Annotated in this window: 50 protein-coding genes; 39 read left to right on the top strand and 11 right to left on the bottom strand. The window is 58.5% G+C overall.

Annotation, left to right across the window (positions count from 1 at the left end; genetic code table 11):
* Positions 1-37: 37 nt before the first annotated feature.
* From B2590_RS07400 to gstA, 3 genes are read right to left on the bottom strand one after another with little or no spacing between them, the layout of a single operon-like run.
* Complete coding sequence (locus tag B2590_RS07400; RefSeq protein WP_036204364.1) at positions 38-283, bottom strand: tautomerase family protein; 246 nt, start codon at positions 281-283, stop codon at positions 38-40.
* 2 nt (positions 284-285) lie between these two features.
* Complete coding sequence (locus B2590_RS07395; RefSeq protein ID WP_041335315.1) at positions 286-675, bottom strand: nuclear transport factor 2 family protein; 390 nt, start codon at positions 673-675, stop codon at positions 286-288.
* Positions 672-1,274 carry a glutathione transferase GstA gene (gstA, locus tag B2590_RS07390; protein WP_041335317.1) on the bottom strand — a complete coding sequence of 201 codons (603 nt, stop codon included), beginning with the start codon at positions 1,272-1,274 and terminating at the stop codon, positions 672-674. The genes B2590_RS07395 and gstA overlap by 4 nt, the downstream gene beginning before the upstream one ends.
* Before the next feature lie 142 nt (positions 1,275-1,416).
* On the opposite strand from gstA, the gene B2590_RS07385 reads away from it, so the two are divergent.
* The 11 genes from B2590_RS07385 to B2590_RS07335 all read left to right on the top strand — a co-directional run bounded on the left by B2590_RS07385 (position 1,417) and on the right by B2590_RS07335 (position 12,028).
* Positions 1,417-2,292 (top strand): LysR family transcriptional regulator, encoded by an 876-nt coding sequence (locus B2590_RS07385; protein ID WP_041335319.1) that lies wholly within the window; start codon positions 1,417-1,419, stop codon positions 2,290-2,292.
* 17 nt (positions 2,293-2,309) lie between these two features.
* Positions 2,310-3,350, top strand: coding sequence for an NAD(P)H-dependent flavin oxidoreductase (locus B2590_RS07380; RefSeq protein WP_041335321.1), 1,041 nt, complete (start codon positions 2,310-2,312; stop codon positions 3,348-3,350).
* A 230-nt stretch (positions 3,351-3,580) separates the two neighbouring features.
* Positions 3,581-4,513 carry a glycine betaine ABC transporter substrate-binding protein OsmF gene (osmF, locus tag B2590_RS07375; RefSeq protein WP_144402214.1) on the top strand — a complete coding sequence of 311 codons (933 nt, stop codon included), beginning with the start codon at positions 3,581-3,583 and terminating at the stop codon, positions 4,511-4,513.
* Positions 4,514-4,516: 3 nt separating this feature from the next.
* Positions 4,517-5,692 (top strand): ABC transporter permease, encoded by a 1,176-nt coding sequence (locus tag B2590_RS07370; protein ID WP_286809960.1) that lies wholly within the window; start codon positions 4,517-4,519, stop codon positions 5,690-5,692.
* Positions 5,693-5,712: 20 nt separating this feature from the next.
* Positions 5,713-6,660 (top strand): ABC transporter ATP-binding protein, encoded by a 948-nt coding sequence (locus tag B2590_RS07365; protein WP_286809961.1) that lies wholly within the window; start codon positions 5,713-5,715, stop codon positions 6,658-6,660.
* The gene (locus tag B2590_RS07360; protein ID WP_041335323.1) at positions 6,660-7,400 is read left to right on the top strand and encodes an ABC transporter permease; all 741 of its coding nucleotides are present in this window, start codon (positions 6,660-6,662) and stop codon (positions 7,398-7,400) included. Before B2590_RS07365 ends, B2590_RS07360 begins: the two co-directional genes overlap by 1 nt.
* On the top strand, positions 7,401-8,012 hold the full coding sequence (locus B2590_RS07355) for a LysE family translocator (protein WP_286809962.1): 612 nt from the start codon (positions 7,401-7,403) through the stop codon (positions 8,010-8,012). It abuts the gene before it with no gap.
* Positions 8,013-8,165: 153 nt separating this feature from the next.
* Positions 8,166-8,732 (top strand): YdeI/OmpD-associated family protein, encoded by a 567-nt coding sequence (locus B2590_RS07350; protein ID WP_041335325.1) that lies wholly within the window; start codon positions 8,166-8,168, stop codon positions 8,730-8,732.
* Positions 8,729-10,117 carry a C13 family peptidase gene (locus B2590_RS07345; RefSeq protein ID WP_041335328.1) on the top strand — a complete coding sequence of 463 codons (1,389 nt, stop codon included), beginning with the start codon at positions 8,729-8,731 and terminating at the stop codon, positions 10,115-10,117. The genes B2590_RS07350 and B2590_RS07345 overlap by 4 nt, the downstream gene beginning before the upstream one ends.
* Positions 10,118-10,145: 28 nt before the next feature.
* Complete coding sequence (locus B2590_RS07340; RefSeq protein WP_286809963.1) at positions 10,146-11,366, top strand: helix-turn-helix domain-containing protein; 1,221 nt, start codon at positions 10,146-10,148, stop codon at positions 11,364-11,366.
* Positions 11,367-11,401: 35 nt separating this feature from the next.
* Entirely contained in the window at positions 11,402-12,028 is a 627-nt protein-coding gene (locus tag B2590_RS07335; RefSeq protein WP_286809964.1) for a PQQ-binding-like beta-propeller repeat protein, read from the top strand.
* A gap of 62 nt (positions 12,029-12,090) precedes the next feature.
* Here B2590_RS07335 and B2590_RS07330 read toward each other — a convergent pair whose 3' ends face one another.
* Positions 12,091-13,335: an MFS transporter gene (locus B2590_RS07330; protein WP_085681406.1), complete on the bottom strand. Its 1,245-nt coding sequence runs from the start codon at positions 13,333-13,335 to the stop codon at positions 12,091-12,093.
* 169 nt (positions 13,336-13,504) lie between these two features.
* Between B2590_RS07330 and B2590_RS07325 the strand changes: the two genes are divergently transcribed.
* The 14 genes from B2590_RS07325 to nuoN all read left to right on the top strand — a co-directional run bounded on the left by B2590_RS07325 (position 13,505) and on the right by nuoN (position 28,705).
* Positions 13,505-13,732: a hypothetical protein gene (locus tag B2590_RS07325; RefSeq protein WP_051946607.1), complete on the top strand. Its 228-nt coding sequence runs from the start codon at positions 13,505-13,507 to the stop codon at positions 13,730-13,732.
* 103 nt (positions 13,733-13,835) lie between these two features.
* Positions 13,836-14,252, top strand: a complete 417-nt coding sequence (gene ndhC / locus B2590_RS07320; RefSeq protein ID WP_041335332.1) for an NADH-quinone oxidoreductase subunit A — start codon at positions 13,836-13,838, stop codon at positions 14,250-14,252.
* Positions 14,253-14,324: 72 nt separating this feature from the next.
* Positions 14,325-15,002 (top strand): NuoB/complex I 20 kDa subunit family protein, encoded by a 678-nt coding sequence (locus tag B2590_RS07315; RefSeq protein ID WP_075195905.1) that lies wholly within the window; start codon positions 14,325-14,327, stop codon positions 15,000-15,002.
* 11 nt (positions 15,003-15,013) lie between these two features.
* Positions 15,014-16,759, top strand: coding sequence for an NADH-quinone oxidoreductase subunit C/D (gene nuoC, locus B2590_RS07310; RefSeq protein WP_286809983.1), 1,746 nt, complete (start codon positions 15,014-15,016; stop codon positions 16,757-16,759).
* Positions 16,759-17,274 carry an NADH-quinone oxidoreductase subunit NuoE gene (gene nuoE / locus B2590_RS07305; RefSeq protein ID WP_286809966.1) on the top strand — a complete coding sequence of 172 codons (516 nt, stop codon included), beginning with the start codon at positions 16,759-16,761 and terminating at the stop codon, positions 17,272-17,274. The genes nuoC and nuoE overlap by 1 nt, the downstream gene beginning before the upstream one ends.
* Positions 17,271-18,653 (top strand): NADH-quinone oxidoreductase subunit NuoF, encoded by a 1,383-nt coding sequence (gene nuoF, locus B2590_RS07300; RefSeq protein WP_286809967.1) that lies wholly within the window; start codon positions 17,271-17,273, stop codon positions 18,651-18,653. Before nuoE ends, nuoF begins: the two co-directional genes overlap by 4 nt.
* A gap of 30 nt (positions 18,654-18,683) precedes the next feature.
* Positions 18,684-21,425, top strand: coding sequence for an NADH-quinone oxidoreductase subunit NuoG (nuoG, locus tag B2590_RS07295; protein ID WP_286809968.1), 2,742 nt, complete (start codon positions 18,684-18,686; stop codon positions 21,423-21,425).
* Positions 21,422-22,399, top strand: coding sequence for an NADH-quinone oxidoreductase subunit NuoH (gene nuoH / locus B2590_RS07290; protein ID WP_286809969.1), 978 nt, complete (start codon positions 21,422-21,424; stop codon positions 22,397-22,399). The genes nuoG and nuoH overlap by 4 nt, the downstream gene beginning before the upstream one ends.
* 31 nt (positions 22,400-22,430) lie before the next feature.
* Positions 22,431-22,979 (top strand): NADH-quinone oxidoreductase subunit NuoI, encoded by a 549-nt coding sequence (gene nuoI, locus B2590_RS07285; protein ID WP_036205735.1) that lies wholly within the window; start codon positions 22,431-22,433, stop codon positions 22,977-22,979.
* 42 nt (positions 22,980-23,021) lie between these two features.
* Complete coding sequence (gene nuoJ / locus B2590_RS07280) at positions 23,022-23,564, top strand: NADH-quinone oxidoreductase subunit J (RefSeq protein WP_286809970.1); 543 nt, start codon at positions 23,022-23,024, stop codon at positions 23,562-23,564.
* Positions 23,561-23,869, top strand: coding sequence for an NADH-quinone oxidoreductase subunit NuoK (gene nuoK / locus B2590_RS07275; RefSeq protein WP_286809971.1), 309 nt, complete (start codon positions 23,561-23,563; stop codon positions 23,867-23,869). The genes nuoJ and nuoK overlap by 4 nt, the downstream gene beginning before the upstream one ends.
* Positions 23,866-25,734: an NADH-quinone oxidoreductase subunit L gene (nuoL, locus tag B2590_RS07270; protein ID WP_286809972.1), complete on the top strand. Its 1,869-nt coding sequence runs from the start codon at positions 23,866-23,868 to the stop codon at positions 25,732-25,734. Before nuoK ends, nuoL begins: the two co-directional genes overlap by 4 nt.
* The gene (gene nuoM / locus B2590_RS07265) at positions 25,731-27,266 is read left to right on the top strand and encodes an NADH-quinone oxidoreductase subunit M (protein WP_286809973.1); all 1,536 of its coding nucleotides are present in this window, start codon (positions 25,731-25,733) and stop codon (positions 27,264-27,266) included. Before nuoL ends, nuoM begins: the two co-directional genes overlap by 4 nt.
* Positions 27,266-28,705 (top strand): NADH-quinone oxidoreductase subunit NuoN, encoded by a 1,440-nt coding sequence (gene nuoN / locus B2590_RS07260; RefSeq protein ID WP_286809974.1) that lies wholly within the window; start codon positions 27,266-27,268, stop codon positions 28,703-28,705. Before nuoM ends, nuoN begins: the two co-directional genes overlap by 1 nt.
* 46 nt (positions 28,706-28,751) lie before the next feature.
* Here the strand turns inward: nuoN and B2590_RS07255 are convergent, their stop codons facing one another.
* Together B2590_RS07255 and B2590_RS07250 are read right to left on the bottom strand one after the other, a co-directional pair.
* Complete coding sequence (locus B2590_RS07255) at positions 28,752-29,918, bottom strand: AI-2E family transporter (RefSeq protein WP_286809975.1); 1,167 nt, start codon at positions 29,916-29,918, stop codon at positions 28,752-28,754.
* Positions 29,902-30,729 (bottom strand): zinc-dependent peptidase, encoded by an 828-nt coding sequence (locus tag B2590_RS07250; RefSeq protein WP_199448926.1) that lies wholly within the window; start codon positions 30,727-30,729, stop codon positions 29,902-29,904. Before B2590_RS07250 ends, B2590_RS07255 begins: the two co-directional genes overlap by 17 nt.
* A 215-nt stretch (positions 30,730-30,944) precedes the next feature.
* Between B2590_RS07250 and B2590_RS07245 the strand changes: the two genes are divergently transcribed.
* The gene (locus tag B2590_RS07245) at positions 30,945-32,024 is read left to right on the top strand and encodes an alpha/beta hydrolase (RefSeq protein WP_286809976.1); all 1,080 of its coding nucleotides are present in this window, start codon (positions 30,945-30,947) and stop codon (positions 32,022-32,024) included.
* Between the two features lie 50 nt (positions 32,025-32,074).
* Here the strand turns inward: B2590_RS07245 and B2590_RS07240 are convergent, their stop codons facing one another.
* Together B2590_RS07240 and B2590_RS07235 are read right to left on the bottom strand one after the other, a co-directional pair.
* Complete coding sequence (locus B2590_RS07240) at positions 32,075-33,091, bottom strand: 2-dehydropantoate 2-reductase (protein ID WP_286809977.1); 1,017 nt, start codon at positions 33,089-33,091, stop codon at positions 32,075-32,077.
* A gap of 105 nt (positions 33,092-33,196) precedes the next feature.
* Positions 33,197-33,538 (bottom strand): hypothetical protein, encoded by a 342-nt coding sequence (locus B2590_RS07235; RefSeq protein ID WP_199448929.1) that lies wholly within the window; start codon positions 33,536-33,538, stop codon positions 33,197-33,199.
* A 109-nt stretch (positions 33,539-33,647) separates the two neighbouring features.
* Here B2590_RS07235 and B2590_RS07230 point away from each other — a divergent pair, with 109 nt between their 5' ends.
* On the top strand, positions 33,648-34,451 hold the full coding sequence (locus B2590_RS07230; protein WP_199448930.1) for a helix-turn-helix domain-containing protein: 804 nt from the start codon (positions 33,648-33,650) through the stop codon (positions 34,449-34,451).
* Between the two features lie 56 nt (positions 34,452-34,507).
* Positions 34,508-35,179: an SDR family oxidoreductase gene (locus B2590_RS07225; RefSeq protein ID WP_036204424.1), complete on the top strand. Its 672-nt coding sequence runs from the start codon at positions 34,508-34,510 to the stop codon at positions 35,177-35,179.
* Between the two features lie 73 nt (positions 35,180-35,252).
* Here B2590_RS07225 and B2590_RS07220 read toward each other — a convergent pair whose 3' ends face one another.
* Entirely contained in the window at positions 35,253-35,459 is a 207-nt protein-coding gene (locus B2590_RS07220) for a cold-shock protein (protein ID WP_007151952.1), read from the bottom strand.
* Positions 35,460-35,771: 312 nt separating this feature from the next.
* Here B2590_RS07220 and B2590_RS07215 point away from each other — a divergent pair, with 312 nt between their 5' ends.
* From B2590_RS07215 to B2590_RS07185, 7 genes are read left to right on the top strand one after another with little or no spacing between them, the layout of a single operon-like run.
* Positions 35,772-36,095, top strand: coding sequence for an antibiotic biosynthesis monooxygenase family protein (locus B2590_RS07215; RefSeq protein WP_036204434.1), 324 nt, complete (start codon positions 35,772-35,774; stop codon positions 36,093-36,095).
* Between the two features lie 6 nt (positions 36,096-36,101).
* Positions 36,102-36,686 (top strand): CPBP family intramembrane glutamic endopeptidase, encoded by a 585-nt coding sequence (locus B2590_RS07210; protein WP_177190601.1) that lies wholly within the window; start codon positions 36,102-36,104, stop codon positions 36,684-36,686.
* Positions 36,679-37,251: an RNA 2',3'-cyclic phosphodiesterase gene (gene thpR, locus B2590_RS07205; protein WP_286809978.1), complete on the top strand. Its 573-nt coding sequence runs from the start codon at positions 36,679-36,681 to the stop codon at positions 37,249-37,251. Before B2590_RS07210 ends, thpR begins: the two co-directional genes overlap by 8 nt.
* Before the next feature lie 20 nt (positions 37,252-37,271).
* Entirely contained in the window at positions 37,272-37,667 is a 396-nt protein-coding gene (locus B2590_RS07200; protein ID WP_036204438.1) for an acyl-CoA thioesterase, read from the top strand.
* A gap of 35 nt (positions 37,668-37,702) precedes the next feature.
* Positions 37,703-38,131, top strand: coding sequence for a PaaI family thioesterase (locus B2590_RS07195; protein ID WP_036204440.1), 429 nt, complete (start codon positions 37,703-37,705; stop codon positions 38,129-38,131).
* An 11-nt stretch (positions 38,132-38,142) separates the two neighbouring features.
* Positions 38,143-38,421 carry a hypothetical protein gene (locus tag B2590_RS07190; RefSeq protein WP_091641693.1) on the top strand — a complete coding sequence of 93 codons (279 nt, stop codon included), beginning with the start codon at positions 38,143-38,145 and terminating at the stop codon, positions 38,419-38,421.
* A 3-nt stretch (positions 38,422-38,424) separates the two neighbouring features.
* Positions 38,425-39,768, top strand: coding sequence for a diguanylate cyclase domain-containing protein (locus tag B2590_RS07185; protein ID WP_286809979.1), 1,344 nt, complete (start codon positions 38,425-38,427; stop codon positions 39,766-39,768).
* An 11-nt stretch (positions 39,769-39,779) separates the two neighbouring features.
* Here the strand turns inward: B2590_RS07185 and B2590_RS07180 are convergent, their stop codons facing one another.
* Positions 39,780-40,181, bottom strand: coding sequence for a DUF2721 domain-containing protein (locus tag B2590_RS07180; RefSeq protein ID WP_036205745.1), 402 nt, complete (start codon positions 40,179-40,181; stop codon positions 39,780-39,782).
* Between the two features lie 217 nt (positions 40,182-40,398).
* Between B2590_RS07180 and B2590_RS07175 the strand changes: the two genes are divergently transcribed.
* From B2590_RS07175 to B2590_RS07165, 3 genes are all read left to right on the top strand, one after another.
* Positions 40,399-41,760, top strand: a complete 1,362-nt coding sequence (locus B2590_RS07175) for a glycine cleavage T C-terminal barrel domain-containing protein (RefSeq protein WP_036204446.1) — start codon at positions 40,399-40,401, stop codon at positions 41,758-41,760.
* A gap of 72 nt (positions 41,761-41,832) precedes the next feature.
* On the top strand, positions 41,833-42,762 hold the full coding sequence (locus tag B2590_RS07170; protein WP_286809980.1) for a methylenetetrahydrofolate reductase: 930 nt from the start codon (positions 41,833-41,835) through the stop codon (positions 42,760-42,762).
* Complete coding sequence (locus B2590_RS07165) at positions 42,743-44,479, top strand: formate--tetrahydrofolate ligase (RefSeq protein WP_286809981.1); 1,737 nt, start codon at positions 42,743-42,745, stop codon at positions 44,477-44,479. The genes B2590_RS07170 and B2590_RS07165 overlap by 20 nt, the downstream gene beginning before the upstream one ends.
* Here B2590_RS07165 and B2590_RS07160 read toward each other — a convergent pair.
* Positions 44,471-45,583 (bottom strand): GlxA family transcriptional regulator, encoded by a 1,113-nt coding sequence (locus B2590_RS07160; protein WP_036204452.1) that lies wholly within the window; start codon positions 45,581-45,583, stop codon positions 44,471-44,473. The two genes, B2590_RS07165 and B2590_RS07160, sit on opposite strands and share 9 nt — an antisense overlap.
* A 329-nt stretch (positions 45,584-45,912) precedes the next feature.
* On the opposite strand from B2590_RS07160, the gene B2590_RS07155 reads away from it, so the two are divergent.
* A partial coding sequence (locus tag B2590_RS07155; RefSeq protein ID WP_286809982.1) for a serine dehydratase beta chain occupies positions 45,913-46,612 on the top strand: 700 nt, incomplete at its 3' end.

Below are 46,612 nucleotides of genomic sequence, written 5' to 3'. Positions count from 1 at the left end.
CCAACTATCCTGCCAGAGGGGGATCGCAAGGAGTGATTCATTCCCTTGCCGCTGTCTTGTGCTTTGTCACTTGCGCCCGATATTCTGGCACCGGCAATCCCCCGATTCCCCAGTCCTCAAGCGCCACTTCATCAATCACGACCATGGTTGAGGCCGGTTTCTTGTCCAGAATTCGGACGAGCAAGTCGGTAACGCCCGCGATCAGTTCCGCTTTCTGTTGCGCAGAGGGTCCCTTGCCCTCCGGGCCGCCTTCGCGGGTAATTTTGATATTGACGTACGGCATGGTCAGTCTCCCTGGCTTGTGATTTCATAGGGAAAGATTTTGGCCATGATGGCCCAGCGGCCTTGATCGTAGATCAGGGTCAGGAAATCGGTGTAGTCGCGCCCCATCATGGTCATTTCCACTCGCGCGAACGCGAGAGTCGGGCCTCCCGTTTCGATCGAAATGATGCGCTCGTTGCGGGTTTCTCCATTGCTTGCTGGCGGCACCCGTTGATCCAGCACCTTCCGGTATTCGTCGAACGACAGTACCCGGTAATCCTCTGGTGTCGCACTCACATACTGGGCGTGCGGATGGAACACGCCAGAGAGCATGGCGCTGTCGGCCTTGTGCAGTCCTTCAAAATAGGTTTCGAGCAGGACCGGGATGGTTTCGTAAGGCTTGGGCGAGTTCATTGTGCGACCAGTCCTTCCGACGACATTGCGGCTTTAACGCTCGGCCGGGCCGCAATGCGATTCCAGAGGGTGTTCAGGAACGGCCAATCCTTGAGATTGATCCCGGGCACGGCGGCCCAACTGCACACTACAAAAAGGTAGGCGTCAGCAACGGTGAAGGTGTCGCCCACCAGATAGGCTCGACCATCGTCGAGCAGAGACTCCAGGTAGTCGAAATGGCGGGGGATGGTCTCCAGTGCCTGGGCACGCTGTTCGTCCGTTGCGCTGGCTTTGAAGAAGGGACCAAAGGCCTTGTGCAGCTCTGATGCGATGTAGTTCAGGTGCTCCTGCAAACGGGCTCGCTCAAGGGTGCCTACGTCGGGTATCAATGTAGTTGATTCCGCCAGGTATTGGAGGATCGCAGCGCCTTCGGTCAGTACCGCTCTGCCGGTATCCAGCGCCGGCACATAACCTTTGGGGTTGACGGTTTTATAGTCGATACCGGACTCGGTGCGCTGGGTTTGGGTATCAACGGGCTCAAGGGTGAAATCAATACCCAGTTCTCTAAGTACAATGTGTGTCGCCAGTGAGCAGGCGCCGGGTTTGAAATACAGTTTCATCGGTAGATCTCCTCTGTGTGATAAGCACTAGGCTTGGACACAGAGGAGATTACTGCCTGCAATAAGAATAGAATAATATTGAGTTATTATGATAATGATAATTTAATAGAATCATCTTTGGGTGAAGAAACAAGAGGCGTCGATGAAGCTGGAGCAATTGCGTGTACTGGATGCCATCGTGACGCAAGGCAGCTTTCGCAAAGCGTCTGAGGTGCTCTACAAATCCCAGCCCGCTTTGAGCCAGGCTATTAAAAGCCTGGAAGAGGAAACCGGGCTAACCCTGCTGTCCCGGGAGAGTTACCGCCCGGTGCTTACCCCAGCCGGTAAGGCCTATTACCGCCAGGCACGGGGTGTACTGGACCAGGTACAGGCCCTGAAGGAGTTGGCCGGCAAGTTGTCGGCCAGCCAGGAAGCGGAGGTGCGGCTGTCGGTATCCGTCACTTGTCCGTTGGGTAATCTCCTGTCAGTGATTGGTGAGCTCAAGGAGGCATACCCAGCCACGGATATCCGGCTGATGTCGGATGCCATGGGTGGCAGTGCAGAACGACTCATGGCGGGCGAGGTTGATTTTATCATCGCCACAATGGATGGTCTTTCCACAGAGGCAGTTCATGCTTCGCCCTACACCGCCGTGAATATCATCCCGGTAGCCCATCCCGGCTATGGTCCGGCAAGCAGTCGCAAGCGGCTGAGCAATGCTGAAATGCGCCCGTATGTTCAGGTTGTGGTGGCGGGTACCGGGCAGGGGCAATATGACCAGAGCCGGGACGTGGTTCCGGAGAGCCTACGGTGGACGGTGTCGGATTTTGCCGCTAAAAAAGAGATCGTGCTGGCCAGGATGGGATGGGGCGGTCTGCCGGAGCACTTGATTGCCCGTGAATTGGAGGCCGGCGAACTGGTAACGCTTGATCTGAAAGGTTACCCGATCCGCCGTTCACAGCTTCATCTGGTGCGTCGTCGGGAAGGCGCTCTGGGGGTGGTTGCCCATGAACTTTGGGAGCGACTCTCCACCAATTAAGAATCTAGAGGTAAAAAATGACCATCCAGAATGTGCTGGGAATTGATCTGCCCGTCATCCAGGCGCCAATGGCCGGTGTGCAGGGGCATGAACTGGCTGTAGCGGTGTCCAATGCTGGAGGGCTGGGCTCGTTGCCCTGTGCCATGCTTAGCTCTGAAGCACTGCGAAAAGAGTTGGAAGCACTGACAAGCCAGACCAGCAAGCCCTACAACGTCAACTTCTTCTGTCACACGCCCCCAGAGCCAGATGCCGATGCAGAGCATCATTGGCGCGAAGCGCTGTCGCCATATTTCGACGAGTTGGGTATCGATTCCAATGATGTATCCGCGCAAGCGGGAAGGGCCCCTTTCAGCTCTGAGGCAGCGGATGTCTTGGCGGACTTCAAACCGCCGGTGGTGAGTTTCCACTTTGGCTTGCCGGCACCCGAGTTGATGGCTCGTATAAGAGGGTGGGGCGGGAAGATACTGTCGACCGCCACAACCGTGGACGAAGCGCTTTGGCTGGAGGCGCAGGGCGTCGATGCCATTATCGCGCAAGGGCTTGAAGCGGGCGGCCATCGCGGGTTTTTTCTGTCGCGGGACATCAGTACTCAGGTCGGCACCTTTGCCCTGATTCCACAATTGGTAGACGCGGTGGAAATCCCCGTTATCGCCGCTGGCGGCATTGCGGACTTCAAAGGCGTACAGGCTGCAATGGGGCTTGGGGCGGCCGGAGCGCAGATTGGCACCGCGTATTTGTTGTGTCCCGAAGCTCAAACCAAAGCAGTGCATCGCGCCGCCCTGAAATCAGAGACCAGCCGTGTAACTGCGCTGACAAATCTGTTTAGCGGTGGCGCCGCCCGGGGTATTGTGAACCGAATAATGCGTGAATTGGGGCCGATGAGTTCCAAAGCTCCTGCTTTCCCCCTGGCATCATCCGCCATTGCACCATTACGTGCGAAAGCCGAAGCTGAGGGGAGCGGTGACTTTTCGCCTCTGTGGGCGGGACAGAATGTTGGTGGCTGCAAGGAGGTTTCGGCGGCAGCTCTTACGCGGGAACTGGCAGGATTGGGTGGGTAAGTAACTTCAAAACCGAGTGACAGGCTCAGGAGCAAGTTTGCATGGAAGATTGAGACTTCCGCGAATCAGCAAGCCAGAGCCGGTGATGTTTGAGGGCTAGTCGACGCTATGATGCAGCGAGAAGCCAAATTAACCTTGTCTTCGTAGTTGCCTGCAATAGACTGATAACTGCAGCCGGAAGCCCGTCTTAGGGTGTTGTGGCGGCTTGATAATCAAAGAAAGGCCAACCAATGAGAGGAATAACCGTGCCCGCTATCTCCCCTTTTTACCGCGCAGCGGCTTTTACCCTTGCTCTGATCGCCGGGCCGGCTATGGCTGCTGACCCAGTGGTGGTGTCGTCCAAGATCGATACGGAAGGCGCTGTGTTGGGCCAGATGATCCTGCAAACCCTTGAAGAAGCGAACATTCCGGTTGAGAACCGCCTGCAGCTTGGCGCGACCAGCATCGTTCGCAATGCTATCAAGGCCGGCGAGATAGATCTGTACCCGGAGTACACCGGCAATGCCGCTTTCTTCCATGATCAGGCAGACCGGGACATCTGGAAAGATGCCGCCAAGGCCTACGAGCAGGCTGCCAGCCTTGATAAGAAGGCCCATAACATTGTCTGGCTAACACCGGCGAAAGCCAACAATACCTGGGCCATGAGTGTGCGGGGCGATCTGGCACGTGAGAACGGCTTGAACACGCTTGAAGATCTGGCTTCCTATATCAATGGCGGCGGCGCCTTCAAGTTTGCAGCCAGTGCCGAGTTTGTCGAATCTGCCAGCGCGTTGCCGGCGTTCCAGGAAGCGTACGGTTTCAAACTGGGGTCTGACCAGTTGCTGATCCTGTCCGGCGGCAACACTGCTGCGACGCTCCGGGCTGCGGCCCTGACCGACAACGATGTGAATGGCGCCATGACCTACGGCACTGATGGTGGTCTGAACGCACTCGATCTGAAGGTGATGGAGGACACATTGGGTGTCCAGCCGGTCTATCAGCCCGCGCCTATCGTGCGCGCGGAGGTGCTGGAAACGTATCCGAACATCCGCGAAGTTCTTGCGCCGGTCTTTGAGTCACTGGACCTGGAAACCCTTCAGCGTCTGAATGGTCAGGTTGCGGTGAATGGTGTGCCTGCCGAAGCCGTTGCCCGGGACTATCTGGATTCCCTGGCTCAGGACTAAGATTTGGCGATCACCGAGACTTTGCGCCCAAACCGAGTCATTCCAGTGCTTGGGGGAGTGGCCCTGGCACTGGTCTGGTTGCTGGACCTTGGTACTATCCAACCCAACCGTATTGTTCCGGGCACCGGCCATGGCCTGTTTTCGGCCGTGGGATGGACAGGGGCAGGGCTGGTTACGGGGATTCTGCTGGCGACCATTGTGCTGTCCACATTGCCGTTACGTCGTCGCTATGAGCTCCTGCTCGGTCTGATTGGGCTTTCACTGGCAACGATGCCGCTGTTGCTGGATATGTTTGCCGCCCTCCATCTGCCCGAGGGGGCGCCCTACGCCCGTTCGTCGGTCGGGGCAGGGTTCTGGTCCCTATTATTTCTGCTTTCGCTGATGTTAATTGAGTCCCTTGGCCGGCTCGAAGCCCGGCGTTGGTTGCAGTTGATGCTGCTGGTGTTTGTCGGTGGAAGCTGGCTTGTCTTTCTCCGTGGCGAGGGCCTGGAGAGTCTGTCGCTGGTGCGGGAGTTCAACGCTCGCCCCGACAAGTTCCAGCAAGCGCTCTGGACGCACCTGGCCCTGGCTTTGGGCGCGGTTACCATCAGTGCCGGCTTGGCGTTCGCCCTGGCGCTTAAAATGATCCGCAGCCCCGCCTGGCAGCGCCCTCTTCTGGGCGCCGTGAGTTTTCTGCAAACCATTCCAAGCCTTGCGGTATTTGGTTTGCTGATTGCGCCACTCAGTGCGCTCTCGTCAGCGCTCCCGTTTCTGCAGGATCTTGGCATCCGCGGGATTGGTTGGGCGCCAGCGCTGCTGGCGTTAATCGCTTACAGTTTGCTGCCGATGGTGCGCAACACCTTTGTGGCTCTTACCGAAGTTCCCGAAAGCCTGGCCGATGCGGCGCGGGGTATGGGTATGAATGAACACCAGGTGTTTTATCAGCTCAAGCTGCCGTTGGCGCTGCCGGTGATGATCGAGGGTGTACGTATCACAACCATTCAGGCAATCGGCCTGACGGCGGTAGCCGCCCTCATCGGAGCGGGTGGTTTCGGTGGTTTTATATTTCAGGGGCTGGGGCAGGCGGCGATGGACCTGGTGTTGCTCGGCGCCTTGCCTACGATTGCGTTGGCGCTGCTTGCTGATGCGTTACTCACGATGCTGGCGGCCAGTCTCAAGCCGACACCGGCAACGGCCTGATAGGGGAAGGAACTGGTCGGATGATTGAACTGAAAAATGTCTCCCGGCGTTTCGGCGATACCATCGCAGTGGATGGAGTTAACCTGACCATCGAAACCGGTGAAGTTTGCGTGCTGGTGGGCAGTTCCGGCTGCGGTAAATCGACCACGCTTCGCATGATAAACCGTCTTTTGCCCCACAGCGCTGGCGAGATATTGGTGGACGGTGAGGACATCACCACCATGAATCCGGAACAGCTGCGGCTGAACATGGGGTATGTGATCCAGGGTACGGGGTTGTTTCCTCACTGGACGGTGGCGCGCAACATCGCCATGGTGCCCAGGCTGTTGAACTGGCCGAGGGAGCGGATCGACGCACGCGTCGACGAGTTGATGACCTTGCTGGATCTGGACTCCAGCGCCCACGCCCACAAATACCCCCAGCAATTGTCTGGCGGCCAGGCGCAACGGGTCGGTGTTGCGCGGGCACTGGCGGCGGACCCCAACATTCTGTTGATGGACGAACCTTTCGGTGCATTGGATGCCATAACGCGGGAAAACCTCCAACTGGAAATGCTGCGGATCCAGAAGCAGGTCCGTAAAACCACTGTTTTCGTGACCCACGATATTGATGAAGCACTGAAGCTGGCCACCCGGATTGCCGTGATGGATCAGGGGCGCATTATCCAGCATGACACGCCGGAGAATATCCTCCGCCATCCAGCATCGGACTTTGTTGAAAACCTGATTGGCAAGCAGGACCGCGGTCTGAAACTGATGAGCCTGCGGCCTGTGCGGGACCTGATGGCTAATCACACCGAGCCGCGGCAGTCCGAACCCGGGGAGCATGTGCTCAGGGAGGAGGACAGTATTCGCCTGGCCCTGTCCGTGATGCTCTGGCAGGACCTGCGGCAGGTCGCGGTGTTCAATGCGCAGGGGCAGGAGACAGGTGTGATTACCCGTGAACGCATTATCCAGGAAGGCGTGTAATGCGTGTCTGGTTACCTGCCACTCTTTTGGCCTCGCTGTTGCTAGCGCTGAGTGCCGGCATGCCGGTGCTGGAGCCATTGTTCAATTGGGTGCAGCCGGGCAAGCAGCAGGTGATCTATGAACGGGAGAGCTTTTTATTCCTGCTTCAGAATCACTTGATGCTGGTCGTCGTATCGGCGGCCATGGGTACTCTCGTTGCGGTGGCTGGCGGCATCTTTGTCACCCGTCCTTTTGGCCGCGATTTCCTGCCCTTGGTTGGGCAAGTGGCCTCGATTGGCCAGACCTTTCCGCCGGTGGCTGTACTTGCGTTGGCGGTACCAGTGCTTGGTTTCGGCGAGGCTCCGATCCTTCTTGCGTTGGTCCTTTATGGCTTGCTGCCCATTCTGCGCAATACCCTGGCGGGTCTGGAAGGTATCAATCCGGCTGTGCGGGAGGCCGCACTGGGTATGGGCATGTCGCCAGTGCAGGTCCTTGTGCGAGTAGAACTGCCCCTGGCCGGAAGGGTTATTCTCGCGGGTATTCGAACCTCTGTTACTATCAATATCGCGACCGCCGCTATCGGCTCAACCATTGGGGCCCGCACCCTGGGTGATCCGGTGATCGCCGGGCTGGTGAACGGCAATACCGCGTATGTGCTGCAAGGAGCGATTCTGATCGGGTTGCTTGCGCTGACAACGGATAGCCTGTTTGAAGCACTTGAACGATCCTGGGATCGTCGATTGCAATCCGTAGGAGTCTAGATGGGTAGCTATCTGCTGTTTGTTGTTATCGCTATAGCGACTGTCCTCAGCCCGGGGCCAGGCGTTATGTTGACACTGACCAACGCCATTCGGTTCGGTGTGTCCGGTGCCTTCGGCGGAATTCTGGGGATTGCCTTTGGTACTTTCATTGTTGCGGGTATTTCAGCCACAAGCCTGGGCATTGTACTGGCGACGTCGGCGACGGCGTTTAGCATCATGAAGTTTATTGGTGCCGCCTACCTGATTTATCTGGGGGTAAAACTGTGGCGGTCTCCTGTCACCGAAATTGAGGAAGCGACGACGGCAGCTCGGAGCAGGAAGCTCCAGTTTCTTGAGGGGCTGACATTGCAACTGACAAACCCGAAAGCCGTCTTTTTCTTCTTGTCGGTATTCCCGCAATTTATTGATTACTCGACTGAATTTGTCGGCCAGTTCGCCCTTTTGGTTGTGACTTACAGCGCTTTGGTTGTCGCCATCCACTTGCTGTATGCGCGCCTCGCCAGATCAGCCCGTGGCTGGCTTTCTTCCGAGAAAGGTGGGCAGTTAGTCAATAAACTGGGTGGGGCGACGTTTGTTGGTTTTGGGGTGGGGCTGGCAACGGCGAGCAGGTAGCGGCGAATCACTTCCAGCGCTTGTATGGGTGCTTCAGTCGTTGGAAACTGCTCCATTGTCTGTGGTGTAGCCATCGGTTAGATTTCCCAAACATGTCGGCGATAAAGTCAAAGAAAGTGGTAATGCCTAGTGCATGTCGAGGGGAGGAAAAGCATGGAGCAAAGTGAAACAAACTCTCAGTTCAACGCGGAATTACTTTGTCCGGCGAAGCCCGGCGAAGGCGCTCCCTGGGCCTTTATCGTTCTGCCCCGGGAGGCAAGCGAAAAGCTTCCCAGGCGGGGAAGAACAACGGTAGAGGCCAGCCTCAACGGTCATCATTTTCAGGTAACGCTCGAGCCCGATGGTCAATTGAGCCATTGGCTAAAGGTGAGCAAGGAACATCTCGAAGCTGCAGGTGTGAGCGTCGGTGATGTTGTTGATTTGGGCATCAGGCCGGTGGACCAGGAACCTGAACCAGAAGTTCCCTCGGACCTGCAAGAGGCGTTGGAAGCGGCCCCCGAGGCTCGGGTGGTTTGGAATGAGACAACCACCATCGCGCGTCTGGACTGGATTCATTGGATTGTCTCAGCCAAGCAGGCAAAAACCCGGACGAAGCGAATTAGCGATGCGTGCGACATGCTGGCCTCGGGAAAGCGGCGCGTTTGCTGCTTTGATCCTTCAGGGTATTACAGCAAAGCACTCAGTGCGCCCAAGGCGGCGGACACACAGGAGACTGGATGAGCAAGCCCGTTGTATCAAGCCCCCTGCGGCGAGCTTTCCCGCTTGTCGCAATCCTTTTGCTCACCGCCTGCGATGCGCCACAACTGCTTCCGCCTGACGCCCGCCTTCCGGACGGCAGTACCTATTCCGGTGATATTCAGGACGGTTACTTTCACGGTGAAGGCGTTCAGGAATTTGCCAGTGGCATGGTTTACACCGGTCAGTTCCAGAAGGGCTACTGGCACGGCCATGGTGAGCTCGAGTCCCCGGCGGGTTGGCATTACGAGGGCGAGTTCCAGAAAGGGACGATGTCGGGACAGGGCGTAATCGAAGACGACGGCAGTCGCTACGAGGGGGAATTCCGGAACGGTGAGTTTCACGGTGAGGGGCGTTACGAAGCCGGTGGCAGTGTCTATATCGCTGAGTTTGAAGATGGCGAGCCCGTGGAGGGAAAACACGTTACGGATTACGGCACCTACGAAGGGGAGTTCCGTGACTGGTATTACCACGGGGAAGGCAGCTACGCCTTTACCGGCGAATCGGAGGATCTGGGCAGCCTCACAGGAACCTGGGAGTTTGGTGAGTTCGTCGATCAGGAAGAGTACGTCGCGGAAGCATCTGTCCCGGAAGAACCAGCGCTTTTGACTGAGACTATTCTCGTCGAAGACCGTCAGCGCCTGAGCAACCAGATCGAGAGTCTCGCCCCGGAACAGGCGGGGGTGGCAGATGCCTACTTCCTGGCCGTGGGTGGCGACGGCACCGAGTCGGTGTTCATGCGCGATATCCAGGTTGCTAAGACTGGCCTTCAGGCGCAGTTCGATGTGGAAAACCGCGCCATCATGCTGCTCAATCACCGGGACTATGAAACGTTTCCTCTGGCTACCCGGCCATCCATTGCCTCAGCTCTGGAGGCATTGGATGCGCAGATGAATCCTGAGGAAGACCTGCTTGTGGTTCACCTGGTCAGCCACGGTATGCAAAACGGACAACTGCTGTTGCAGCAACCCGGTATCGAGTTGCCGAACCTCTCGCCGCAGGATTTTGCGGAAATGCTGGAACCACTGAACATACGCCGAAAACTGCTGGTGATTTCCGCATGCTACTCCGGCCAGTGGATAGAGCCACTCAAGGACGCAGACACACTGATCATGACCTCCGCCCGGGCAGATCGTACCTCTTTCGGCTGCGGTGATGACTCGGAAATGACTTGGTTCACCAAGGCGGTTTATCAGAGTGTGGGGCTGTCATTGGCCGCCCCTTATGTCATGTTCGAGGACATCAACCAGCAGATCCGAACCTGGGAAGAAGAGATTGGTATGGAGGAATCGAATTGGTCCTATCCCCAGTCGCACGTGGGTGAGAACCTGCGAGAGTGGTTGAGCCAGATGCCTCAGTCTGCACCTTAGAAAGCTAAAACACCGTGACGAGCTCGCGATGGACCCGATGATCACAGCCGCTGGCCGAGCGCTTGCGATGGGCGACCCGTTGGCCGCGCTGAACTGCGTTGCCTTGCGCGACGACGCGCCGTCGCTTGCGCTGCGTGGCATCGCCATGGCCCAGCTCGGAGAACTGGACCGGGCCAGGGTGTTGATAGGCAACGCTACCCGTGCTTTTGGTTCGCAGGAACCGTTGGCACGCGCAAAGTGCATTGTGGCCGAGGCGGAAATTGCGCTTGCTTCCCGTGATCTCGGCTGGCCATCCCGCAAGCTTGACGCAGCGCGCGAGGTGCTGGAACAGCATGGCGACCGGGTGAACGCAACGCATGCGCGCTATATCGATATCCGGCGCCGGCTGCTGATTGGTCGACTCAATGAAGCTGAGTTCGAACTAGGGGGTACGGACGTTGCCTCGTTGCCGCCGGCGTTGAGAACCATCCACGAACTCATTGTTGCCGGGATCGCTATGCGGCGCCTGGAAACCCAGGTGGCACGCGATGCGCTCCTGCAGGCCGAACGCGCCTCACAGCACGCCGGTATTCCGGCTCTTGTGGCTGAAGTCGCCATTAAAGTTGAACTCCTGGGCTTGCCCGCCGCTCGCCTGACCAGGATGGGTAGTGAGCGGTTGCTGCTTCTGAATGAAGTAGAAGCGTTAATGGCGTCCCAGGCGTTTGTGGTCGACGGGTGCCGTTATACCGTGAAGCACAAGGAGGCCGTGGTGTCACTCGCGACGCGCCCAGTGCTGTTCGTGTTGCTTCGCATCATGGCTGAAGCCTGGCCCAAAGAAGCATCCAGAGACGAGCTGATTGCACGGGCATTTCGCATGAAACAGGCTGATGATTCCCATCGTGCACGCCTGCGGGTGGAGATCGGGCGCCTTCGTGAGTTATTGAAGCCGTTGGCAACCGTGGATGCCACCTCACGGGGTTTTGCTCTGGTGCCCCACGAGGCGTGCGAGGTGGCCGTCCTGGCACAGCCAGTGGAGGAAAAATACGCACCTATACTGGCGCTGCTTTCCGATGGTGAGGGCTGGTCGAGCTCTGCCCTGGCACTGGCATTGAATATCGGCCAGCGTAGCGTGCAGCGGGCACTCGATACGTTAGCGACAGAAGGCAAGGTTTACTCGTTTGGCCGGGGCCGCAACCGCCGCTGGACAACGCCACCCATTGCCGGATTCGCGACAATCTTGTTACTCCCTGGTTCACTGGCCCTTGGCTAATATGGGGACGTGATTCAGTCAACCAGGAGACGACCATGAAACAGTTTAGTGCAGAGATTCTCAACGAGTACGGCCCCTTCCACGGAGCTGAGCAGATCCATGGGGTTACATTCGATGGGCAACGCGTCTGGTTCGCATCCGGTGACAAACTGAATGCGATCGATCCTGATAGCGGCAAGCCGGTCGATTCCCTTAGTGTGCCCGCACAAGCTGGGACCGCTTTCGACGGGCACCATATCTTTCAGATTGCGGACAGCCAGATTCAAAAGGTTGATCCAAAAACCGGCGAGGTACTTGGAACCATCCCTGCGCCAGACGGCTGCTCGGGGCTGGCATGGGCGGAAGGTTCTCTCTGGGTGGGGCAGTATCAGGCGTGCAAGATTCATCAGCTGGACCCGCAAACAGGGAAGGTTCTTCGTAGCATCGAATCCAACCGACATGTGACCGGTGTTACCTGGATCGACAGCGAACTTTGGCACGCCACCTGGGACGGTGACGACAATGAGATCAGGCAGATCGACCCTCAGACCGGGGACGTTCTGAAAAGCATTGCAATGCCGTCCGGCGTTGGCATATCGGGACTTGGGGCCGATGGTCGTAGTCGCTTCTTCTGCGGAGGCGGCCAGAGTGGAAAATTGAGGGTTGTTCGTTGTCCGGATTAGCTGCCAAAACCATCCATGGACAGGTGGCGCAGTGGGGTTGTTGCAGGCGCATCCTACGCATCTTAGATGTCTCGTGATTCAAACTCCGTATTGCGCGGATCAAGTTCCTCAACCCCCAATCCTGCTTCCGGAGTGACGGTGTAGTACTGCTCCTGCTGCTCCACAGTCGGGTGTTGGCGCTTCGGCCCCGCCACCATGAACAGGATCAGCCCTCCCAGCATCAGGGCATTGCTGACGAAAAGGCCCCGCGGCCCCAGAAAGTCCATGAACAGGGAACTGATCAGCGGGCCGATGATGCTGCCAATGCCATAACTCAGTAACAGCGCTGTGCTTGCTGCGGTGATCTGGTGGGTTTCCATCAGGTCATTGGTGATGGCCACAGCGATGGGGTAGATGGCAGCGCTGATACCCATGTACAACCCGACAAACAGCACCAGGGCCACCATGCTGATGTTGCCAATAGCAGCGGCAGCCAGGCTGCACACGGCAGCGACGATGGCGGCCACCAGCATGACCCGGTATCGGTCGAAGCGGTCGCACAGTTGCCCGATGGGCCAGGCCATCAGCATGGCAGCCACGATGGCCGAAGCCATGAAGTTGGAGAGCTGCCCGAGGTTCAGGCCAATCTGATTGGCGTACACTGGCCCCATGGCATAGAAGGCACTGATGAGCAGCCCGGCGATCAGTGCGCCGAGCGTGCCCGTTGGTGACTTGTTATAGAGTTTACGTAATGACAGGCGTTCACCCTGCGAAACCGACGGTGACTCCCGGCGGGTCATTGTCAGGGGCGTGAGGGCGAGAACCACCAGGATGGTTGCCAGGGAGAAGGGAATAAAGCCCGCCGGGTCGGCAACGCGTATCAGCACCTGACCTCCGGCGGTGGATAGGAAGAAGATGACCTGGTAAATGGCAAACAGGCTGGCCCGGTTACGGTTGTCGGCCTTGCTGCTGAACCAGCTTTCCATCACGATCATCAGGCCGGCCATTACGAAGCCGCCAACGGCCCGTAGGCCACCCCAGAGTCCGGCCTGGACGGCCATTGGATAAATCAGTATTGAGGCAGAAAGCACCGCAGCGAAAACCGCGAACGCGCGGATGTGTCCCACCTTTTCAATGATGCGCCCGGCATAGAGCGTGCCGGCCACAAAGCCGATGGAGTAGAACGCCAGGATCCACCCGATCACACTGGCGCTGAAGTCTTCGATGCTGAGCCTGAGCCCCAGCAGGGTCATGAGGAAAGCGTTACCCGCGATGAGCAGAATGATGCTCAGGATCAGTGACGTCAGGCTGATGATGGTTTGCCGCATCAATCGTCCGTCCCCGCTTGTCCGCTAGTCTGGATGTCCGTATAAGTTTGTGGGGTTGTGCGGAAATACTGTAGTGATGGTCTCGCTTGAATTAAAGGGGCCGATCCGTCTGTGGTGTGAATTCGTGCGTTGTTGAGAACAGCGCTTCAGATGTGAGGTAGAAAGTTCATTGACGCCGGAACAAATCGATACCCTGCTGGAAACCATCCCCGACGCCCGTGACGGTCTCACCCGCACGGAGCGGATCATTCTCTATGTGTTACACGAAACCCAGCGTGAGTTAAAAGGTCGTAACGTGCCAACGGTTATGCTCTATGGCCGGGTGGTGGAATACGTCAACATCAGCGAAGCGGAGCTCCATGTCTATCTGGACAGGTTGGGTGTGAGGGGCGGCTGAGTTGCCCCAGGTCATTGATTTTCGCCGTTCATTATTTGCGCAAACGCTAATCCACTGTTAGGTTTCTAGTCAGGGCTTCATCCTGAATTCATAGGGAGAGCGCATGGCAGACACCGTCACTGACTTGCTGGTCCGCTACTGGGCCACCGGCTTCTTCATCGTTGCCACATTGGGCCTTTGTGCCTTTATGGTAGGTGCCTCCAGCTTGCTTGGAGGGCGTAGCCGGGGTGTCAGCAAATCCCTCCCTTTCGAGTCCGGCATTGTCGGCACCGGTGATGCCAGACAACGCTTTTCCGTCAAGTTTTATCTGGTCGCGATGCTGTTCGTGATCTTCGATATCGAAGCCGTGTTCCTGTTTGCCTGGGCCATTGTCATTCCCGACGTGGGCTGGACAGGTTTCTGGGGCGCGGCGGTTTTTATCCTGATTCTGCTGGCCGGTCTGCTCTATGACAGTCGTACCGGTGCCCTGGACTGGGCCCCGGAATCATCCAGCGGTAGACCTCGTAGTCCGGCAGGCTGATTCAACGCACCCGATTACGGCGCGGGCCAACGGCGATTTCGCTGTTGGGACCAGCGCCCATGGAGGCGCAGCATGTCCTACACACTGACCAGGGCGGAACCTTCGCCGGACGGTGACACGCAATACCCGGTAAGGCAACAGGAACCGTCGGAAGATCCGGTGAAACGCCAGCTTGAACGCAATGTGTTCACCGGCAAGCTGAGCGACGTTCTCAATTCCGCGGTCAACTGGGGCCGCAAGAATTCCCTCTGGCCCTACAACTTCGGGCTGTCCTGCTGCTACGTGGAAATGACCACGGCCTTCACCGCGCCCCACGACATTGCCCGTTTCGGCTCCGAAGTTATCCGGGCTTCGCCCCGACAGGCGGATTTCATGGTGATTGCCGGTACCTGCTTTATAAAGATGGCGCCGGTGATCCAGCAACTTTACGACCAGATGCTGGAACCCAAGTGGGTAATCTCCATGGGCTCCTGCGCAAACTCCGGCGGTATGTACGACATCTACTCGGTGGTGCAGGGCGTCGACAAGTTCCTGCCAGTGGATGTGTATGTGCCCGGTTGCCCGCCCCGGCCAGAGGCCTTTCTGCAGGGGTTGCAGTTGCTGCAGGACTCCATCCAGGAAGAACGCCGCCCGCTGTCCTGGGTGGTGGGCGATCAGGGTGTCTATCGGGCGGAGATGCCGTCCCAGCGTGAAAAATGGCGGGACCAGCGCATCCAGGCCACCGAACTGCGAACGCCGGACAAACTGTGACAAACGCAACGATGACGACAGGCACCGCTGACTTCGAGAGCCTGCTGGGCGATTTTAGAGAGGATGTACTGCATGTACAGCCCACGCTGACGGGCATGCCCGTATTCTGGGTGTCGCGAGAGAGTATCGTCGATATTCTGGCGCACCTGAAGCGGCAGCCAGCGCCATTTTCCATGCTCTATGACCTGTCGGCCGTGGATGAGCGCTTGCGTGGTCACAGGAACGGTCTGCCAGAGGCTGACTTCACCGTGTTCTACCACTTGCTGTCGGTGGAGCGTAATGAAGACCTGATCCTGAAGGTTGGGCTGCCAGAGAGCGATTTGCGGGTGCCCACCGTTAGCAACGTCTTCGCCAATGCCAACTGGTACGAGCGGGAAATTCTGGACATGTTTGGCATCGCCGTCGCCGGACACCCGCATCCGGAGCGGATCCTGATGCCGCCGACCTGGACAGGCCACCCGCTGCGGAAGGATTACCCCGCCCGGGCCACCGAGTTCGACCCCTATACCCTGACTGTGAAAGGCCAGGATGCAGAACAGGAAGCCATGCGGTTCGACCCGGAAGCCTGGGGCATGCAGCGTGAACGTGACGGGGCGGAGTTCATGTTCCTCAACCTGGGGCCCAACCACCCATCCGCCCATGGGGCTTTCCGCATCGTGCTGCAACTGGACGGTGAGGAAATCGTCGATTGCGTGCCAGACATTGGCTACCACCACCGGGGCGCCGAGAAGATGGCCGAGCGCCAGTCGTGGCACAGCTTTATTCCCTACACCGATCGCATTGATTACACCGGTGGCGTGATGAACAACCTGCCTTACGTGCTGGCCGCAGAAAAACTGGCCGGTATTGAGGTGCCGGACAGGGTGAAGGTGATTCGGGTGATGATGGCCGAAATGTTCCGCATCACCAGCCATCTGCTGTTCCTCGGGACGTACCTGCAGGATCTGGGGGCCATGACGCCGGTGTTCTACACCTTCAGCGACCGGCAGCGGGGCTATGAGGTGATCGAAGGCATTACCGGATTTCGCATGCACCCGGCCTGGTACCGCATTGGCGGTGTGATGCAGGATTTGCCCCAGGGTTGGGAAAAACTGGTGCAGGGCTTTCTGGACTGGATGCCTGCACGCCTGAAGGAATACGAGCGGGCGATGATGGAAAACGCCATCGTGCGCGAGCGGACTCGCCATGTGGCGGCCTTCAATACAGCCGAGGCACTGGAGTGGGGGGTGACCGGGCCTAACCTGCGGGCCACCGGCTGCGATTTTGATTTGCGTAAGCAGCGGCCTTACTCCGGTTATGAACAGTTCGATTTTGAGGTGCCGCTGGGCCACAACGGGGATGTGTTCGATCGGGGACAGTTGCGTATCGACGAAATGCGCCAGAGCCTTCGAATCATCCAGCAGTGCGTCAACAATATGCCCACGGGTGACTACAAGGCAGATCATCCGCTGACCACGCCGCCACCCCGGGAACGCATGCTCCAGCACATTGAAACTCTCATTACCCACTTCCTGCAGGTGTCCTGGGGGCCGGTGCTGGAACCCAATGAATCCCTGCAGATGATTGAGGCCACCAAGGGCATCAACAGTTATTACCTGACCAGTGACGGCAACACCATGAGCTACCGTACCCGCATCCGCACCCCGAGCTTCCCGCACCTGCAGCAGATACCGGCGGTGATGCGCGGAGGCTTCGTGCCGGACCTGATCGCCCACCTGGGCAGTATCGACTTCGTGATGGCAGACGTGGACCGCTGATGATGGCAACAACACCGCAGACACATCGGGTTATCGGCACCGACGGATTCGAACTTGATCCCGCGGACGAGGCTGCGATGCTGGAAGAAGTAGGGCACTACGAGCAGCCTCAGGCCGCGTGCATTGAGGCCCTGAAAATTGTCCAGCGCCGTTATGGTTGGGTGCCGGACGGTGCCATTGGCGCTATTGCAAAGGTGCTTGGTATCGGCCCCGCGTCGGTAGAGGGCGTGGCGACCTTCTACAGCCTGATCTTCCGTCAGCCGGTGGGCCGGCATGTGGTGCTGGTCTGTGACAGCAGTTCCTGTTTTCTGAGTGGTTTCGACGAATTGAAACAGGCGTTGGCGAGCCATCTTGGAATCGACTATGGCCAGACCACAGAAGACGGCCGGTTCACCCTGCTGCCGGTCTGCTGCCTGGGTGCCTGCGATGGCGCGCCGGCGCTGATGATTGACGATGATACCTATGGCCCGGTGTCGCCGGACGACCTGCCGGGCCTGCTGGAGGGTTACCCATGAGCGAGTCCATTTCCAGCCAGCGAACATCCGTGCGTTATCGCAGCCGGCTGTTGCAACCGGAGGCAGACCGTCATCCGGATACCCATCCGCTGACCTGGCGGCTGCGGGACGACGGCGAAGTGATCTGGCTTGACGAATACCTGCGCAAGGAAGGCTACCAGTCGGTTCGCAAGGCGCTGGACAACGGCGACCCTCAGGCCATCATCGCCACCATGAAAGGCGCCAATGTGCGAGGCCGCGGCGGTGCAGGCTTTTCCGCCGGGCTCAAGTGGAGCCTGACCCTGCAGGGCGGCGGCATGCCCCGGGGCTACCTGATCTGCAATGCAGATGAGATGGAACCAGGCACCTTCAAGGATCGCCTGTTGATGGAGCAACAGCCTCACCTGCTGATCGAAGGCATGGTACTGGGGGCTTTGGCCAACAATTCCTTTTACGGCTACATCTTTCTACGCGGTGAATACGTGGAGGCAGCGGGAGTTCTGAACCGAGCTCTGGACGAAGCCAGGGAGGCCGGTTGGCTGGGAGTCAACATCAATGGCAGCGGCTTTGATTTCGACATTGCCGTGCATACCGGCGCAGGGCGGTACATCTGCGGCGAGGAAACCGCGCTGATCAATTCGCTGGAAGGCAAGCGGGCCAACCCACGTGCCAAGCCGCCGTTTCCGGGTCAGTCCGGGGCCTGGGGCAAACCCTCGGTGGTGAACAATGTGGAAACCCTGTGCAACGTGCCGGCGGTGATCCTCAAGGGTGCGGACTGGTATCAGGCACTTTCCGGTGATCGCATTGATGACGGCGGCAGCAAACTCTATGGCGTGTCCGGCCCGGTGGAGAAGCCCGGCCTGTGGGAGTTGCCCATGGGGACAACCGGCGCCGAAATTCTCGAGCGGGCTGGGGGTATGCGTGGCAACCGATCACTCAAGGCCTGGCTGCCAGGTGGCGCCAGCACCGGGTTTCTGTTGCCGGAGCATCTCGAGCTGCCGCTGGATTTCGACACCGTGGGCAAGGAAGGCAGCCGCCTGGGGACGGGGCTGCTGACGGTGGTACCTCAGGAACAGAGCATGGTGGCGCTGATGCGCAACCTGGAGGAGTTTTTTGCGCGGGAATCCTGTGGCTGGTGCACCCCCTGTCGGGACGGGCTGCCGTGGACGGTCAAACTGCTGTGGGCACTGGAACTGGGGCAGGGTGAAACCGGCGATATCGAACTACTGGACAAGCTGGCGGCGGACTGCGGCCCAGGGCTGACCTTCTGCGCCCATGCGACCGGCGCCGCCATGCCGTTACAGACGGCCCTCAAACACTTCCGGCAGGAGTTTGAGCAGGGCGTCAGCAAACCCAGGGGTAAGGCCCATCAGGACCCGATTCCGGTGGGAGAAGTCTGAGCAAAAGTCATCGAAGGATAGGCAGGCAACATGGCGACGATTCACGTGGATGGACAACGCTATACGGTCAATGGAGCCCACAACCTGCTCCAGGCGTGTCTGTCCCTCGGCCTGGATATTCCCTATTTCTGCTGGCACCCGGCCATGGGCAGTGTGGGTGCCTGTCGCCAGTGCGCGGTCAAACAGTATAAGGACAAGGACGACGACAAGGGCATGGTGGTGATGTCCTGCATGACGCCCGCCGCGGACCAGACCCGCATTGATATCGACGATGAGGAAGCCAAAGCCTTCCGCGCCAGTGTGGTGGAGTGGCTGATGATCAACCATCCCCATGACTGCCCGGTGTGCGAGGAGGGCGGGCATTGTCACCTGCAGGACATGACGGTGATGACCGGCCATGATCGCCGCCGTTACCGGTTCCGCAAGCGCACGCGCCGGAACCAGTATCTGGGGCCGTTCATTGCCCATGAGATGAACCGGTGCATTACCTGTTACCGCTGTGTGCGTTTTTACAACGACTACGCTGGTGGTACCGACCTGGGGGCCTTTGGTGCCAAGGATAATGTCTATTTCGGTCGCTACGAAGAAGGCATTCTGGAAAGCCCCTTCGCCGGCAATCTTACGGAAGTATGCCCCACCGGCGTGTTCACGGATCAGAGCCATTCCGAACGTTACACCCGCAAGTGGGATCTGCAGTTTGCGCCCGGCATCTGCCACCAGTGTTCAATGGGTTGCAACATCAGCCCGGGGGAGCGGTACGGAGAGTTGCGCCGTATTGAAAATCGCTACCACGGTGAGGTGAACGGGTATTTCCTCTGTGACCGGGGCCGGTTCGGCTACGGTTACGTCAACCGGGCAGATCGGCCGCGACTGCCGGAATGTCGGGAATCGTCAGGCAGTGATCCGGTCAGCCTCGAAGTGGACACCGCTCTGGCCCGTATCAGCGACGCTCTGCGCCATTCCCGCCGGGTGATCGGCATCGGCTCGCCACGGGCCAGCCTGGAGAGTAATCACCAGTTGCAGGCATTGGTCGGCGTGGAAAACTTTTCCACCGGCATTGAGTCGCGGGAACAGGCCTGCCTTGACCTGATGAATCATCTGCAACGCCATACCGGCCTGCCAACGCCCACGCCCCGCGAGATGGAAGATCACGACGCCGTGTTGGTTCTGGGCGAAGACCCGGTCCAGAGCGCCGGTCGTCTGGGCTTGAGCCTTCGTCAGGCCGCGCTGTCGCGTCGTGAGGCACTGGGCGAGACCATTGGTGTGCCCGCCTGGAATGCTGAAGCCCTCAAAACCCTGGCGCAGGATCGTTACCACCCGCTGTTTATCGCCTGGCCCACCGCTACAGACCTCGATGATGTGGCTGCGGCTCGCTATGCCTTGAGTCCCGATGAGATTGCCAACCTTGGCTTTGCGGTGGCCCATCGGATCGACCCGGCAGCCCCGCCAGTGGAAGGGCTTTCTGAGGCCATGGCTGAGGCTGCTGAAACCATTGCCACTGCTTTAATGGCGGCGGAGCGTCCGCTGGTTATCAGTGGTGGATCGCTGGCCTCCGAACCGGTACTGGAAGCGGCCGGGAATGTGGCCCGAGCATTGTCCCGGCGTGCCAAACGGGGCGGGCTGGCACTGATACGGCGCGAGGCCAACAGCACGGGCTTGTCCCTGATGGGCGGCCAACCACTGGACTGGGCGCTGGAGGAACTGACCAATGGCCACGCGGATGCCGTGGTGGTGCTGGAAAACGACCTGTACCAACGAGTGCCCCGGAAAACGGTGGATGCAGCGCTGGCGCCGGCAGAGATCTGCGTGGTGCTTGATCATCAACGCACAGCAACGGCCGAGCGCGCCAACTTCCTGCTTTCTGCGGCCAGTTTCGCGGAGGCGGACGGTACGCTGGTTAACCTGGAAGGCCGGGCGCAACGCTTCTTCCAGGTATATGACCCCGGTTACATGCGGCCGGAAAGCCGTATTCATGAAAGCTGGCGCTGGTTGCACGCACTGGCGGTGAACATGCAAGGCGAGAAAGCCGGTGATATCACCCTGGATACCGTCATTGCGGCGTGTGTCGAGGCTCATCCAGAGCTGGGCGGTATGGAGGAAGCCGCTCCCGCCCCACACTACCGCATTGATGGCCTGCAGCTGGCGCGGGAGCCCCACCGGTACAGTGGCCGTACCTCCATGCGGGCGAACCAGGACGTCAGCGAACCACGAGTGCCGCAGGACCCGGATTCCGCGTTTGCCTATTCCATGGAGGGCTACAGCGGTTACCACGAGCCCCGGCAGCAGGTGCCCTTTGCCTGGGCGCCCGGCTGGAACTCGCCCCAGGCCTGGAACAAGTTTACCGACGAAGTAGGCGGCCATTTGCGCGGCGGTGACCCCGGCGTGCGTTTGATGTGTCCGGTCCCGGGGCAGGGCCATTACAGCCGACCGCCTCAACGTGCCGAGGGCGTCGAAAGCGTCGAAAGTGGAGAACGCTCGCCAGCTTTACGGGCCCTGATTCTGCCGCGGCTGTTTGGTGGCGAAGAGACGTCCTCATTGGCCGTGCCCATTCAGGAGCGTACGCAAACGCCCAGTGTCACCCTGAGCATGGATGACGCTGAACACTTGTCGATCCGGGGCGGTGACACGGTGACCATTCTTGGGGAAGCGCTATTGGTGGTTCAGCAGGATGGCTGGCCCAAAGGCTGGATCGGTCTTCCAGCCGGGCTGATTGCCGGACTGCTTCCGGGAGAGCCGGTAGCACTGGACAACTCTGCCGGAGGTGAGCCATGAGCTGGTGGACTCCGCAACTGGCTGCCATTGCCTGGGGGATGTTCCAGGCACTGGTGATCCTGCTGGGCGCCGTGCTTCTGGGTGCGGTTATGACAGTGGTGGAACGTCGCCTGCTGGGGCTCTGGCAGGACCGTTACGGGCCCAATCGGGTCGGGCCGTTTGGCACGCTGCAATTGGTTGCGGACATGATCAAGATCTTCTTCAAGGAAGATTGGATACCGCCATTCGCCGACCGGCCGCTGTTCGTCCTGGCGCCGGTGATTGCCTTTGCCTCATTGCTGCTGTCGTTTGTCATTATCCCGATCACCCCCGGTTGGGGCGTGGCGGACATGCACATTGGCCTGCTGTTTTTCCTGGCCATGGCTGGGGTCAACGTCTACGCGGTGTTGCTCGGGGGCTGGTCCAGCGGCAACAAATACGCGCTGCTGGGCGCCATGCGAGCCACGGCCCAAACACTGTCGTACGAAGTGTTCATGGGGTTGTCGCTGATGGGGGTGGTGGCCATGGCCGGGTCGTTCAACCTGCGAGACATCGTCAACGCCCAGGAAGGTTTCTGGTTCATCATTCCCCAGTTCTTCGGTTTCGCCACCTTCCTGATCGCCGGTATTGCTGTCACGCACCGCCACCCGTTCGACCAGCCGGAAGCGGAACAGGAACTGGCCGACGGGTACCACATTGAATACTCCGGCATGAAATTCGGCCTGTTTTTCATCGGCGAATACGTCGGCATGGTGCTGGTGTCGGCGCTGATCGTCACGCTGTTCTTTGGCGGCTGGCACGGCCCGTGGCTGCCACCAATCCTGTGGTTCGCGCTCAAGACCGGCTTCTTCCTGATGCTGTTTATCCTGCTGCGGGCATCGTTGCCCCGGCCCCGCTATGACCGGGTGATGAGTTTTGGCTGGAAGGTGTGCCTACCGCTAACACTAATCAACTTACTGGCGACGGGGGCGGTGATGCTCCTGGTGGCTGAATAAGGGAGGACTTATGGAAAGAGAAAAGGTCCCGATCATCAAACACATGCTCTGGCTGTTGCCGGCCACCTGGTCGCAATTGCGCACCCTGGGCATGGTGTTCATGCACAGTTTTCGCAAGCGGGAGACAGTGAACTATCCGGAACAACAGGTCTATCTGCCACCGCGCTACCGCGGCCGCATTGTGCTGACCCGCGATCCGGACGGCGAAGAGCGTTGCGTGGCCTGCAACCTGTGTGCGGTGGCCTGCCCGGTGGACTGCATCTCGCTGCAGAAGGGAGAGCAGGAAGACGGCCGCTGGTACCCGGAGTTCTTCCGCATCAACTTCTCCCGCTGCATCTTTTGTGGCATGTGCGAGGAAGCCTGCCCGACGTCGGCCATCCAGCTGACGCCGGACTTCGAGATGGGCGAGTATGATCGCCAGCAACTGGTGTACGAAAAAGAGGATCTGCTGATCAATGGTCCCGGCAAGGACCATGACTACCACTTCTACAAGGTAGCGGGCATGGCCATCGGGGGTAAAGACAAGGGCCAGGCCCAGAACGAGGAGGCGCCGGAGGATGTGCGCACGTTGTTACCCTGATAGTCACCGCAATAGTGACCGTAAGCCGGAGGAGGCAACCTGATGGAGCTAGCCTTCTATGTCAGTGGACTGGTGGCGGTGCTGGCGACCATTGGCGTGATCACTGGCACCAGCCCGGTTCATGCGGTGGTGTATCTGATCGTGTCGCTGATCGCCGTGGCACTGGTGTTCTTTGCCCTGGGGGCACCGTTTGCCGGCGCCCTGGAAATTATCGTGTATGCCGGGGCGATCATGGTGCTGTTTGTGTTCGTGGTGATGATGCTGAACCTGCGGTCGGATGCGGAGCGGGAACAGTCCTGGCGGAATCCTCGCCATTGGGCAGGGCCATCGTTGCTAACGTTGCTGCTTCTGGGTGCCCTGGCGGCCCTGATCGGTCAGGGTGGCATCGGGCAGATGATCGATGGTGAGCTGCTGACCGCACGGGCCGTAGCCCTGACCCTGTTCGGGCCCTGGTTGATGGTGGTGGAGCTGGCCGCCATTCTCCTGCTGGCGGCCCTGGTGACAGCGTCCCATGTGGGGCGGCGATCAAATCCTTTGCGAAAGCAGACGACATTGGACAACCGCAACCAGGGAGGCAACTCATGACGGGTATTCCCATGGAGCATGGGCTGATCCTGGCCGCCATTCTGTTCAGCCTGGGGCTGCTGGGGCTGATGCTGCGCCGCAGCATGCTGTTTGTGCTGATGAGCCTGGAAGTCATGCTCAACTCGGCGGCGCTGGCATTTGTGGTGGGGGCCACGGCCTGGAACCAGCCGGACGGCCAGGCCATGTTCCTGCTGGTCATTACCCTGGCGGCGGCGGAAGCCAGTGTTGGGCTGGCGCTGATGATCCAGCTTTACCAGCGCTTCCGCGCCCTGAATCTGGATGCCGTTAGCAGGATGCGTGGATGATGGCGATGGCAGTGACTCTTTCGTTTCTGTTGCCTCTGGCGGGCACATTGATACTCGCGTTCAGCGGCGGGCGCTTGGGCGCATTGGCCAGTTCCGTAGTGGGCGTCGGTAGCGTGGGGCTGGCGGCGCTGGCCACGGCCTGGGCGACGATGGCTCATGCCGGCGGCAGTGAAGGGATAACCCTTTGGACCTGGATTGCCGTCGGGGATTTCCAGCCCACCATCGGCCTGGCAGTGGATGGCCTGGCGCTGGTGATGATGTCAGTGATTACCGGTGTGGGTTTCCTGATTCACCTCTTCGCCGCCTGGTACATGACCGGTGAGGAAGGCATTACCCGCTTCTACGCCTGGATGAACCTGTTTGTGTTCAGCATGATGCTGCTGGTGCTGGGAGACAACCTGCTGCTGTTGTTCCTCGGCTGGGAGGGTGTCGGCCTCTGCAGCTATGGCCTGATCGGCTATTACTACCAGGGCAGCGCCAATGGCTGGGCGGCTTTCAAGGCGTTCGTGGTAACCCGCATTGGCGACGTGTTCCTGGCGCTCGGGTTGTTCCTGATCTTCATGGAGCTGGGCACGCTCGATATCCAACAATTGCTGGCCCTGGCTCCGCAGCAGTGGCAGGAAGGCAGTACCACCGCCAACCTGGCGGCGTTGCTGGTACTTGGTGGTGCCCTCGGCAAGTCGGCTCAGGTGCCGCTGCATACCTGGTTGCCCGACGCCATGGCTGGCCCCACGCCGGTGTCTGCGCTGATCCACGCGGCGACCATGGTCACGGCGGGCGTGTACCTGATTGCCCGGCTCAATGGCCTGTTCCTGCTGGCCCCGGATGTGCTCCTGCTGGTCGGCGTGATCGGGGCAGTGTCTCTGCTGCTGGCGGCCTTTGCGGCTCTGGCCCAGACCGATATCAAGCGCGTGCTGGCATACTCCACCATGAGCCAGATTGGCTATATGTTCGTGGCGTTAGGGGTAGGCGCGTTCGATGCCGCGATCTTCCATCTGGTGACCCACGCCTTCTTCAAGGCACTGCTGTTCCTGTCAGCCGGGGCAGTGATCATCAGTTGCCACCACGAACAGGACATGCGGCGGCTTGGCGGGCTTTGGCGCAAGCTGCCCGTGGCTTATGGTGGCTTCCTCGTGGGCGGTGCGGCGTTGGTGGCATTGCCACTGGTGTCGGCTGGCTTTTTCAGCAAGGACGAAATCCTGTGGCAGGCAATGGCGGCTGACCAGACCGGCCTATTGATTGTTGGATTGCTGGGCGCGGTGTTGACCGGCATCTATACGGTTCGACTGATCCTCGGCACCTTCCATGGCGAGCCGGGAAGCGACCACGCCCGCCATCCGGAACCCGGCACCAACCCACTGACTCATCACCTGCCGTTGATGGTGCTGGCGGCGCTGTCGACCTTTATCGGCGCCTGGCTCTATCCGGGCCTTGGCGGACTCTTCCCGGATGCACCCGGAGAAGCAGCGGAAACCGGCCACACCCTGTTGCAGGTGCTTGCCATGGGCGCCGCTATCGCGGGGTTGCTGTTGGCAGCATGGCTGTTCCTTTGGCGGCGTGACTGGCTTGCAAAACAGGTCGGGCAGGGCATAGGCGCCCGCCTGTGGACACTCTGGCACCATGCGTGGGGTTTTGACGCCCTGTTTGACCGGGTGCTGGTGCAGCCCTGGCAGTGGATGGTAAAGGTTCTGAGGGTGGATCTGGTGAACCTGGTGATGAATCTGCCAGCGCTATTGGCGCGTGCGCTTAACGCCGGGCTGGTGAAAAGCCAGAACGGTCGCGTGCGCAGCTACGCCCTGGTGATGGTACTGGGCGCCACGATCATCCTGCTGGCTCTGGCGGTGTTGCCGGGAGGGGTAGCATGATCCTTGTGTGGCTGATCCTGATCCCGTTTGTGGGTGGACTGCTGTGCTGGCAGGCGGACCAGTGGGGCGACAGGGCACCTCGCTGGATAGCGCTGGCCACCATGTTGTTTGTACTGGTTATCAGCCTGGTGCTCTGGGCAACCGGTGATTTTGCGTTGCCGGGCGAGGTCACCAGGCATTGGCTGCTGGAATGGAGAACGTCCTGGATCCCGCGTTTTGGTATTGAGATTCATCTGGCGATGGACGGCCTGTCGCTGATCCTGGTGGCGTTGACTGGCTTCCTCGGCGCACTGGCCGTGCTCTGTTCCTGGCACGAGATTGACCACCGTGTGGGCTTTTTCCACCTGAACCTGCTGTTCATCCTCGGTGGTGTTGTGGGCGTATTCCTGGCGCTGGACCTGTTCCTGTTCTTCCTGTTCTGGGAAATGATGCTGGTGCCGATGTACTTCCTGATTGCGCTCTGGGGGCACAGCGGCTCGGCGGGGCAGACCCGGATTCGAGCCGCTACCCGATTCTTCATCTACACCCAGGCCAGTGGCCTGCTCATGCTGGTGGCGATACTCTCACTGGTGTTCGTGCATTACGCCAACACCGGCGAACTGTCCTTCAGCTACGACACCTTGCTGGATACCGAGGTCCCGGAGGCGCTGGCGCCGTGGCTGATGCTGGGCTTCTTTGTGGCCTTTGCCGTGAAGCTGCCGGTGGTCCCATTCCATGGCTGGCTTCCGGATGCCCATGCCCAGGCGCCGACCGCCGGCAGTGTCGACCTCGCCGGTATCCTGTTGAAAACCGCCGCCTACGGCATCCTGCGGTTTGCGCTGCCGCTGTTCCCGGAAGAGTCCCAGGCGTTTGCGCCTGTCGCCATGACACTCGGGCTGGTGGGCATTATCTATGGCGCCGTACTGGCGTGTGGACAGCAGGACATCAAGCGCCTGATCGCCTATACCAGTATTTCCCACATGGGCTTCGTGCTGATTGCTTTGTATTCAGGCTCGGAACTGGCGATTCAGGGCGCGATCATCCTAATGGTGGCCCATGCCTTCTCCAGCGCCGGGCTATTTATTCTCAGCGGCCAACTGTATGAGCGCATTCACACCCGTGACATGCGGATCATGGGCGGCTTATGGGGTCGAATCCCGGTGCTGCCCGGTTTTACCCTGTGTTTCGTTGCCGCCTCCCTGGGTATGCCTGCCACCGCCAATTTCGTGGGTGAATTCATGGTGCTGTTTGGTACCTTCCCCAGCGCGCCGGTCGTGGTGGTGATTGCCAGCGTGGGGCTGGTGCTGGCGGCGATATACTCCCTGCTGCTGATGCAGCGGGTGCATTATGGCCCGGAATACCGCCAGGGCGCCCTGAGAGGGCCGGACGCGAGAGAATACGGCATGATGTTGGTGCTGCTTGTGCTGACGGTGATGGTGGGGCTCTATCCTCAGCCAATACTCGACATTACCGCCCCGATAGCGGGCCCGGCTGCCGAGCTGTTTGAGCAAGCCGGGGCAGAACTGGCCAGCCGCGCAGGGGAGGTGAACTGATGCTGACCCTGGCAAATCTGGTTGCACTCATACCAATGATCGTCGTTGGTGCCACCGCGGTGATCGTCATGCTTGGCGTAGCCTGGCAGCGGCACCATGGCGCCACGGCGTTGGTTTCGGCCGTTGGGCTGGTATTGGCTCTGGCCTGCGTGCCTGTGGCCTCTACAGCATTGTCATCGCCGCCACTGATGACTATGGATGGGCTGGCGTTAATGGGCAGCGTGCTGGTGCTGTTGTGTGCGCTGGTCACGGTCGCCCTGAGTCATCATTACCTGACCGGTTACATTGGCCCCAAGGAAGAGTTTTACCTGTTGCTCTTGTGTGCGGTGACCGGGGCACTGGGGCTGGTGGCCAGCGACCATCTGGCGACCCTGTTCATCAGCCTGGAGCTGCTGTCGATGCCCCTCTACGGCATGTTGGCCTATAGCTTTCGGGCAGAACGGTCTCTGGAAGCCGGCATCAAGTACCTGGTTCTGTCTGCGGCCGCGACGGCGTTCCTGTTGTTTGGCATGGCGTTGATCTATGCCCGTACCGGGCATCTCGACCTGGCGGGCCTGGCGACGGGGCTGGCAAACACCTCCGATGCGTGGACGCTGGCTGGGGCTGTGTTGATGCTGGTGGGGCTTGGCTTCAAGCTCTCCATTGTTCCCTTTCATCTCTGGACGCCGGACGTATACCAGGGTGGGCCTGCGCCGGCCACCATTTTCCTCGCCACGGTCAGCAAGTTGGCGGTGTTCGTGCTGTTACTGCGTCTGGTGACCGTTGCGCCGGTGTTTAACAGCGACTGGTTGAACACGCTGATAACACTGCTGGCCCTGATCACCATGTTGGGGGGCAACCTGTTGGCGTTGTTCCAATCCAACCTGAAGCGACTGCTTGGCTATTCCTCCATTGCCCATTTTGGCTACCTGATGGTGGCTATCGTTGCAGGTGGGGCACTGGCAGTAGAAACCGTGGGGGTTTATCTGGTGACCTACCTTGTCACCACACTGGCAGCCTTCGGCGTGGTTACCCAGCTGTCCAGCCCGTTCAGTGGTGAAGATGCCGCCGGACTGCACTATTACCGTGGGCTGTTCTGGCGCCGTCCATGGCTGGCAGCCGTGATGACCGTGAGCTTCCTGTCCCTGGCTGGCATCCCGCTCACGGCGGGGTTTATCGGCAAGTTCTATGTATTGGCACTGGGGGTTGCTGAAAACCGCTGGTGGCTGGTGGGCGGTATCGTCGCAGGCAGTGCCATTGGCCTGTTCTACTATCTGAGGGTGATGGTGACCCTGTACCTGCCGGAACCCGGCATGCGCCGTATGGACGCCACCAACGACTGGGGTAACCGCATTGGTGGGCTGACGCTGCTGGTCGTGGCCGTGTTGATCCTGGTGCTGGGTGTTTATCCCTCGCCAATGATCCAGTGGGTGGCCGGGCTGTCGGCAACGGCTTTCTGACGTTTAGCTCCGAAAGTTGCGGCTCGGGTGGAAGCACCGCTTTGCTCTATTTACCAAGAAGCTCACCGACTGGGCGTAAATTAACGACATGGTCGCACAATGACTTGACGATCATCAGGATTGGAGTGGCAACCACGAGGCCTACGGGTCCCCAGAGCCAGCCCCAGAACAGCAGGCCGATAAAGATGGCAACCGCGTTGAGGCTGGAGATATGGCTGGTAAGCCAGGGCGTCAGCAGATAGCCCTGAACGCTGGTGATGGCCAGCGACGTGCCGGCAACAATGATCGACATCTCCAATTCGCCAAACTGGATAAAGGCGGCCACACCTGTGCCCATAAGCACCAGGAACGGACCCAGGTACGGCACGGCACTGGCGACGCCTGCCAAAACACCCCAAAAGCCGGCCTGTTCAACGCCCAATGCCAAAAACGCCAGCCAGGTCAGCACGCCCACAAATACGGCACCTACAAACATCACAAACAGGAACTGCCGTACGCTGCGATGGAACTCGTTCATGATTCGGGCGGCTTTACGCATTCGTGCGAAGGATGGCCCGGATATTTTGACGATCTTGCGTCTGTACAGTGATCCAATGGCGAGCATGAAATACACCAGCAACAACGCCGAGAAGCACTGGGAAATCAGCACCAGCGCTGCCGGGGAACCCTGAAGCACGTAGTCTTTGATCTCGAGGGGTTCGTCCACCACGCGCACGGGCGTTGCACCCGATCGGGAGACGTCTTCGTTGCCCTGATCGGGGCTGGCGGTGGCTTCAATTTTCTTTGCGGCGGATTGCGCTTTTTCCATCATGCTTTCCCCATCCTTGGGGCGGCTGGCCTCATTCTGCTGAAACTGTTCGATGGCCACCGGTATCTTGTCCAGCATAGCCATGGCTTCCTGCTTCAGGGGAATACTGGCTCCGGCAATGATACCGATAAGCAGAATCAGCACCACAGCCGCCGCCAGGGGGCGGGGTACTTTCAACCGATTGATTGTGGCAACAAGGGGTTCAAGGGCGTAGCTGATTAACACGGCCACCACCAGTGGCAAAAGAACCGCCTGGGCCCAGTCGATAAAATAAAGGGTTGCAATACTTGTGAGTGTGATAAGCGACATGCTGCGCATGTTGATGGCGTCAATCAGCGCCTGACTGTTCTGGGAGTTGTTGTCTGCTCCCGACTCCTCACGCTTTGTCTTATCGCCGTTCTCCATGGGATATTGCCTCCGTGTCTAATCGGTAAAACCGTTGCAGCGCTTCGTAGACTTCCGGCTGTTCCGCTTTCAGGTGCTCCGGTTGTTGGTAAAAGGCTTCCGTCAGCACTGCAAAAAACTCGGCGGGTTCGGTGGCGCCGTATGGGTCCAGCCAGGGCTTCTGGTGATGTTGAAGCGATTGCCTCAAGTGTTCATAGGCCCGAGTCATCGTTTCCTGCCAATGTCTTGCCTGTTCGCCACTGAGTGGCGGAGCGCCGTCCGCAGTGCCGTCCAGGTAGTCCAGCTGGTGGGCGAATTCGTGAAGAATGACGTTGTGGTGCCCATCAGGGTTGACGGCACCTTCCTCGCACTGTGTCCAGGCCAGAACCACCTGTCCATAACTTGAGGCTTCGCCCGCGCGAATCTCGTTACTCTCGCTCACCACCAGGCCATCATGCTCAATATCCCTGACACGATAGGCATCCGGATAGACCAGGATACTGCGGATGTCGTCGAAGTCGGAATAGCTGCGGTTCATAATGAGCAGGCAGGCATGTCCCGCGATGGTCAGGCGTACGGTGTCGTCCACCTCGAACCCATCGCAGCCGTAAAAGGATTTCTCCGCCAGGAACAACTGTACATGCTGTTCCAGTTGTCGTTTCAGCTTGGCCGGCAACCCGGGGAATAGGGGCACCTGGGACTCGAGCGTCGCGCGCCAGTTCTCCGGAAAGGGAGTTTGAAGCTGTCTCTCGCGACGCCAGTTGCGGTAGAAAAACAGATAGAAAACCGAGGCGGCAATCACGGACATCGCGCAGAGAGTGTAGATCAGCATGGGCAAGATTCCGGGGCCGTGTGGTGATTTGACATTTTAGTTCAGTTTGCTAATTAATTAGGTGTTGGGTAGCAACATTCCCACTGTGCGATTGAATTCTGATGCCGTTCATCATAGGGGGTTGTAGGGCGGCCGTCAGGGAACTTTTCGTTACTTCCTATCAGTAGTGGCCACCAGGTCGTTCCGTGGCATGGAAGCATAAAGGAATCTGCTCCATGTATATCGTAACCAATAGAACCGTCGATGAAAGCAAACACACAGAGAGCGAGGCCTTCGGCAGTAAACCCATTGAAGGCCCCAACGAGTTGCGGCTGGCGGAGGCATCCCGCCGGCGAAACCGCTGGCATATTGATATCCTGCCTGACCAGATCACACCGCAAATGGCGAAGAGTGTCGATCTTAATCCCGACAATACCTACCCGGCGAGCGCCTACGTGGCCCGCAAACTGATCGAGAGATCCGGCCACGGCGCTGGTGCGCGCCCGAACGGAAGAAACCTGCTGTTGTTTGTTCATGGTTACAACAACGATATGACTGATGTGCTTGATCGTGCCGAAAGGCTGGAGCAGAACTTCGGCGTTGAAGTCATTGTGTTCAGTTGGCCCGCCAATGGTGGAGGGTTGCACGGCGTGCTCAGCTACAAGAGCGACAAGCGGGACGCCCTCGCCTCGGTAGGGGCATTCAATCGCGTGCTGGAGAAGCTGGAAGCCCTGGTGAGCGACTTTCATGCGCAGTACGTGATGGATCTGGAGGCGCGTGCGGAAGCCCGGTTTGCAGACAACGCCGCCGCGTGGGACCGCTACTTTGCGAAGGAAGTCGAGAAGCACTGCCCGTTCACTGTGAATCTGATGTTGCACAGCATGGGGAACTATCTTTACAAGCATTTGCTGGGGAGTTCGGTGTACAGCGGAGATCGGCTGCTGTTCGATAACGTTGTGATGGTGGCCGCGGACACCAATAATGAAAACCACGCCGAGTGGGTGGACCGAATTCCCTACCGCAATCGTCTCTATATCACCATCAACGAAAACGACGGAGCACTAAAGGCCTCACGCCTGAAAATGGGCGAACAGCAAAAAGCCCGGCTTGGCCATTACCTGCGCCGGCTGGATTCCAGGGTGGCGACCTATATCGACGTTACCGATCAGCCCTATGTCGGGGATTCGCATGCCTATTTCGAGGATAAGCCGTTGAACAACAAAAAGGTGCTGGAGTTCTTTCGGGTCGCGCTGAATGGTCAGGTAGCCGAGAAACCGACACGCTACGATCCCTCACGGAATGTTCACCGACTATAGATCTCGGGGGGTGAATCCTTACAGGACGTATCTTTATGGCAGCGGCCTGACTATTTGATCACAAGTGCCGACAGCAGCTCTCTGGCGCTCCAGACCCGCGGCGTCTTTTCGCGCTCACGCATTAATTGCACGAGTTTGCGGTTGACCGGTGCGTCCGTGCCCAGCTTTTCGGCCAGTTTCACGACTTCGCCATTGATCCAGTCAACTTCCGTTGGGCGCCCGGCCTGAAGATCTTCCCACATGGAGGAACGTGCAACAGGATCGATGGTGAGCATCCGTTTGGCTAGTCGGGTAAACAGCCAATCTGGTAGTGACATCACGGAAGGAATCAGTTTGGTAGGCAGGCCTGTGAGTTTTACCGTGGGTATGCCTGCCGATTTAAGGAGCTCTAGCGTCTCTCTCTGAGCCATTGCCAGGCAGCGGCGATAGTCCCTTTGCGAGAGCTCTTCCAGCAGCGGAACGCCAGAAAGGGCGTTGACCGGGTTATTCAGATTGAGTAACAGCTTGGACCACATCACCGATTCGATATCGCGCCGCAGTTCCAGGGGGAGCCCGGCATGCTCAAACCAGGGCAGGGCCGGTTGCAGTGACGGGTGCCGGTCGGCCATCAGGTGGCCCTGAGTGCCTTGATGGAAATGCCCCGGCTCCTGTTGCAGCACGTTGAATGGAACCATCCCGGCCAATACGTTGGCGTTGGGCATAGCGGCCTGGAGGTGCTCTGCGTTGGAGATTCCGTTTTGCAGGCTGACCACCGGTATGCCCTCGCTCACCCAGGGCGCGAGCTGTTTGCCGGCCTCGGAGGTGGCGGCGGATTTGACCGTTACCAGCACGAGATCGGCGTTGCCCGCCGCCTCGGCAGAGGTCACATACTGGTGCTCGGCCAGTTGGCTGTGGAAGCGAAACCCTTCATAGTCAGTGACCGTCAGTGGGGAGGTTCGAAGGCGCTCCTGCATGGTCTTTCGGCCCACCATGACCACGTTCACACCGGAAGAAAGCAGCCTGCCTCCGAGGTAACAGCCGATACTGCCAGCGCCAAATATAACGACCTTGAAAGAACTCTGCGTCACGGGCTTTGCCTTATTGTTTTCCCGAATAGTGAAAGGGCTGCCCGCGAGAGTCAACTGTCGGGGCTCCGGCAAGACGTTGGCGGAGCCTTGTTCAGTGGTTCCGTGTCAGATGTTGTTCGGGTTCCGAGGCATGGCAACCAGCCGTTTTGGCTGGAAGGCCCGCAGTGTCAGATAGGCGAGTGGCGCAATCACGCCAAGGAGCGGCGTGGCGACCAGGAAGGGTGCAAAGCTCCTGAAATGCCCGCCCTGGGCAACATGATCGCGGTACAGAAAGTACATCAGCAACAGCAGGGCGATGCCTAGATCGAGGACGACCTGCAGGGATTCCTTTTCGGCGAACAGGCTGATGGCCCATTGCCAGAAGTCTTTATCCGAGGTGGCCAGCACCCACAGAGTGAAACTGATGAAAAGTACGAAAACCAGTGGGACGATGCGAGTCAGTATCATGACAGTGTGCCTCCGTGTACGGGGTGTAAAAATTGAGTATGCTTTCGACAAAGATCATGCGCCTGTAGTTATACCGGCGCACTTCCCGATTAGGTAAAGGCCAGGCAACATGACTGTCAGCGAAACATCGATTTCCCGGGGTGGCGAACACAGCGCGTTTGGCCACAAGCTGCGGTATTGGCGACGTCATCGGGGCATGAGTCAGTTGGACCTGGCGCTGGAGGCGGACATATCACCCCGCCATCTTTCTTTTATTGAAACCGGCCGTTCCCGCCCGAAGCGAGACCTGATACTGAAGCTCGCTGGAACCCTTGAGGTTCCCTTGCGTGAGCGCAATGAAATGTTGATGGCTGCCGGGTTGCCAGCGGCCTATTTCGAGGAAGACTATGACAGCAAGGAACTGGCGGTCTACCGCAAGGCCATTCATGAGCTGATCACCAGTCATCAGCCATATCCCGCCTTGGTACTCAATCGCTGGGGCGATGTGGTGGATGGCAACGCGACGGCGTTTCTGATGTTTCCTGAGTTCAAAGTAGACCCGCCTGCCAATCTCTACCGCGAGTATCTGTCCTCAACGAAATGGAAAGAACTGGTCGTAAACTGGGACGAGGTGGCCTGGGCGGCCTATGAATACTTGGTCAATGACGCTTCCCGCTACCAGGGGGACGAGCGCATGCAGGCACTTATCCAGGAAGTCCAGGATCTGTTGCGGAAGACCCCCAGGCCGGAATTGATGCCGGCGAGCCCGTCGATCCATACGCGCCTGAACATGGGAGGGGACATCCTGGAAACCACCACAATGATTGCGCACTTCGGGCCCGTGAACGATGTGTTTCTCTCGGAGCTACGGGTCGAGATGATCTTTCCCGCCAACGACAGTGCCCGGCGATTTTTCTCTCAATTTGAGGGTTGAACACTGCAGTGGTGAGTCCGTATAACGGACCTTTACCCCAATAACAGGAGGCTGTCATGCCTGAACAAAGAACCGTTGTGATTACCGGGGCCAATCGCGGCATCGGGCTTGAGTTGGCCCGTCACTTTGCAGGTGAAGGCTGTGACGTGATTGGCGTATGTCGGGAAGCGTCACCCGAGCTCAAGGAGGTGGCGACTCGTGTCATTGAATCTGTTGACGTCACCACGGCAAGTGGACTTCAGTCATTGATTGACGGCGTGAAGGGCCAGTCGATCGACCTGCTGATCAATAATGCCGGCCTGCTGCAGGATGAAAAACTGGGCAGCATTGATTTCGATTCCATTCGTACCCAGATGGAAATCAACGCTTACGCGCCATTGAGGGTGGCGGAAGCGCTGGTGTCCCAGATACCGTACGGCGGTAAGATTGCCAACATCACCAGCCGGATGGGCTCTATCGCGGACAACGACTCCGGAGGCCGCTATGGCTACCGTGCGTCCAAGGCGGCGCTGAACGCCTTTGGCAAGTCCCTGGCGATGGACCTTAAACCAAAGGGCATTGCGGTGGCCCAGCTCCATCCCGGTTATGTGCAAACCCGTATGGTGAATTTCGGCGGACTGATTACGCCCGAGGAGTCAGCAAAGGGCTTGGCGGCGAGAATCGAGGGCCTGAACCTGGAAAACACGGGCTCCTTCTGGCACAGCAATGGTGAGGAGCTGCCCTGGTAAGGATTTACCCAGGGGGAAACCAAAACGAAAAAAGGCAGCCGAAGCTGCCTTTTTCAAACGTGCTGACTGTTATTTAAACAGCAACAACGTTCTCTGCCTGAGGGCCTTTCTGGCCGTCAGTTACGGTGAACTCAACCTGCTGGCCTTCTGCCAGGGTCTTGAATCCGCCGCCTTGAATAGCGCTGTAGTGAACGAATACGTCAGGGCCGCTTTCACGAGTGATGAAACCAAAGCCTTTTGCTTCGTTGAAAAACTTAACAGTACCGGTAGTAGTCGACATAATCATAATCCTGAAATCGATAATTTAATGTGCCGCCAGACCATCTTGAACGATGACTGATCAGCGTTGTGCGGAAACAAAAAACGCGCGGAATCAAAAACAGGACGGACAACTACCAAAACAACAGAGATGCGTCTTATTCGTGAAATGCTGTGCTAAATCTTTCCTACGAAACGAACTTTACTCCTATGTCCCCGGAATTGCCAAGTTTATTTGTAGGCATTTACCGATGCGATCCAAAATCAAAACAATTACTCTGAGAGTCAGAGGCCCGTTATTTGGGAAATTGCCGTTTGGAACGAGGGTGAACTCATGAAATACATCTTCGAGGTTCGCATACGAGAAGGGCACACGGCAGAGGAATACGCCGATGCCTGGGTTCGTGCCAGCGAGATCATCCAGCAGGCGCCGGGGGCGCGCGGAACAGAGTTGCACCGGAAAATTGGTGACCCGAATGTGCTGATTGCCATCGCCAGTTGGGACAGCAAAGAGCAGCGGGATGCCATGGAAGGGCAGCATAACCCGGAAGTGGCCCGAATCATCCGCAGCGCCGCGCCATTTTGCGAAATTACGCCGCTTGGCGAATTCGAGGACCCTGAGTGGGTAGTTATGCCGCCTGGCAAGCGAGGTAGATGAGTGGCCATGGCTCGAAAACGCCCGCAGATCCCATCCACGGCCGCATTGGGATTCCAGGCCGGCATTGGTGTGGTGGGGCTGCTGGCGATTTTTCTGTTCGGTATACCGGTTCAGTACGATGGTTTGAGCTTTGGCTCGGTCGTTCTATGGGGAGTGGCCGGCAGTGTGGCAACGTACGTCGTGATCATGATGCTGACCTGGCTTCCGGGCCGGCTTCGTGACTCTCTGGAATCCCAACTGGAGCAGTTGCATCGTTTCGCCTGCGAGTATTCCTGGTCGGTGCTGGTAGCCTTGGCAGTCTTCGCAGGAGTCGGTGAAGAATTGCTGTTCCGCGGGGCGATCCAGGGTTGGCTGGCCCAACACACCCACGATGCGGTTGCGATAGTCGCTGCGTCGGTGCTGTTTGGCATGGTGCATTATCTTTCGTTCACCTACTTTCTATTGGCGACCGGGTTGGGAGTGGTGTTGGGAGTAGCGTATGCACTGACGGACAGCCTGCTGCTGGTAATGGTCTGGCATGGTGTTTACGACATGATTGCGCTGTACTGTCTGCGTCGGTTTCCGGAATGGTTTGGGGTGCGGGTTGGATAAACCAGAAACACATCGTCTGTTCTTCGGGTTGGAAATCCCCGATTCGGTGAAGCAGCGTCTGGTGTCAATTCAGCAACCGGTTGCAGGGGCGCGCTGGCAGCGACCGGATCAGCTGCATCTTACGCTGGTATTTCTCGGTAGTGTGGCCAGACAGCGGTTGCCAGATGTATGTGATGCCGCCCGAAACCTGCCAGTTGGACAATTTGATCTCACGGTTTGCGGCCTGGGCTGTTTCGGCCGACCGGACTTTCCAGAAAATCTGTGGGCCGGAGTTCAGCCAGCGGATAAACTGGCTGAGCTGCACGAGGTGCTTAACCAGAGTCTGTGCATGCCTGGGTTTGAGCAGGAAAAACGCCCGTTCTGCCCACATATCACGTTGGCTCGTTTCAAGAGGCAGCGAGGGTCAGTCGCCGAATTGCTTGAGTCTCAGGAACGACAACCTATAGGGACCTTTTCGGTGGGCGGGATCGCGTTGTTTGAAAGCACACAGGGGGCTCATGGGTCTGTCTATCAGATCATTGAACGGTTTCCCCTCGCCGGAAATCCCGAGAGACTTTGCCGCTAACACGATGTAAGGGGAGTCAAATGTTCCACTACGAAACCGAACCAAGATTCAGCGACACCGACGCACTTGGCCATATCAATAACACGGTTTACCCGGTCTGGTTTGAGCAGGCGAGAACACCGGTGTTCCGTATATTCCATCCTTCCCTGGAGCCGAAAGGCTGGCCACTGATTCTCGCCCGCATGGAAATTGATCTCAAAGCCCAGTGTTACTGGGCCACGCCTGTTAAGGTGCGGTCCGGCATTGGCAAAGTCGGCAACTCTTCCTTCGAGGTAATCCAGGAAGCTTGGCAAAATGGTGTTTTGGTTGCGCGTGGCGTTACCGTGCTGATTCATTTCGACTACGAGACTCAAAAGTCGGTCCCCATCCCTGAAGCGGTTCGTAGCGAGCTTGCAGTGCATACTTTTGAGGCATAAACCGCTGGATTGCCAACCACAGTTCCGGAGACAACGTGGACACGCTTAACAATAACGAAGTGGAACGGATTTTTTCATCGGCACCGTTTGTTGCAGATATTGGTCTGGAACTGGTGTCTATCAAAACCGGTGAATGTCGCTCCCGTCTGGTACTGGCGGAACGGCATCTGCAGCAGGACGGTTTCGTGCACTTCGGGGTGCAGGCTACGGTGGCGGATCATACGGCCGGTGCTGCCGGTGCCTCCGCTGTTAAATCCGGGCAGATGGTCCTGACATCGGATTTCTCGCTGAAGCTGCTGCGGTCAGCCAGCGGGACACATATCGAGTGTGTCGCCACTGTGCTCAAGGCAGGCTCCACGTTAACCGTGGTAGAGTCTGAGGTGTACTGTGGCAAGGCCGGCAACATGAGGCTTGTCTCCAAGGCAACGGTGACACTGGCCATTGTCAGCCCCAAAAACAGGTGAGGTGGCGTGCAGTGAAAGACATTTTTCGAAAGCTGTTCTGGCCCATTCTCTGTTTTTTCGAGAAAGGTGGAAGCGCCGAGGGTTATCGTCAGTCGCATCGTAAAATACTGCTGGTGGTCGGTTTTCTGTTCCTGGTTCTGTCCGGGGTGTCGCTTTTCTTTTCAATCTTCGCGGAAACCTTCAGCGCTTTGTTACCTATTGTGCTGTTTTTCGTGATCAGTCTGGTCTGTTTCGTGGTAGGACTGCTAGGCAGCGATAGTGCTGTAGCCCGGATCTGGGGCGCCCGATAGGCCATGGGCCCCACCATTCCGCCGGAAAGCTTTATCGACCTGCTGCTGGACGCACTCTGCGTTGTAGATCGCGATGGCTACGTTCGCTACGTCAGCGCAGCCAGTGAGCGGGTATTTGGTTATCTGCCGGAGGAAATGATTGGACGGCGAATCCTGGATTTTGTTCATCCGGAGGACCTTGAGAAAACGCGTCAGGCTGTCAAAGAAATCCTGCGGGGAGAGCTGAAGCCGCACTTTGAGAACCGTTACATCCGCAAGGATGGCTCAACAGCCCATATCATGTGGTCTGCCCGTTGGTCTGAAAAGGAACAGATCCGCGTGGCGGTCGCCCGTGACGTGACCCAGCGCAAGCGGGCCGAGGCTATGCAGGCCGCCATGTATGCCATATCGGACGCAGCGAACAGTTCGGATAGCCTGCCTGCCATGTTCCGGCGAATTCACCAGGTTGTGGAAGGCCTGATGTCAGCGCCTGCTTTTATGGTGGCGCTCGTGGATACGCAGGGCGGTGAGTTGTACTTTCCCTATAATGCCGACCGTCATGAGACGGGAACCCCCGGTTTCTCTCAGGATATCGGTTCTCTCTGTGAACAGGTCATCCGTTCCGCCAGGGCTCTGTTGCTGACGCCCGGAAGCAGCGTGGCTTTCTCGCCTCAGGCGATCGATACCTCGCACGTTGAGGTACGTCACCACTGGCTGGGTGTGCCGCTGAAATCATCCCAGGGTGTGTTCGGCGCGATTGCCGTACAAAGGCAATCAAAGAGTGCGTGTTACACGGACGAAGACAGAGAGCTGTTGGAGTTTGTCGGCATACAGGTTGCCGCCGCGGTGGAGCGTAAGCAAATGCAAGCGCAATTGGAGCATATGGCCAGGTACGACCAGCTGACGGAATTGCCGAACCGTAGCCTGGTCCTGGACCGGATTCAGACAGCGCTTGCGCGTGCAGCCAGGGAAGTCGGCTTTCTGGCGATACTGTACCTCGATCTGGATGACTTCAAGCAGGTCAACGATACCTACGGACACGCCGTCGGAGATCAGGTCTTGCAGGAAATGGCTCGCCGATTGGTGCAGGGGGTTCGGGCCGCAGATACGGTTGGTCGGCTGGGTGGCGATGAGTTCATCGTGCTGCTTGATGGAATTGAACAGCCAAGTGACGCGGACAGTGTTGCTGAAAAATTGCGGGCAACTCTCAGTGAACCCTACGAGTTGCCGATGGCATCCCTGACATTGATTCCAAGTATTGGTGTGGCTGTCTATCCCGAACACGGGGACAACCATGAAGCACTGATTCGCTACGCAGACAGCGCCATGTACCGGATGAAAAAAGGAAGACCGGATCCGGTTTCCTGAACGTTTGCGTGTTACTCCCCGGCTCGTTTCCTGGCTTCGAAGTTTTCAAGCTCAACGTTGATGGCGTTGGTCGAAATCACGATTTCGTACAGCGAATACAACAATGAGACCGACAGTAATATCAGGCTGATGCCGAACGCGATGGCCCCTGCAAGCTGAGCTCCCACAAACAGAACAAACATGGACATGGTGCAGACAAAAAAGCTGAGTACACCGTAAGCCTGCATCCGTTTAGTCAGCAAAATGCGTTTGCGCAGCATGCTGATCTGGCGGGCGATAAGGGCATGGTCTTCTTCCGTATCCATTTGCTTAAGCTGGCGTATCAATTGCGCTAGAACAAGAAAGCGATTGGTGTAGGCCAGCAGCAACAGTGAAATGGCGGGAAACAGAAGGGCGGGGGTGGTCAGTGTCAACGTCGACTCCTTGATCTGCACGGACAGGTTTGACCAATATAGCAGGCTTTGTCGGTTGCTGTAGCCCCATCTCATGCTTGGCACTTTGGCGCGGCTTCCAGGATTCATCACGGTGGTGTTGACGTTTTTGGTTGTGCCAGTGTCGTATTGGTTCAACCTGATAACTGAAAACAGGGTCACATTAGAGCTATCGACAACCCGGTAGGGGGAGATAGCAATGGCCGTTAAATTTGAGCAAGCACTTCTGGATTATCCGCAGCAACGGGCGGGCGCCGCCCGCCAGCCTGACAGTGTTGACCAGTCCGACCGTCGGGTTCCCATTAACCTGCGCCAGTCCGGCCCCACGCCGGTGGAGATGTTGATCTCCACCCGTGTACGCAAGTCGCCATACTGGCACCTGGCGTACGAAGCTGGATGCTGGCGGGCGACCGTTTACAACCGTATGTATCACCCCCGGGGCTATGTCCGTCCGGAAGATGGCGGCGCCATGGTGGAATACGAGTCGCTGATACATGACGTCACCATGTGGAATGTCGCCGTAGAGCGCCAGATTCAGGTAAAGGGGCCGGACGCGGAACGCTTCGTGAACTATGTGATTACTCGAGATGCCACCAAGATAAAACCTATGCGTGGCAAGTACGTCATCTTGTGCAATGAAGAGGGCGGCATTCTCAATGACCCGGTTCTGCTTCGTGTTGCCGAGGACGAGTTCTGGTTCTCCCTTTCCGATAGCGACCTGGAATTCTGGTTGCGGGGCGTCAACATCGGGATGGGCTTCAACGTCACCATCGCGGAAATCGATGTAGCACCGGTGCAGATCCAGGGTCCCAAATCTGAGGCGCTCATGGCTGACCTGTTCGGTGAGCGCGTGAAGGAGATTCCGTACTATGGCTTGATGGAGGGCCAGGTGGCCGGTCATGACGTGATTATCTCCCAAACCGGTTTTACCGGTGAGAAGGGTTACGAGATTTACCTCAAGGAAGCCACCAAATACGCCGAAGACCTCTGGTACACCGTGCTTGCCGCCGGTGAGGCCCACAATCTGAGAGTGATTGCGCCGGCGCATCACCGCCGAATTGCTGCCGGTATCCTTTCCTGGGGCCAGGATGTGGATCAGGAAACCCTGCCATTCCAGTGCAACCTGGCGTATCAGGTGCCTCGCAACAAGGACGCGGATTACATCGGTAAGCAGAAGCTCGAGAAAGTCCGCGAGCAACTGGACGCTGGCCGACCGCCTTTCAGCCACATCATGGTGGGTATCCGTTTTGGCGGTGGCCAGGTAACCGACTATGCCAACGACTTCTGGCTGGTCAGCGGACCAGAAGGCGGCGAGCCAGAGGGCTATGTTACCTCGCCCTGGTATTCGCCCGAGCTGGAAACCAATATTGGCTTGGCCTATGTGCCGTTTGACCTGCGTGCTGTTGGCACCCGCCTGACGGTCCACCTGCCGGTGGAATACGCCGCTACGGATGGCTCAACGGCTGTCGAGGCGGAAGTGGTGGAAGTTCCGTTCCGGCCTTCGGTGAACCCCAACGCCCGCGAGAGGGCACGGGCGAAGGGAATCGACTTCGCGGACTAGCAATGCAGTGGGGCAGACGGCGGTGGCCGTCGCCTGCCCGATGCAGATAGGTAGCAATGGGGTGCGTGATTCATGAAACTGGTGAGTGATAAACAGCCGTTCAGTGCCCATGATGCGGAAGCCACCGCACGGATGCAGGCCCTGGTACGTTGGGCGTCCATTGAGGCAACACCCCGCCAGATACTGGCACAGGAGCATTTGCCGAATTTGCTGCCGCGGGGCACCTGTGTCTACGTGCCTTTTCTGCCAAAAGGCCAGTTCAGCGATACCCTGCGGGCATGCCGACATCTGCTGAGCGTTGGCATGCAGCCGATTCCTCACGTACCCGCACGTATGGCCGAGAGCCGCGGGCAACTTCGGGACTGGCTCTCGCAACTGAATGAAAGCGGCGTTGACCGTTTACTGCTGATTGCCGGCGACAGCGATGCGATCGCCGGCCCTTTTCCAGATACCCTGGCCGTTCTGGAATCTGGCTTGCTGGCCCAGTTCCAATTCCATGGTATCGGTGTGGCAGCCCATCCGGACGGGCATCCCATGGCGGACCGGGCAACACTCATCCAGGCCCTTGGTATCAAACGCGAATACGCGCGCACGACGTCCACGCGGCTCTGGGTGGTCACCCAGTTCACCTTTGACGCCAACGTGGTCATCGACTGGCTGCAAAGCCTCGGCAGCATCCTGGAAGAGGTGCCGGTATACATTGGCATGGCCGGCCCGACACGGGTGAAAACGCTCATTGCCTATGCGGCTCAATGCGGAGTGGGAGCATCGGCCCGCCTGATGCTGCGACGCCCTGGCAGCGCCAAACTGTTGCGTGCGTGGTCGCCGGACGGAATGGTGCGCGCGCTTGTCCAGTATTGCCTGGACAACCCGGATACTTTGCTACGGGGCATTCATCTTTTCCCATTCGGTGGCCTGCGCCAATCGGCGCAATGGATTCAAGAACACAGTGGGTCCATTGAGGACCAGAGAGGTCAGTTCCATGAGTCTTCAGTACAGTAAGCTGACACCCGCAACACCACCGGAAGCTGACTTTCCGCCGCCGGGCACTCCTGACATTGAGATCGCTCGCTCGGTCCAGCCTCAGTCTATTCTGCTGCTGGCCCAGCAGCGTTTCGGTCTGCCAGGGGAGAGCCTGGTGCCGTTCGGCCACTACAAGGCCAAACTGGATATGGCCTATGTGGATACCTCTGATAGTGCGCCCCGGGGCAAGCTGGTACTGGTGACCGCCATAACGCCCACGCCAGCGGGGGAGGGCAAGACCACCACCAGTGTGGGATTGAACGACGGTTTCAATCGCCTGGGCGTGCGTTCGTCCGTGTGCCTGCGGGAGCCCTCCCTGGGCCCCTGTTTCGGCATGAAAGGAGGCGCAGCCGGCGGCGGCCGCGCGCAGGTGATTCCGATGGAAGACATCAATCTGCATTTCAATGGTGACTTCCACGCCATCACCACGGCCCACAATCTGCTGGCGTCATTGATCGACAACCACATCCACTGGGGTAATGAGACGGGCCTGGACTCTCGCTATGTGAGCTGGCGGAGAGTGATGGACCTGACCGACCGTTCCCTGCGCAACCTGGTGTGTGGGCTTGGTGGTGCGGCCCACGGCGTGCCCCGGGAAACCGGGTTCGATATTACGGTGTCGTCTGAGATCATGGCGATCCTGTGCCTGGCGGACGGTCGGGCGGACCTCAAGCAGCGGCTGGGCAATATCATTATCGGCAGGCGCTCTGATATGACTCCGGTGACCGTTCGTGACCTGGGTGTGGAAGGGTCGTTAACCGTGCTTCTGAAAGAAGCGCTGCAGCCTAATCTGGTCCAGAGTTTGGAGCACAACCCGGTGTTTATCCACGGTGGGCCGTTTGCCAATATCGCCCATGGATGCAACTCCGTGACCGCCACCCGTGCGGCTCTGGCACTGAACGATGTGGTCGTCACCGAGGCGGGATTTGGCGCCGACCTGGGGGCGGAAAAGTTCATAGATATCAAGTGCCGGCAAACAGGCTTGCGGCCAGACGCCGCCGTGGTTGTCTGTACCATTAGAGCACTCAAGATGCAGGGTGGGGTCCCTCGCAGCCAGCTCTCCGTTCCCGACCTTGCTGCTTTGAGGGCCGGTGCCGCCAACCTGGAGCGACACGTTCGTAATCTGCAGCAGTTCGGACTGACGCCAGTGGTGTGCATCAACCGTTTCCCAGACGATACCGAGGAGGAAATGTCGCTGGTGCAGTCCATCAGTGAGTCGCTGGGTGTGCGTGCTGTGCCTGCCGACCACTGGGCTATGGGTGGTGAGGGTGCCACCGAACTGGCCCAGGCGGTGCTTGATCAGATGGACGAAGGCACACCTGAGGTGAACTTTCTCTATGAAGACGGCCTGCCGCTGGCGGATAAAATCCGCACCATCGCCACGCGCATTTACCACGCCGGTAGCGTGGAATTCACCACGGTGGCGAAGCGGCAGCTGGAGGAATACGAAAGCCTGGGGTTTGGCCACCTGCCAGTATGTATTGCCAAGACTCAGTACAGCTTTTCGGCGGACTCGTCGGTGAAGGGAGCGCCGTCCGGCCATATGCTTCCGGTAAGGGAAGTGCGCCTGGCGGCCGGCGCCGGCTTTGTGGTGGCGGTGTGTGGTGACATCATGACCATGCCCGGTTTGCCACGCCATCCCGCGGCACTGGACATTGCTCTGGATGAAAACGGCCTGGTGGTGGGGTTAACCTGACCCGGTGTTCTCGAAAATGCCATAGGTCGGCTCAGACCGGGCGCGCCTCAATGCCTGCAGAGAGGAAGACGGCAGGCTGGCCATGGAATCGGTAAAAACCGCGCTGGAAGAGCCCTGGGAATAAATTTCCATTCGCTCGTGTTTGGGCGCTCGCCCCATGGTCTTGCGATAGCATCGGCTGAAGTGGGTGGCGGACACGAACCCACACATGGAGGCGATTTCCACAATCGAGCAGGATGTCTGCTTGAGCAATCGGCGTGCCCGGTTAAGGCGCACCCGCAGGTAATAGCGCGAAGGCGTGCAGCCCGTGTGCTTGAGGAACAACCGTTCCAGTTGCCGCCGCGAAATGCCGGCCAGTGTTGCCAGCTCCTTCAGTTCGATGGGCTCTTCGATATTGGCCTCCATCAACTGGGCCGCCTCCGCCAGTTTGGGTTGGGCGCACGCCAGTCGCGGGTGCATGGGCATCGGTTGCTGTTCACTTTCCTCGCGCACCCGGTCGCACACAAACATGTGGGATATTGCATTACTGAGCTCCTGGCCGTGACGCCTTGCCAGAAAGCTGAGCATCATGTGCATGGGGACGGTACCACCGGTACAGGTCATGCGTTCCCGCTCGACGGTGAACAGGCGGTTGTTGGTCTGTACCCGTGGGAAACCCTCCTGCATGGCCTCCAGGCATTCCCAATGGGCGCTACAGGCATGACCGTCGAGAAGGCCTGCGCTGGCCAGGACATAGGGGCCAGTGCAGACCGCCCCAAGGAGGACGTGGCGACGCGCCATCTGCTTCAACCAGACGACCTCTTTGCGGGAAAAACTCCGGGTAACATCAATACCGGCCACCACGATCACCAGGTCAAACCGGTGCTCTTCCTGGATCGACCCGTCGGGCAGCATGGTAATGCCATCGCTGGCACGGGCAGGTTCGCCTTCGGCGGTAAGCAGCTTCCAGGAATAGAGTTCAGTACCGGCCAATTGGTTGGCCATGCGCAGTGGCTCAACGGCCGTGGCGAGGGCAATCAGGGTGAAATTATCGATCAGCAGGAAGCCGACCCGATAGGGCTCTTGGGCGGGCCTGTCTGTGTGTGAGCCTGTGTCAGCGGTCATGGTAAACCCCCTTGCCCCGCCTGGGCCTGTCGCGGCAATGTCTGGCTGTCACACCAATTGTATTACCTCAACCTGAACACTAGTTGTTGCCTTTTGATAGTGCAATAAGTGATCAGTTCCAATGTGATCTCATTCTATGCTGGCGGCCCGGTAGCGAATGGTCCACAACCGACACGGGAGTTTGCGGAATGATCCAGAAGCGACGTTTATGCCACTATTCTGGTTGATCAGAGCTGTCGTAAACCATCGTTCGAATGTCGTCAGCAAGCAGGCGGCGGATCGTTGAAGGCGCTATCCTTGAAGCACACCCCAAGGTAGGAGGCTGAAAAGTGGCTGTCAGTCTGTTTGAGCTGTTCAAGGCAGGCATTGGCCCGTCCAGTTCCCATACCGTCGGGCCCATGGAGGCCGCGCGCCGGTTTGCAGGTGGCCTGGACGATGAATGTCTGCTGGCTTCCGTGCATCGACTGAAGGTATCCCTGTATGGCTCTTTAGGTGCTACCGGCAAGGGGCATGGTACTGGACCGGCTGTGATGATGGGGCTGGAAGGCGAGCAACCGGCCCGGATTGATCCGGAGCAAATGCCGGGGCGGCTTGAGCGTATTCGAAGCACAGGAACACTCAGCCTCGCTGGTCAACATCAGATTCGTTTCCGCGAGAGTACCGATATCGTGTATTACCGACGGAAATCCCTGCCAGAACACCCCAACGGCATGGTCTGTCAGGCATTTGACGAGCACGGGCAGTGCCTGTGTGAGCATACCTATTACTCGGTCGGCGGTGGTTTTGTGGTGGCGGCGAACGCCGATGGCAGCCTGGAAATCCGCGCAGACGACACGCCCTTGCCTTATCCCTTCAACAGCGGGAAAACCCTGTTGGCCCTTTGCCAGGAACACGAGCTCACCATCGCCGACATAATGTTGGCCAATGAGCAGGCCTGGCGTACGGCCGATGACATTCGAACGGGCATTCTCGAGCTCTGGCGGGTGATGCGTGAGTGTGTGCAAAACGAGCTATCGTCAAATCTGGTGT

Source organism: Marinobacter sp. UBA3604 (genome assembly GCF_002375325.1).
Lineage (GTDB): Bacteria > Pseudomonadota > Gammaproteobacteria > Pseudomonadales > Oleiphilaceae > Marinobacter > Marinobacter salarius.
This window is presented reverse-complemented; position numbering and strand designations above follow the sequence as displayed.

Bases quoted from the DNA above. Each gene is read 5' to 3' on its own strand.
- B2590_RS07400 (WP_036204364.1), bottom strand. From the start codon at position 283: ATGCCGTACGTCAATATCAAAATTACCCGCGAAGGCGGCCCGGAGGGC.
- B2590_RS07395 (WP_041335315.1), bottom strand. From the start codon at position 675: ATGAACTCGCCCAAGCCTTACGAAACCATCCCGGTCCTGCTCGAAACC.
- gstA (WP_041335317.1), bottom strand. From the start codon at position 1,274: ATGAAACTGTATTTCAAACCCGGCGCCTGCTCACTGGCGACACACATT.
- B2590_RS07385 (WP_041335319.1), top strand. From the start codon at position 1,417: ATGAAGCTGGAGCAATTGCGTGTACTGGATGCCATCGTGACGCAAGGC.
- B2590_RS07380 (WP_041335321.1), top strand. From the start codon at position 2,310: ATGACCATCCAGAATGTGCTGGGAATTGATCTGCCCGTCATCCAGGCG.
- osmF (WP_144402214.1), top strand. From the start codon at position 3,581: ATGAGAGGAATAACCGTGCCCGCTATCTCCCCTTTTTACCGCGCAGCG.
- B2590_RS07365 (WP_286809961.1), top strand. From the start codon at position 5,713: ATGATTGAACTGAAAAATGTCTCCCGGCGTTTCGGCGATACCATCGCA.
- B2590_RS07360 (WP_041335323.1), top strand. From the start codon at position 6,660: ATGCGTGTCTGGTTACCTGCCACTCTTTTGGCCTCGCTGTTGCTAGCG.
- B2590_RS07355 (WP_286809962.1), top strand. From the start codon at position 7,401: ATGGGTAGCTATCTGCTGTTTGTTGTTATCGCTATAGCGACTGTCCTC.
- B2590_RS07350 (WP_041335325.1), top strand. From the start codon at position 8,166: ATGGAGCAAAGTGAAACAAACTCTCAGTTCAACGCGGAATTACTTTGT.
- B2590_RS07345 (WP_041335328.1), top strand. From the start codon at position 8,729: ATGAGCAAGCCCGTTGTATCAAGCCCCCTGCGGCGAGCTTTCCCGCTT.
- B2590_RS07340 (WP_286809963.1), top strand. From the start codon at position 10,146: ATGGACCCGATGATCACAGCCGCTGGCCGAGCGCTTGCGATGGGCGAC.
- B2590_RS07335 (WP_286809964.1), top strand. From the start codon at position 11,402: ATGAAACAGTTTAGTGCAGAGATTCTCAACGAGTACGGCCCCTTCCAC.
- B2590_RS07330 (WP_085681406.1), bottom strand. From the start codon at position 13,335: ATGCGGCAAACCATCATCAGCCTGACGTCACTGATCCTGAGCATCATT.
- ndhC (WP_041335332.1), top strand. From the start codon at position 13,836: ATGGCAGACACCGTCACTGACTTGCTGGTCCGCTACTGGGCCACCGGC.
- B2590_RS07315 (WP_075195905.1), top strand. From the start codon at position 14,325: ATGTCCTACACACTGACCAGGGCGGAACCTTCGCCGGACGGTGACACG.
- nuoC (WP_286809983.1), top strand. From the start codon at position 15,014: ATGACGACAGGCACCGCTGACTTCGAGAGCCTGCTGGGCGATTTTAGA.
- nuoE (WP_286809966.1), top strand. From the start codon at position 16,759: ATGATGGCAACAACACCGCAGACACATCGGGTTATCGGCACCGACGGA.
- nuoF (WP_286809967.1), top strand. From the start codon at position 17,271: ATGAGCGAGTCCATTTCCAGCCAGCGAACATCCGTGCGTTATCGCAGC.
- nuoG (WP_286809968.1), top strand. From the start codon at position 18,684: ATGGCGACGATTCACGTGGATGGACAACGCTATACGGTCAATGGAGCC.
- nuoH (WP_286809969.1), top strand. From the start codon at position 21,422: ATGAGCTGGTGGACTCCGCAACTGGCTGCCATTGCCTGGGGGATGTTC.
- nuoJ (WP_286809970.1), top strand. From the start codon at position 23,022: ATGGAGCTAGCCTTCTATGTCAGTGGACTGGTGGCGGTGCTGGCGACC.
- nuoK (WP_286809971.1), top strand. From the start codon at position 23,561: ATGACGGGTATTCCCATGGAGCATGGGCTGATCCTGGCCGCCATTCTG.
- nuoL (WP_286809972.1), top strand. From the start codon at position 23,866: ATGATGGCGATGGCAGTGACTCTTTCGTTTCTGTTGCCTCTGGCGGGC.
- nuoM (WP_286809973.1), top strand. From the start codon at position 25,731: ATGATCCTTGTGTGGCTGATCCTGATCCCGTTTGTGGGTGGACTGCTG.
- nuoN (WP_286809974.1), top strand. From the start codon at position 27,266: ATGCTGACCCTGGCAAATCTGGTTGCACTCATACCAATGATCGTCGTT.
- B2590_RS07255 (WP_286809975.1), bottom strand. From the start codon at position 29,918: ATGGAGAACGGCGATAAGACAAAGCGTGAGGAGTCGGGAGCAGACAAC.
- B2590_RS07250 (WP_199448926.1), bottom strand. From the start codon at position 30,729: ATGCTGATCTACACTCTCTGCGCGATGTCCGTGATTGCCGCCTCGGTT.
- B2590_RS07245 (WP_286809976.1), top strand. From the start codon at position 30,945: ATGTATATCGTAACCAATAGAACCGTCGATGAAAGCAAACACACAGAG.
- B2590_RS07235 (WP_199448929.1), bottom strand. From the start codon at position 33,538: ATGATACTGACTCGCATCGTCCCACTGGTTTTCGTACTTTTCATCAGT.
- B2590_RS07230 (WP_199448930.1), top strand. From the start codon at position 33,648: ATGACTGTCAGCGAAACATCGATTTCCCGGGGTGGCGAACACAGCGCG.
- B2590_RS07225 (WP_036204424.1), top strand. From the start codon at position 34,508: ATGCCTGAACAAAGAACCGTTGTGATTACCGGGGCCAATCGCGGCATC.
- B2590_RS07220 (WP_007151952.1), bottom strand. From the start codon at position 35,459: ATGTCGACTACTACCGGTACTGTTAAGTTTTTCAACGAAGCAAAAGGC.
- B2590_RS07215 (WP_036204434.1), top strand. From the start codon at position 35,772: ATGAAATACATCTTCGAGGTTCGCATACGAGAAGGGCACACGGCAGAG.
- B2590_RS07210 (WP_177190601.1), top strand. From the start codon at position 36,102: ATGGCTCGAAAACGCCCGCAGATCCCATCCACGGCCGCATTGGGATTC.
- B2590_RS07200 (WP_036204438.1), top strand. From the start codon at position 37,272: ATGTTCCACTACGAAACCGAACCAAGATTCAGCGACACCGACGCACTT.
- B2590_RS07185 (WP_286809979.1), top strand. From the start codon at position 38,425: ATGGGCCCCACCATTCCGCCGGAAAGCTTTATCGACCTGCTGCTGGAC.
- B2590_RS07175 (WP_036204446.1), top strand. From the start codon at position 40,399: ATGGCCGTTAAATTTGAGCAAGCACTTCTGGATTATCCGCAGCAACGG.
- B2590_RS07170 (WP_286809980.1), top strand. From the start codon at position 41,833: ATGAAACTGGTGAGTGATAAACAGCCGTTCAGTGCCCATGATGCGGAA.
- B2590_RS07165 (WP_286809981.1), top strand. From the start codon at position 42,743: ATGAGTCTTCAGTACAGTAAGCTGACACCCGCAACACCACCGGAAGCT.
- B2590_RS07160 (WP_036204452.1), bottom strand. From the start codon at position 45,583: ATGACCGCTGACACAGGCTCACACACAGACAGGCCCGCCCAAGAGCCC.